This window comes from Achromobacter deleyi (assembly GCF_902859705.1).
Classification (GTDB): domain Bacteria; phylum Pseudomonadota; class Gammaproteobacteria; order Burkholderiales; family Burkholderiaceae_B; genus Achromobacter; species Achromobacter deleyi.
The window spans coordinates 1-49760 of the sequence record NZ_CADIJO010000037.1 but is presented as its reverse complement, the minus strand read 5'-3'; the positions used below and the strand labels follow the sequence as shown (position 1 = coordinate 49760).

Annotated in this window: 43 protein-coding genes and 1 tRNA gene; 25 read left to right on the top strand and 19 right to left on the bottom strand. The window is 68.2% G+C overall.

The window, feature by feature from the left end:
* Nucleotides 1–70: 70 nt before the first annotated feature.
* Entirely contained in the window at nt 71–553 is a 483-nt protein-coding gene (locus HV798_RS29495) for a 2-amino-4-hydroxy-6-hydroxymethyldihydropteridine diphosphokinase (RefSeq protein ID WP_175190751.1), read from the top strand.
* 104 nt (nt 554–657) lie between these two features.
* On the opposite strand, the gene HV798_RS29490 is transcribed toward HV798_RS29495, so the two are convergent.
* The 4 genes from HV798_RS29490 to HV798_RS29475 are packed head-to-tail and all read right to left on the bottom strand — an operon-like array spanning nt 658 to nt 4412.
* Entirely contained in the window at nt 658–1554 is an 897-nt protein-coding gene (locus HV798_RS29490) for a sugar kinase (protein ID WP_175190750.1), read from the bottom strand.
* Nucleotides 1555–1561: 7 nt separating this feature from the next.
* Nucleotides 1562–2395 carry an HpcH/HpaI aldolase/citrate lyase family protein gene (locus tag HV798_RS29485; RefSeq protein ID WP_175190749.1) on the bottom strand — a complete coding sequence of 278 codons (834 nt, stop codon included), beginning with the start codon at nt 2393–2395 and terminating at the stop codon, nt 1562–1564.
* Nucleotides 2392–3585, bottom strand: coding sequence for a CaiB/BaiF CoA transferase family protein (locus HV798_RS29480; protein WP_175190748.1), 1194 nt, complete (start codon nt 3583–3585; stop codon nt 2392–2394). The genes HV798_RS29485 and HV798_RS29480 overlap by 4 nt, the downstream gene beginning before the upstream one ends.
* On the bottom strand, nt 3582–4412 hold the full coding sequence (locus tag HV798_RS29475) for an HTD2 family dehydratase (RefSeq protein WP_175190747.1): 831 nt from the start codon (nt 4410–4412) through the stop codon (nt 3582–3584). The genes HV798_RS29480 and HV798_RS29475 overlap by 4 nt, the downstream gene beginning before the upstream one ends.
* 134 nt (nt 4413–4546) lie before the next feature.
* Between HV798_RS29475 and HV798_RS29470 the strand changes: the two genes are divergently transcribed.
* On the top strand, nt 4547–5452 hold the full coding sequence (locus HV798_RS29470; RefSeq protein WP_175190746.1) for a LysR family transcriptional regulator: 906 nt from the start codon (nt 4547–4549) through the stop codon (nt 5450–5452).
* Nucleotides 5453–5503: 51 nt separating this feature from the next.
* On the opposite strand, the gene paaG is transcribed toward HV798_RS29470, so the two are convergent.
* From paaG to HV798_RS29455, 3 genes are read right to left on the bottom strand one after another with little or no spacing between them, the layout of a single operon-like run.
* Nucleotides 5504–6331, bottom strand: a complete 828-nt coding sequence (gene paaG / locus HV798_RS29465) for a 2-(1,2-epoxy-1,2-dihydrophenyl)acetyl-CoA isomerase PaaG (RefSeq protein WP_175191103.1) — start codon at nt 6329–6331, stop codon at nt 5504–5506.
* Between the two features lie 26 nt (nt 6332–6357).
* On the bottom strand, nt 6358–7470 hold the full coding sequence (locus HV798_RS29460; RefSeq protein ID WP_175190745.1) for an acyl-CoA dehydrogenase family protein: 1113 nt from the start codon (nt 7468–7470) through the stop codon (nt 6358–6360).
* A gap of 31 nt (nt 7471–7501) precedes the next feature.
* Nucleotides 7502–8692 carry an acyl-CoA dehydrogenase family protein gene (locus HV798_RS29455; RefSeq protein WP_175190744.1) on the bottom strand — a complete coding sequence of 397 codons (1191 nt, stop codon included), beginning with the start codon at nt 8690–8692 and terminating at the stop codon, nt 7502–7504.
* Between the two features lie 218 nt (nt 8693–8910).
* Between HV798_RS29455 and HV798_RS29450 the strand changes: the two genes are divergently transcribed.
* From HV798_RS29450 to HV798_RS29435, 4 genes are all read left to right on the top strand, one after another.
* Nucleotides 8911–9312: a Zn-ribbon domain-containing OB-fold protein gene (locus HV798_RS29450; RefSeq protein ID WP_025136716.1), complete on the top strand. Its 402-nt coding sequence runs from the start codon at nt 8911–8913 to the stop codon at nt 9310–9312.
* Nucleotides 9309–10481: a thiolase gene (locus HV798_RS29445; protein WP_025136715.1), complete on the top strand. Its 1173-nt coding sequence runs from the start codon at nt 9309–9311 to the stop codon at nt 10479–10481. Before HV798_RS29450 ends, HV798_RS29445 begins: the two co-directional genes overlap by 4 nt.
* A gap of 167 nt (nt 10482–10648) precedes the next feature.
* Nucleotides 10649–11632, top strand: a complete 984-nt coding sequence (locus HV798_RS29440; protein WP_029953656.1) for a Bug family tripartite tricarboxylate transporter substrate binding protein — start codon at nt 10649–10651, stop codon at nt 11630–11632.
* A 34-nt stretch (nt 11633–11666) separates the two neighbouring features.
* Nucleotides 11667–12632, top strand: coding sequence for an NAD(P)H-dependent flavin oxidoreductase (locus HV798_RS29435; RefSeq protein ID WP_175190743.1), 966 nt, complete (start codon nt 11667–11669; stop codon nt 12630–12632).
* A 995-nt stretch (nt 12633–13627) separates the two neighbouring features.
* Here the strand turns inward: HV798_RS29435 and HV798_RS29430 are convergent.
* Both HV798_RS29430 and HV798_RS29425 read right to left on the bottom strand, forming a co-directional pair.
* Nucleotides 13628–14611, bottom strand: coding sequence for a Bug family tripartite tricarboxylate transporter substrate binding protein (locus tag HV798_RS29430; protein ID WP_175190742.1), 984 nt, complete (start codon nt 14609–14611; stop codon nt 13628–13630).
* 226 nt (nt 14612–14837) lie between these two features.
* Nucleotides 14838–15737, bottom strand: a complete 900-nt coding sequence (locus tag HV798_RS29425; protein WP_025136711.1) for a LysR family transcriptional regulator — start codon at nt 15735–15737, stop codon at nt 14838–14840.
* Nucleotides 15738–15885: 148 nt separating this feature from the next.
* On the opposite strand from HV798_RS29425, the gene HV798_RS29420 reads away from it, so the two are divergent.
* From HV798_RS29420 to HV798_RS29410, 3 genes are read left to right on the top strand one after another with little or no spacing between them, the layout of a single operon-like run.
* The gene (locus HV798_RS29420) at nt 15886–16800 is read left to right on the top strand and encodes an SDR family NAD(P)-dependent oxidoreductase (protein ID WP_175190741.1); all 915 of its coding nucleotides are present in this window, start codon (nt 15886–15888) and stop codon (nt 16798–16800) included.
* Between the two features lie 7 nt (nt 16801–16807).
* A complete protein-coding gene (locus tag HV798_RS29415) occupies nt 16808–17668 on the top strand; it encodes a MaoC/PaaZ C-terminal domain-containing protein (protein WP_175190740.1) in 861 nt (286 codons plus the stop codon).
* Entirely contained in the window at nt 17665–18894 is a 1230-nt protein-coding gene (locus tag HV798_RS29410; RefSeq protein ID WP_175190739.1) for a CaiB/BaiF CoA transferase family protein, read from the top strand. Before HV798_RS29415 ends, HV798_RS29410 begins: the two co-directional genes overlap by 4 nt.
* A 63-nt stretch (nt 18895–18957) precedes the next feature.
* Here the strand turns inward: HV798_RS29410 and HV798_RS29405 are convergent, their stop codons facing one another.
* Nucleotides 18958–19722: an IclR family transcriptional regulator gene (locus HV798_RS29405; RefSeq protein WP_025136707.1), complete on the bottom strand. Its 765-nt coding sequence runs from the start codon at nt 19720–19722 to the stop codon at nt 18958–18960.
* A 163-nt stretch (nt 19723–19885) separates the two neighbouring features.
* Here HV798_RS29405 and HV798_RS29400 point away from each other — a divergent pair, with 163 nt between their 5' ends.
* The 3 genes from HV798_RS29400 to HV798_RS29390 are packed head-to-tail and all read left to right on the top strand — an operon-like array spanning nt 19886 to nt 22557.
* Nucleotides 19886–20854 (top strand): Bug family tripartite tricarboxylate transporter substrate binding protein, encoded by a 969-nt coding sequence (locus HV798_RS29400; RefSeq protein WP_175190738.1) that lies wholly within the window; start codon nt 19886–19888, stop codon nt 20852–20854.
* A 54-nt stretch (nt 20855–20908) separates the two neighbouring features.
* Complete coding sequence (locus HV798_RS29395) at nt 20909–21601, top strand: RraA family protein (RefSeq protein WP_025136705.1); 693 nt, start codon at nt 20909–20911, stop codon at nt 21599–21601.
* Nucleotides 21598–22557, top strand: a complete 960-nt coding sequence (locus HV798_RS29390; protein WP_246289291.1) for an NAD(P)-dependent oxidoreductase — start codon at nt 21598–21600, stop codon at nt 22555–22557. The genes HV798_RS29395 and HV798_RS29390 overlap by 4 nt, the downstream gene beginning before the upstream one ends.
* Nucleotides 22558–22620: 63 nt before the next feature.
* On the opposite strand, the gene HV798_RS29385 is transcribed toward HV798_RS29390, so the two are convergent.
* The 4 genes from HV798_RS29385 to HV798_RS29370 form a co-directional block, all read right to left on the bottom strand.
* Complete coding sequence (locus tag HV798_RS29385) at nt 22621–24906, bottom strand: hypothetical protein (RefSeq protein WP_175190737.1); 2286 nt, start codon at nt 24904–24906, stop codon at nt 22621–22623.
* 22 nt (nt 24907–24928) lie between these two features.
* Nucleotides 24929–25000: transfer RNA gene (locus HV798_RS29380), tRNA-Trp, on the bottom strand.
* Between the two features lie 80 nt (nt 25001–25080).
* Nucleotides 25081–26604: a fumarate hydratase gene (locus HV798_RS29375; RefSeq protein WP_175190736.1), complete on the bottom strand. Its 1524-nt coding sequence runs from the start codon at nt 26602–26604 to the stop codon at nt 25081–25083.
* A 76-nt stretch (nt 26605–26680) separates the two neighbouring features.
* Nucleotides 26681–27448 carry a crotonase/enoyl-CoA hydratase family protein gene (locus tag HV798_RS29370; protein WP_175190735.1) on the bottom strand — a complete coding sequence of 256 codons (768 nt, stop codon included), beginning with the start codon at nt 27446–27448 and terminating at the stop codon, nt 26681–26683.
* Nucleotides 27449–27768: 320 nt separating this feature from the next.
* Between HV798_RS29370 and glyQ the strand changes: the two genes are divergently transcribed.
* From glyQ to def, 8 genes are all read left to right on the top strand, one after another.
* On the top strand, nt 27769–28680 hold the full coding sequence (glyQ, locus tag HV798_RS29365; RefSeq protein ID WP_025136700.1) for a glycine--tRNA ligase subunit alpha: 912 nt from the start codon (nt 27769–27771) through the stop codon (nt 28678–28680).
* Nucleotides 28681–30819: a glycine--tRNA ligase subunit beta gene (gene glyS, locus HV798_RS29360; protein WP_175190734.1), complete on the top strand. Its 2139-nt coding sequence runs from the start codon at nt 28681–28683 to the stop codon at nt 30817–30819.
* On the top strand, nt 30816–31355 hold the full coding sequence (gene gmhB, locus HV798_RS29355) for a D-glycero-beta-D-manno-heptose 1,7-bisphosphate 7-phosphatase (protein ID WP_025136698.1): 540 nt from the start codon (nt 30816–30818) through the stop codon (nt 31353–31355). The genes glyS and gmhB overlap by 4 nt, the downstream gene beginning before the upstream one ends.
* Nucleotides 31355–32083, top strand: a complete 729-nt coding sequence (locus HV798_RS29350) for a lysophospholipid acyltransferase family protein (protein WP_025136697.1) — start codon at nt 31355–31357, stop codon at nt 32081–32083. The genes gmhB and HV798_RS29350 overlap by 1 nt, the downstream gene beginning before the upstream one ends.
* On the top strand, nt 32070–33128 hold the full coding sequence (locus tag HV798_RS29345) for a M48 family metallopeptidase (RefSeq protein WP_175190733.1): 1059 nt from the start codon (nt 32070–32072) through the stop codon (nt 33126–33128). Before HV798_RS29350 ends, HV798_RS29345 begins: the two co-directional genes overlap by 14 nt.
* Nucleotides 33129–33172: 44 nt before the next feature.
* On the top strand, nt 33173–34315 hold the full coding sequence (locus HV798_RS29340) for a 2-aminoethylphosphonate--pyruvate transaminase (RefSeq protein WP_175190732.1): 1143 nt from the start codon (nt 33173–33175) through the stop codon (nt 34313–34315).
* 11 nt (nt 34316–34326) lie between these two features.
* The gene (gene gloA, locus HV798_RS29335) at nt 34327–34722 is read left to right on the top strand and encodes a lactoylglutathione lyase (RefSeq protein WP_175190731.1); all 396 of its coding nucleotides are present in this window, start codon (nt 34327–34329) and stop codon (nt 34720–34722) included.
* Nucleotides 34723–34926: 204 nt separating this feature from the next.
* Complete coding sequence (gene def, locus HV798_RS29330) at nt 34927–35460, top strand: peptide deformylase (protein WP_175190730.1); 534 nt, start codon at nt 34927–34929, stop codon at nt 35458–35460.
* Here the strand turns inward: def and HV798_RS29325 are convergent.
* Entirely contained in the window at nt 35448–37847 is a 2400-nt protein-coding gene (locus HV798_RS29325) for an acyl-CoA dehydrogenase (RefSeq protein ID WP_246289289.1), read from the bottom strand. The two genes, def and HV798_RS29325, sit on opposite strands and share 13 nt — an antisense overlap.
* Nucleotides 37848–37996: 149 nt before the next feature.
* Here HV798_RS29325 and HV798_RS29320 point away from each other — a divergent pair, with 149 nt between their 5' ends.
* Nucleotides 37997–39226 carry a nucleoside recognition domain-containing protein gene (locus HV798_RS29320; RefSeq protein WP_175190729.1) on the top strand — a complete coding sequence of 410 codons (1230 nt, stop codon included), beginning with the start codon at nt 37997–37999 and terminating at the stop codon, nt 39224–39226.
* A 45-nt stretch (nt 39227–39271) separates the two neighbouring features.
* On the opposite strand, the gene pyk is transcribed toward HV798_RS29320, so the two are convergent.
* On the bottom strand, nt 39272–40714 hold the full coding sequence (pyk, locus tag HV798_RS29315; protein ID WP_025136690.1) for a pyruvate kinase: 1443 nt from the start codon (nt 40712–40714) through the stop codon (nt 39272–39274).
* A 105-nt stretch (nt 40715–40819) separates the two neighbouring features.
* Here pyk and HV798_RS29310 point away from each other — a divergent pair, with 105 nt between their 5' ends.
* Complete coding sequence (locus tag HV798_RS29310; RefSeq protein WP_175190728.1) at nt 40820–41962, top strand: glycerate kinase; 1143 nt, start codon at nt 40820–40822, stop codon at nt 41960–41962.
* Nucleotides 41963–42083: 121 nt separating this feature from the next.
* On the opposite strand, the gene rsmA is transcribed toward HV798_RS29310, so the two are convergent.
* From rsmA to HV798_RS29295, 3 genes are read right to left on the bottom strand one after another with little or no spacing between them, the layout of a single operon-like run.
* A complete protein-coding gene (rsmA, locus tag HV798_RS29305) occupies nt 42084–42875 on the bottom strand; it encodes a 16S rRNA (adenine(1518)-N(6)/adenine(1519)-N(6))-dimethyltransferase RsmA (RefSeq protein ID WP_175190727.1) in 792 nt (263 codons plus the stop codon).
* Between the two features lie 19 nt (nt 42876–42894).
* The gene (locus tag HV798_RS29300; protein ID WP_175190726.1) at nt 42895–44469 is read right to left on the bottom strand and encodes a peptidylprolyl isomerase; all 1575 of its coding nucleotides are present in this window, start codon (nt 44467–44469) and stop codon (nt 42895–42897) included.
* A complete protein-coding gene (locus HV798_RS29295) occupies nt 44466–46865 on the bottom strand; it encodes an LPS-assembly protein LptD (RefSeq protein WP_175190725.1) in 2400 nt (799 codons plus the stop codon). Before HV798_RS29295 ends, HV798_RS29300 begins: the two co-directional genes overlap by 4 nt.
* A 168-nt stretch (nt 46866–47033) precedes the next feature.
* Between HV798_RS29295 and HV798_RS29290 the strand changes: the two genes are divergently transcribed.
* From HV798_RS29290 to HV798_RS29280, 3 genes are all read left to right on the top strand, one after another.
* The gene (locus HV798_RS29290; RefSeq protein ID WP_175190724.1) at nt 47034–48074 is read left to right on the top strand and encodes an aminoglycoside phosphotransferase family protein; all 1041 of its coding nucleotides are present in this window, start codon (nt 47034–47036) and stop codon (nt 48072–48074) included.
* Entirely contained in the window at nt 48074–48760 is a 687-nt protein-coding gene (murU, locus tag HV798_RS29285; protein ID WP_175190723.1) for an N-acetylmuramate alpha-1-phosphate uridylyltransferase MurU, read from the top strand. The genes HV798_RS29290 and murU overlap by 1 nt, the downstream gene beginning before the upstream one ends.
* 157 nt (nt 48761–48917) lie before the next feature.
* Nucleotides 48918–49616 carry a DUF6776 family protein gene (locus HV798_RS29280; RefSeq protein WP_025136683.1) on the top strand — a complete coding sequence of 233 codons (699 nt, stop codon included), beginning with the start codon at nt 48918–48920 and terminating at the stop codon, nt 49614–49616.
* Nucleotides 49617–49760 lie beyond the last annotated feature (144 nt).

Below are 49760 nucleotides of genomic sequence, written 5' to 3'. Positions count from 1 at the left end.
AAGCGCCGCCCGCGCCGCCGTCCCAGCTCGCGTGCCGCCAGCGGCGGCGCCGGGTCCGCCGAATAAGGCCATGGCCGCCCCCGTGCGCGCCTACATCGGGCTGGGCGCCAACCTGGGCGACAGCGCGGCCACCTTGCGCACCGTGCTGGCCGAGCTGGCCGGCGCGGACGGCATCGACGCGGTCACCGCGTCACCGTTCTACCGCAGCGCCCCGGTAGACGCCACCGGGCCGGATTTCGTCAACGCCGTCGCAGCGCTGGACACCAGCCTGGCGCCGCTGGCCCTGCTGGACCTGCTGCAAGCGCTGGAACAGCGCCACGGCCGCGAGCGCCCCTACAAGAACGCCCCCCGCACGCTGGACCTGGATCTGCTGCTGCATGGCGACACGACGATGGCGCACGAACGCCTGGTGCTGCCCCACCCCCGCATGCCATTACGCGCCTTCGTGCTGCGCCCGCTGCGCGACCTGGCGCCCACGCTGACGCTGGCCGGCCGCAGCCTCGATGCCTGGCTGGACGAGATCACCGACCAGCCGATCGAACGCATTGCCTGAGAACGTATTGCCTGAATGTGGCGCGGCCGGTTCCGGCCGCGCATTCCCCTGATTTTTTGCTGCCCCGCCCCCTGCCCGCCTTTCCGTGAACCGGACGCGGGCCGCTAGGCCTTGGGTGTGAACGCCAGCATGGCGCGTTCGACATCGCTCACCGTGGGCAGGCCCGCCTCGTTGCCCAGGTGCTGGATCTTGTGCGCCGACGCGGCGCGCGCGAAAGTGAAGTGTTCTTTCCAGGGCAGTTCGGGCCGGTTCAGGTACGACCACACATAGGCGCCGTGGAACACGTCGCCCGCGCCCGAGGTATCGACGATGCGCGCGGCGGGCACGTCCAGCGACGGCAGCGTGTCGACGGTGCCGCTTTCGTCGTACCAGAGCATGCCGCGCTCGCCCATCGTCACCGCGCCGATGCGGCAGCCGCGCTGGCGCAGCAGGTCCAACAGGCCTTGCGGCGACAGGCCCACTTGTTCGCACATACGCTCGGCGCATACGGCCACGTCGATATGGCGCAGCAACTCATCCGTGTTCTCGCGCACCCCGCCGCCGTCCAGCGACGTCAGGATGCCGGCCTGGCGGCAGGCGCGCGCATAGTGCAGCGCGGCGTCGGGCTGATGGCCGTCCAGGTGCAGCGCGCGGTAGCCAGACACGTCCAGGCGCGGAAAGTCGTTCAGGTAGTCGGTATCGCGCGCCCGCACGATGGCGCGCTTGCCGTGGTTGGGCATGATGAACGACAGCGACGAGCGGCGCACCTGGCGGCCGTGCAGCGTCACGCCATGCGCGGCGGCCATGTCGGTGTACATGTGGCCCAGCCAGTCGGGCGCCAGCGAGCACACCAGGTCGGGCGGGGTACCGAGCTTGCCGCAGGCGAACGCCGCGGTGACGGCATTGCCGCCGAACGATACGGCGTAATCGCGCGCCACGCTCTTGTCATCGCCGGTGGGCCATTCGTCGGCCAGCACGGTGACGTCGATGTAGGTATGTCCGATGAACAGCGCTTCGCTCATGGGTTCATCAACCGCCGATGGCTTCCCCGGCCTGCGCCAGCACGCGGCGCGCGCGGGTGATGACAGGCGCGTCCACCATCTTGCCGTCCAGCATGAAGGTGCCGGTGGACTTGTCGCGGTGGGCGTCGACGACGCGGCGGGCCCAGGCCAGTTCGGCCGGGTCGGGCGCGAACGCCGCGTGGATGACGGGGACCTGCGCGGGATGAATGCACAGCATGCCGCCAAAGCCCATCTGCTGCGCGCGCGCAGCGGCGCGCGACAGCCCGGCGTGATCTTCGACCCCCGCGAACACGCCGTCCAGCGCGGGCGCCAGCCCGGCCGCGCGCGTCTGCAGCAGCACCTGCACCCGGGCCTGGTCCAGCACGATCTGCGCGCCGTCGGTATCGGGTGCCAGGCCCAGGTCCAGGCCGTAATCGAGGCTGCCAAAGGCCAGCCGGGCCACGCCGGGGGTGCCGGCGACCTCGGCGGCGTTGAGCACGCCGCGCGCGGTTTCAATGATGGGGATGACGGGCAACCCGGTCTGCGCCACATGGCGCACCTGGGCCAGGCTTTCGGCCTTGGGCAGCAGAATGCCCGCCACCGCCGGCCGGCCGCGGCAGGCTTTGAGGTCGTCATCGTGCCACGAGGTGGACGCATCGTTGATGCGCACCCACACCCGCGCCTGCGGGTGCGTGCCCAGGAAGTCGCACAGGGCTTCGCGAGCCGAGGCCTTGGCCAGGTGTTCGACCGCGTCTTCCAGGTCGACGATCACGGCGTCGGCGCCCGCGGCCAGGGCCTTGGGAATACGCTCGGGGCGCGAGGCCGGCACGAACAGCGCGGTACGAACGACGGGATGCATCACACGACCTCCGAGGCATGGAATTGCGCCACCTGATCCGGCGCGTATCCCAGAGATGCTAGCACTGCATCCGTGTTTTGGCCCACGGCGGGCACGGCCGCCATGCGCGGCGCGAAGGCGTTGCTGCTGGCCGGCGGCAGCAGCGCCGGCAGCGCGCCGGCCGGGCTGTCGACCAGGCTCCAGCGCGACCGCGCCTGCAACTGCGGGTGCGCCCACACGCCGGCCATGTCGTTGACGCGCGCATTGGCGATCTGGGCGTCTTCGAGGCGGTCGGTGACCTGCTGCACCGACAGGTCGGCAAAGGCCGCCACGATCAGCCCCCGCAAGGCGTCGCGGTTGGCGGTGCGCAGCGAATTCGAGGCAAAGCGCGCATCTTCGGCCAGTTCGGCCTGGCGCAGCACCTGGGCGCAGAACACGCGCCATTCGCGTTCGTTCTGCAGGCCCAGCATGATGGTGTTGCCGTCACCGGTGGGAAACGGGCCGTACGGGTAGATGGACGCATGGGCCGCGCCGGCGCGCACGGGCGGCGCTGCGCCTTCGAACGCGTAGTACATCGGAAAGCCCATCCATTCGACCATGCTTTCCAGCATGGAGACATCGAGCCGGCTGCCCAGGCCCGTTTTCTGGCGCAGCAGCAGCGCATTGAGAATGGCCGAATAGGCGTACATGCCGGCGGAGATGTCGGCGATGGAACAGCCGGCCTTGACCGGATCGTCGGCCGTGCCGGTGACCGACAGAAAGCCGCTTTCGCTCTGGATCAGGAGGTCGTAGGCCTTTTTATCCTGGTAGGGGCCGCCTTCGCCATAGCCGGAGATATCGCAGACGATCAGGCGCGGATACCTGGCGTGCAGCGCCTCGAACGACAGGCCCAGCCGGGCCGCGGCACCGGGCGCCAGGTTCTGGACCAGCACGTCGGCCTGTTGCAGCAGGCGGTCCATGATGTCGCCGGCTTCGTCGCGCTTGAGGTCGAGCGTCAGGCTTTCCTTGGACCGGTTGGTCCAGACGAAGTGCGACGACAGGCCGCGCACGCGCTCGTCGTAGCCGCGGGCGAAGTCGCCGGCGCCGGGGCGTTCGATCTTGATGACGCGCGCGCCCATGTCGGCCAGTTGGCGGGTGCAGAACGGCGCGGCGATGGCGTGTTCGAGGCTGACGACGGTAATGCCGTCCAGCGGGCGGGGGGCCGGGTTGCTCATTCGGTGAACCTCAGTTCGGCTTGGTGGGCCAGCGTGCCGTCCTGCTCGGCCCACAGCTGGGCCACGCCGGCTTGCTCGATGCGGCCGGCCACGTGGAACGGCGCGGGCGAGATCAGCGGGCGCAGGCCGCGGTAGGTCAGGTGCGTGGGCCGGGCCTTGGGATGGGCGCGCTGGAACGCGGCGACCATCTCGGTGGCGATCAGCGGCCCATGCACCACCAGGCCGGGGTAGCCCTCGGTGCCGGTGACGTAGGGATGGTCGTAGTGGATGCGGTGGCCGTTGAACGTCACGGCCGAATAGCGGAACAGCAGCACCGCCGACGGCTCGACCGGGTCGCGCCATTGCGCCTGGGGCGCGGGCTCGGTGCCGGTCAGCTTGGGCGGCGTGGGCTGGCGGTAGACGATGTCCTGTTCTTCCAGGATGGCCAGCTCGCCTTGCTGGCGGTATTCGTGGCGCACGGTGACGAACAGCAGCGCGCCGCTGCGGCCAGCCTTTTCCTTCACATCCGCCACGGCCGAGATGCGCTCGGCCGGCACGCCGACGCGCAGGGGTTGCAGGAATTGCACCCGGCCGCCGGCCCACATGCGGTTGCGGTCGTGCGCCGGGGGCAGGAAGCCGCCGCGCGCGGGGTGGCCATCCGTCCCCAAGCCGTCCAGGCCCACGGTGCTGATGAAGAACGCCCACTGCCACAGGGGCGGCAAGGGGTCGCCTTGCGCAGGCGCCGGGCCGCCCAGCGTGGCGGCGATGCGGGCGGCGTGGCCGGGGTCCAGCGCATCCGCCTGGCGCTCGCCGCTGCCGATCCAGGCGGCCGGGTCTGTCGATGTCATGCCGATATCCTTGTCATAGGGGTTGACGGGTAGCATCCCGCAAGCCGCGCAGGCTGTGAATTCGTTTTTCCTCAAGGCGGGGTTTGCGGCGCATGAATCGTGCGCCCCGCGCCCGCCGCCGTAATATAGGCGCCATGCACTTCGACCTTGCCGACCTACGCCTGTTCATCCACATCGCCGAGTCTCCCAGCCTGACGCAGGCCGCCAAGCGGGCGCACCTGTCGCTGGCCGCGGTCAGCGTGCGCATCAAGGCGCTGGAAAACCAGCTCAATACCCGCCTGTTGTACCGCGACAGCCGCGGCGTGGAAATCACCCCTGCCGGGCAGCGGCTGCTGCAGCACGCCCGGGTCATCATGCGCCAGGTCGACCACCTGAAGCACGATTTCCAGGAACAGGCCGACGGCGACGCGGGCCATATCCGCATTTTCGCCAACACCACCGCTGTCACGGAGTTCATGCCCGACATCCTGGCGCACTTCCTGTCGGGCCACCCGGGCGTGACGGTGGACCTGCAGGAACGCCTGACGCGTGACATCGTGCGCGGCGTGCTGGACGGCACCACCGACCTGGGCATCGTGGCCGGCCCGGTCGACGCGCCCGAACTGCAGACGATTCATTTCAGCACCGACCGCCTGGTGCTGGTGGTGCCCAACGGCCACGCGCTGCAAGCGCAAGACAAGGTCAAGCTGGCCGATGCCGTGCGCTACCCGTTCATCACCATGCACGAAGGCTCGACCCTGGTGGCGTTTCTGCGCGATCAGTTGGAGCGCATCGGCCAGCGGCTGCCCCAGCGCATCCAGCTCTACAGCTTCGATTCCATCTGCCGCATGGTGCAGGCGGGCGTCGGCGTGGGCGTCATTCCCGACTCGGCCGCGCGCCGCTACGGCACGGAAATGAAGCTGCGCGTGGTGGAGCTGGACGAACCCTGGGTGGTGCGTGAACGCAAGCTGCTGGTGCGCGACATCGACGCCCTGCCCGGCTGTGCACGCGAACTGATCGAGCAGATCCGGCAGCCCGGCGAGGCCACACCCGCGGCCTGATCCAGGGCTGGCTCTGATCCCGCTCCGCTCACGTCGTCCCCTGCTGCGATATCAACGCCCCTTGAAAGCCGGCACGCGTTTCTGCGCGAACGCCTGCATGCCTTCCAGGTAGTCGTCGGTGTAGCCCAGCTCGCGCTGCAGCCTGCACTCCAGGTCGAACTGCTCGGCCAGCGTATGGCCGCTGGACGCATGCAGCGCCGCCTTGGTGGCGCCGTAGGCCCGCGTCGGCCCCGCCGCCAGCGTGGCGGTCACCTCGGCCAGCGTGTCGGCCAGGGCCTCGTCCGGCACCACCCGCCAGATCAGGCCCCACGCTTCGGCCTGCCGCGCGCTGACGGCTTCGCCGAACAAGGCCGCGCCCATGGCCCGCGCCGAGCCCACCAGGCGCGGCAGGAACCACGTGCCGCCGGCATCGGGCAACAGGCCGATCTTGCTGAACGCCTGGATGAAGCGGGCAGACTCCACCGCAAACACCACGTCGCAGGCCAGCACCAGGCTGGCGCCCGCGCCGGCGGCCACGCCGTTCATCACGCACACCACCGGCACCGGCAGCGCGCGCAAGCGCATGATCAGCGGACGATACGACTTGGCCAGGATTTCGCTCAGGTCGCGCCGGCTGCCGTCTTCGGGCGGTTTGCGCTCGCCCAGGTCCTGGCCGGCGCAAAAGCCGCGGCCGGCGCCGGTGATGACCACGCCGCGCAGGCCGGCGTGCGCCTCCAGCTCATCCAGCGCCCGCGCCAGTTCGGCGTGCATCACGGCGGTGAAGCTGTTCAGCCGTTCGGGACGGTCCAGCGTGATGACGCCCACGCCCTGGTCCAGCACGAAGCGGATCTGCGTGTAGCCGGCGCGGGACGCGCTGGCATCGGAATGGGTGGTGCGCATGTCTGCGGCTTCCGATGATGTGGGCGTCATGCCAATTCCTCCAGCACGGCCAATTGCTCGGCGCTGTCGCCCAGCAGCAGGTCCACCACCGTCAGGCGCTTGAAGTAGTCGCCTACCTCCAGCTCGTCCGTCATGCCCATGCCGCCATGCAGCTGCACCGCCATCTGCGCGACCTGACGGCCGGCGCGCGCGGCTTCCAGCTTGGCCGAGGCCAGCATGCGGCGGCGCTGGGCGGCGTCCGGCTCGGTCAGCGCCGCCACCGCCACATAGGCCATGGACAGCGCCAGTTCCTTGGCCACCAGCATCTCGGCCAGGCGATGCTGCAACGCCTGGAACGAGGCCAGCGGCTGGCCGAACTGCTGGCGCGTCTTCAGGTAGTCCACGGTGATTTCCAACAGACGCTCCATGGCACCGGCGGCGTGCGCGCACAGCGCGGCCGTGCCCCATTGCAGCGCCTCGGCCAAGGCCGCGTCGGCCTGTGCGCCTTGCGCCAGCAGGGCGTCCGCCGGCAAGGCGACGCCCGCGAAATCCAGCCGCGCGCAGCGCGCCCCGTCCAGCGTCGGCGTATCGGTGACGCGCACGCCCGCGGCGTCCGCCGGCACCGCCAGCAACACGGTCGCGCCGCTTTCGTCGCGTGCGCTGACCCACCAGGCCTGCGCGGCCGCACCGTGCCACACCAGGTGCTTGGCGCCATCCAGCCGCCAGCCCGCCCCGTTGCTCACGGCTTGGCAGACGTCGGGCGTTGCCTCATAACGCCGCCCCGGTTCCTGCCAGGCCACGCTGACCACGCATTCGCCCGAGGCAATGCCGGGCAGCCAACGCTGGCGCGCCTGCCCGCCGCAGGCCTGGATCAAGGCGGCGCCCATCACCGCGCTGGAAATGACCGGCTCGGCCACCAGGCCGCGGCCCAGTTCCACATGCACGGGCAGCAGGCTGGCGGGCACTTCGCCAAAGCCGCCCGCGTCCTGCGCAATGGTCAGGCCCAGCACGCCCACGTCGGCCAGTGCGGCCCAGGCACGGGCATCGAGCCGCCCCGCCGTTTCGCGGGCACGGCGTTGCGGCCGGGTCCATGCCTGGTCCACCAGGCGGCGCAGGCTGTCGGCCAGCATGCGCTGTTCTTCGGTATAGAGGAAATCCATGCGTCGTGTTCCTTGGGCGAATGGCGGCGGCCTACAGGCCCAGCACCAGCCGGGCGATGATGCCCTTCTGCACTTCGGTGGTGCCGCCGTAGATCGAGGTCTTGCGCATATCGGCGTAGCCGGCGCCTGCGGCGGCGGCCATCTCGGGGCCGGGCCCGTGCCAGTCGGCGTCAGCCAGCATCCAGGCCGGGTCATAGGGCCAGGCGTCGGGGCCGGCCACTTCCATCTGCAGCATCGCCAGGTCCTGCTGGATCTCGGAGCCGCGTATCTTCAGCACCGACGCCTCCGGCCCCGGCGTACCGTCGTTGCTGGCCGCCACGCGCAGCAGCAGCATCTCCAGCGCCATGATGTCGACCTCGATGCGCGAAATGCGGTCGCGCATGCGGCTGTCGGCCAGCAGCGGCCGGCCCCGCGAGGTGGCTCGGGCGGCCATGCCCTTCAGGATGTCGAGTTCGCGATGGCAATGGCCCAGACCGGCGATGCCGGTGCGTTCGTGGCCCAGCAGGTATTTGGCGTAGGTCCAGCCGTGGTTTTCTTCGCCCACCCGGTTTTCCACAGGCACCCGCACGTTTTCCAGCCACACCTCGTTGACGTCGTGGCCGCCGTCGAGCGTGCGAATTGGGCGTACCGTGACGCCGGGTGCGCGCATGTCCAGCAGCAGCATCGAAATGCCGCGCTGGGCCCGCGCGTCGGGATCGGTGCGCACCAGGCAGAACATCCAGTCGGCGTACTGCGCCAGCGTGGTCCAGGTCTTCTGGCCGTTGACGACGTACTCGTTGCCGTCGCGCACCGCGCGGGTCTTGAGCGACGCCAGGTCCGACCCGGAGCCCGGTTCGGAATAACCCTGGCACCACCAGTCCTGCACCCGCGCCATGCGCGGCAGAAAGCGCGCCTGCTGCGCGGCGCTGCCGTACTTCATCAATACCGGGCCGATCATCGACAGGCCGAACGGCAGCAGCCGCGGCGCGCCGGCCTTGAAGCATTCCACTTCGAAGATCAGCCGCTGCAACGCGTTCCAGCCGGTGCCGCCGTGTTCCACGGGCCAATTGGGCGCGCCCCAGCCCTGGTCGGCCAGGAGGTTGTGCCACCGCACGTAATCGTCCCGCTCCAGCCGCTGATGGCGGCGCACCTTGTCGCGGATGTCCGCGGGCAATCGGTCGGCGGCAAACGCGCGCACCGTCTCACGAAACTGGCGCTCTTCGGGCGTCCAAGTCAGATTCATGGCCTGTCTCCTTTGACCGGTATCTAGCCATGGCCCGCCCCGCCCGGACAATCTGCGGTTGCCGAAGGGCGGCTTTTGCGGCGATGTAGGGACCCGGCCCCGCGTCGCCCCACCGCAGGCACTACGGGCCGGCAAAAGGCCTGCTTCAGCAATGAAGAATGGCATGCGCCGGCACCAGCCCCGACACTGGCGGCTCGTCAACCCGGAAACCCCATGCAATGACCGCTACCGCCCCGAACGACGCCGCCACCGGCGTCGACGCGCAGTACCGCCAGGCGCTGGACCAGGGCCGCTTCCTGATCCAGCACTGCGCCGCCTGCGACCGCGCCGTGTTCTATCCCCGCATGCTCTGCCCGCATTGCGGCGCCGACCAGCTGTCCTGGAAAACGCCCGACGGGCGCGGCACCGTCTACTCCACCACCGTGGTGCGGCGCAAGCCCGAGGCGGGCGGCGACTACAACGTGGCGCTGATCGACCTGGCCGAAGGCGTGCGCCTGATGAGCCGGGTCGACGGCATCGCGCCCGACGCCGTGCGCATCGGCATGGCGGTGCGGGCACAGGTGGCGGTCACCGAGGGCCGCGGCCTGGTGGTTTTCGTTCCCAACAAGGAGGCGCCATGACGCTGAACGATCTGCGCGGCGCCGTCGCGGTGGCCGGCGTGGGCCATGCCGGCCTGGGCCAGGCCAACGGCTATACCGAAATGGAAATCCTGGTGCAGGCCGCGCAGCGCGCCGTCGCCGACGCGGGCCTGACGATGCAGGACATCGACGGCCTGTGCACGGCCAGCGTGGCCGCACCGATGTGGGCGATGCCGGTGATCGAACACCTGGGCATCCGCCCGACCTTCATCGACAGCACCATGCTGGGCGGCTCCAGCTTCGTGGCGCACCTGCTGCCCGCGCTGCATGCGCTGGCCTCGGGCCAATGCAACGCGGTACTGGTCTGCTACGGCAGCACCCAGCGCACGTCCACCCTGAGCCGCGCCGAGATCGGCCGCGTGCGCAAGCAGTTCGATCCGCAGCCCTACGAAACGCCGTACGACCCGCTCAGCCCGCTGTCGTCGTATGCGCTGGCCGCCGCGCGCCACATGCACCAGTACGGCACCCGCCGCGAAGACCTGGCCCGGGTGGCGCTGGCCGCCAACCAGTGGGCCCAGCTCAACCCCGAGGCGCAACTGCGCGAGCCGGCCACGCTGGAACAGATCCTGTCGGCGCGCATGGTGTCGGACCCCTTGAGCGTGCGCGACTGCTGCCTGGTGACCGACGGCGCCGGCGCCTATGTGCTGGTGCGCGCCGAACGCGCCCGCGACCTGCCGCGCCCGCCGGTGTACGTGCTGGGCAACGCCACCGCGGTCTGGAACCGGCAGATCTCGTCCATGGAAGACCTGACGGTGACGGCGGCAGCGGAGTCCGGCCGCCGCGCCTACGCCATGGCCGGCGTCGCCCCACGCGACATCGACGTGGTGGAGCTGTACGACGCCTTCACCATCAACACGTTGCTGTTCCTGGAAGACCTGGGCTTTTGCGCCAAGGGCGAGGCGCGCGACTTCATTGCCGACGGCGCGATCGCCCCGGGCGGACGGCTGCCGGTGAACACCAACGGCGGCGGTCTGTGCTGCGTGCATCCCGGCATGTACGGCGTCTTCATCATGATCGAGGCGGTCAGGCAGTTGCGCGGCGAAGCCGGTGCGCGCCAGGTGTCCGGCGCCGACCTGGCGCTGGTGCATGGCAACGGCGGCACGCTGTCCAGCCAGTCCACCGCCATCCTCGGCACCGCCGCCACGCTGTAGCTTCCACCACGATGTTCCCGGCAGAACCCGATATCCGCAGCGACACGATTTTTCCCCACCGTCTTTCCCAAACTCGCGGCGCCACTTATCCCCAGCCGCTGAAACAAAGGCCGGCGTAGGCGCGCACGCTTCGTTCCGCTCTGCGACCGGCCTATCCCCAAGGAGACATGAGCGTGAACATCAAGCCCCTGCTGGCCGCGGCGACTTTCGCCGCAGCCCTGGCGACCGGCGCCCCCGCCGCCGCCGACAATGCCTATCCCGACCGGCCGATCCGCCTGCTGGTGGGCTACGCCCCGGGCGGCCCGGTGGACACCACCGCGCGCGTCTTCGCCAAGTACCTGGGCGACAAGCTGGGCCAGGCCGTAGTGGTGGAAAACCGCGCGGGCGCAAGCGGCATGATCGCGTCCGACGCCACGGCCAAGGCGCCGCCCGACGGCTACCTGCTGGGCTTTGCCGCCAGCCCTACGCTGACGATGTCGCCGCTGGTGCAGCGCAGTACGCTATTCGATCCGCGCAAGGACTTCTCGCTGATCGGCCTGATCGTGGACTACGCCAACGTGCTGCTGATCGGCCCGCAGGCGCCCGCCAAGAGCGTGGCCGAACTGGTGGACTACGCCCGCGCCCACCCCGACGCGGTGTCGTTCGGATCGGCAGGCATCGGGGCATCGAACCACCTGTCGGCCGAGCTGCTGAAAAAGCAGGCAGGTGTGCCGATGCTGCACGTGCCCTACCGCGGCAATTCACCGGCGATGATGGACGTGGTGAGCGGCAAGATCACGTTCATGTTCGACATCACCAGCACGGCGATCCCGTTCATCAAGAGCGGCAAGGCGCGCGCGCTGGCGGTCACGTCACGCACGCGCAATCCCGAGCTGCCGGACGTGCCGACGATGATCGAGGCGGGCATGAAAGACTACGAGGTGGTGGGCTGGTACGCGCTGGTGGCGCCGAAGAAGCTGCCGGACAACATCCGCGCCCGCCTGACCCGCGCACTGTCGGACGTATCGCAAGACCCGGCGTTTCGCCGCGCGATGACGGAAGGCGGCTACACGATCAACACGGGCGACGCCGCGGCGCTGCAAGACCGCATCGACCGCGAGTACGCGCTATGGGCGGATGTGATCCAGAGCGCGAACATCCAGGCGAACTGACCCCTTTCTGTTGAACCGCACCCGGAACCTGCCTATGAGCCGAACGCCCGCCTTGCGCACGCAAACCCGATTGCCGATCATCGGCGCCCCCATGTTCCTGGTCTCGGGCCCGGATCTGGTGGCCGCGCAATGCGGCGCCGGCATCATCGGCACGTTCCCATCACTGAACGCCCGTCCGCAGGAACAGCTGCACGAGTGGATCACCCGCATCGAAACCCGCCTGGCCGCGACCCGCCGCGCATCGCCAGGCACGCAGGTCGCGCCGTACGGAGTGAACCTGATCGTGCACCCCAGCAACGCCCGCTGGCAAGGCGACCTGGCAATCTGCGCGGAACGCCAGGTGCCGCTGCTGATCACATCGCTGTACCCTCCGGAAGCCGTGGTGCGCGCCGCCCACGCCTACGGCGGCCAGGTCTACCACGACGTAACAACGGTCCGCCACGCCAAGCGCGCGCTGGACGCGGGCGTGGACGGCCTGATCCTGGTAGCCGCCGGCGCAGGCGGTCACGCAGGCCAACTGAACCCGATCGCCCTGGTCAACGAAATCCGCGCGTTCTACGACGGCCCGCTGGCCCTGTCGGGCTGCATCAGCCACGGCAAGGACATCCTGGCCGCCGAGGCCCTGGGCTGCGACTTCGCCTACATGGGCACCCGCTTCATCGCGACGCACGAATCCCTGGCAAACGAAGCCTATAGGGAAATGGTGTTAGGCGCGCAAGCCGCAGACGTACTCAACACCCCCTATTTTTCCGGCGTCCCCGCCAACTACCTGATCCCCAGCATCCAGGCCGCAGGCCTGGATCCCCACCACATAAAAAGGCAAACAACACCCCCACCCCCCAACCTGGACAAATCCACCCGCCCCACCCCATGGAAAGACATCTGGAGCGCGGGCCAGGGCGTGGGTTCAAGCCAAGAGATCTTGGCGGTGGCAGATCTGGTGGCATTGCTGGAGGCAGAGTATCGAGAGGCAAGGAAAACATTGCTTCGTATTTCTTGAGATTGCTTGATTACTTCTTTTGTGGTTTTTGTTTTTACTTATGTGATTTTGTTTGGGTTGTGCGGTCGGTTGATCTTCGTAGGTCGCCCCTGGCGGGGGTGGCATGCGGAGTGGGCGCCCACGATTGCGGTCCGGAGCCTTCGCTCCGGACTTCCCCTTCGTCATCTTCGTCCGGGCCTACGGCCCCTCCTTCAGATTCCCTCGGGCGCATCGAGGTTGCCCACTCCGCATGCCACCCCCGCCAGGGGCTACGTGCGTCTGGGTTTGATGCGCTGCTAGACCCGTGTTCAGGGAATGGAATCTGCAGGGTCGCCAAGCCGCGGCCGCGCGGGCGGCCACGTTTGGCATTGCGTTGCTGGAATGTGTTGCGGCGGCGCTTCGCGCTATTGGAGAGTGGGGTTCTTTTGGTTCCCTACGTTCGGGGGGAGGGGCGGTGATGGGCGGCGCGAGCAGGCACTGGCTTGCGCATGCGGACCGTCTCGCGCGCCGCCCATCGGGCGCTGCGCACTGACGTCGAACGCCACGGCATCCGCGCCGATAGATACTGCCGCATTTGCACCAGCACCAGGCACGCACAAAACAGGCCGCTCTAACACCACCAGCATCAACCACCAGCGTCGACCACCAGCATCGCCACCCACACGCGATAGCGCCATCGGTGCCCGCAAGACGCCGCGTAAGTCTCGTAAGGCCGCCCGCGCGGCCGGCACGAGACGGGCACCGTCCCACCCCGCCCACCCCACTCTGACCGTGGCTACCATGCCAAGCACACCGCCCGCCCCAACGTCCGACGCGAATCTACAGTGTGAGCGCTTGGCGGTGTCGGCGGGCAGAGGGCGGGGCGTGTAGATGCGCCCGAGGGAATCTGAAGGGAGCCGAAGGCGGACGAAGATGACGACGGGGAAGTCCGGAGCGAAGGCTCCGGACCGCAATCGTAGCCCCGCCCTCTGCCCGCTGACACCGCCAAGCGCGACTCAAGAACCCCACCCCCTGACCTACTCCAATTTAATATCCGCCTTCCTGATCAACTCCCGCCACTTAACAACCTCGCCCCTCACAAACTCCCCAAATTCCCCAGCACTCCCAGGCTTAGGCTCAGCCCCAGCCGCCAACATAGCCTTCGCTGTCCCCGCGTCAGACAAGACCTTCACCAAATCGGCGTTCAGTTTAGAAACGATCTCCCCCGGCGTCCCCTTAGGTGCCATCAGCCCGCTCCAGGAATACGCCTCGTAGCCCGGCAACCCCGACTCTGCAATCGTCGGCACGTCCGGCAGCATGCTTGAGCGCGTCGGATTGCCGACCCCCAGCGCGCGCACCTTGCCTGTCTTCAGGTGCGGCACGGCGGACGGCCCGTCGGCGAACATCACTTGTACCTGGCCGCCCAGCAGGTCTTGCATCGCCGGGGCGCTGCCTCGGTACGGGATGTGTTGGATCTTGACGCCGGCCATCGCGTTGAACAGCTCGCCCGCCAGGTGCGTGCCGCCGCCCGTGCCCGACGAACTGAACGACAGCTTTCCGGGGTTCGCCTTCGCATACGCGATCAGTTCGCTCACCGAATTCACCGGTAGCGACGGGTTCACCACCAGCACGATCGGGAAGACCGCCGCCATGCCGACCGGCACGAAATCGCGCGTGATGTCGTACGTCAGGTTGTCGCGCAGGCTTGGCAGCACCGCATGGTGGATCGAGGCGAAAAAGAAGTTGTAGCCGTCGGGTTCGGCCTTGGCCGCGAATTGGGCGCCTACGATGCCGCCTGCGCCCGAGCGGTTGTCCACGACCGTGGGCACCGACCACAGGTGGCCCAGGGGTTGGGTCGTGAAGCGGGCGGTCGTGTCCACCGGGCCGCCGGCGGGAAACGGCACGATGAAGGTCACGGCGTGGCCGGGCCAGGTGGCGGCACGGGCGAACTTGGGAAGCATGGCGGTGGCGCACGCGGCGCCCAGCCCCGCGATGACGCGGCGGCGTTGAGGATCTTGCAAGGCGGTCTCCTGAGGGTCGTTCTTGTCGGTGGCCTGGCCGCAAACCGCACCAGAACCACGCGGTGCCCTGCCGCCTGCCCGCCCCGTCTTCTGCGTTGCCGCGCGTCATGCACGGCCGGGGCTTTTTTTATTATTTGCCTCCGCGCCGCTTTTGCCGCTACACATTTTCAAAAGCCCCTCTTTCGCCGGCATGCCGCGTTCGGTCAGCGGACACTATCTGTGGCGGCTACTGGCCGCGCGCCGCGCGTTGCACGTGTTCGATGAAGCACTCGGCGAAGCTGGGCAGGTCGCGGCCGCGTTGGCGGCACAGCAGGCGGTCGCGCAGGGCCCAGGGGTCTTCCAGTTTCAGCACGTGCAGCGCGTCGGGGCGGCTGTAGCGCGCGGCGCAGGCGCGGGGCACCACGGCGATGCCGGCGCCGGCTTCCACCATGCGGCACACGGCCTCGAAACTGCCCACGTGCACGCGTTGGCAGATGCGCTTGCCCAGGCCGCTGGCGATGTCTTCCAGGAAGGTCTGGATGGCGCTGTCTGGGTGGATGCCGACGAACTGGTAGGCATCCACCAGGTCGACGAAATGGGCCGACTTCGAGGCGGCCAGCGGGTGGTCCAGCGACGTCACCACCGTCAGTTCGTCGCGGAACAGCGGGGTCACGTCCAGGCCTTCGACATCGATATTGCCGGCCACCAGGCCAAGATCGCCGGCCCCGGCGCGGATCGCGATGACGATGTCGCCCGAGATCTTTTCCTCGAGTTCCACGTCGACGTCGGGGTTTTCCGCCAGGAAGGTCGACAGTGCGTCGGCCAGGAAGGAATTGGTGGCGGTGGTGTTGGCCAGCAGGCGCAGCCGGCCCTTCAGGCCGCTGGCATAGGGCTGCAGATCGGCGTTCAGGCATTCGAGCTGGCGGAACACGGCGTTGGCGTGCTTTAGCAGCACTTCGCCCGCCGGTGTCAGTGCCACGCCGGTCGCCATGCGCACCAGCAGGCGCGCCTTGAAGGCTTCTTCCATGTGCTTGACCCGCGCGCTGGCGGCGGGTAGCGACAGGAACGTGCGTTCGGCCGCGCGCGTCAGATTCAGCGTTTCTCCCACGTTCAGGAAGAGCCGCAGGTCAGTCAGATCATGTCTCATGTTCCACCACACAGAAGGGGGGCATTTCTAATTTTGAATTCTTCGAATGCCGTCACGAACATACCATGGGGCAACCCCGTAAACCATCGGGTTTGACGCGGAACTGTTTTCCATGCGGCGTGCGCGCCGCGGCACAGGAGTAGGCCCAATGAGCGGTATTGTTTCCGGCAAGGTAGTGGTCGTGACGGGTGCGGGCGGCGGTATCGGCCGCGGCGTTGCGTTGGCCATGGCGCAGGCGGGCGCCAAGGTGGTGGTCAACGATATCGGCGTGTCGCTCACCGGCGAAGGCGGCGGCGACGGCCCCGCGCACGCCGTGGTGCGCGAGATCATCGCGGCGGGCGGGCAAGCGGTGGCCAACACCGACAGCGTGGCGGCGTACGACAGCGCCAGCCGGATCGTGCAGACCGCCATCGACGCCTTCGGCCGCATCGACGCGGTGGTCAACAACGCCGGCAATCTGCGCGATCGCGTGTTCCACAAGATGAGCGAAGAAGAGTGGCGCCAGGTCATCGACGTGCACCTGAACGGTTCGTTCTTCATGAGCCGTGCGGCGGCGCCGTATTTTCGCGAGCAGGAATCGGGCGCCTTCGTGCACATGACGTCCACCTCGGGACTGATCGGCAACTTCGGCCAGGCCAACTACGCAGCCGCCAAGCTGGGCATCGTGGCGTTGTCCAAGTCCATCGCGCTGGACATGGCGCGCTATCGCGTGCGTTCGAACTGCATCGCGCCCTTTGCCTGGAGCCGCATGACCAGTTCCATTCCCGCCGAGACCGACGAGGAAAAGGCGCGCGTCGAGAAACTCAAGAAGATGGAAGCCGGCAAGGTCGCGCCCCTGGCCGTGTACCTGGCCAGCGATGCGGCCAGCGAAGTCACCGCGCAGATCTTCGCGGTGCGCGCCAACGAGATCATGCTGATGAGCCAGCCGCGTCCTGTGCGCAGCGTGCACCACAGCGATGGCTGGACGCCCGAAAGCATCGGCGAGATCGCCGTGCCCGCCATGCGCAAGCACTTCTACGCGTTGGAGCGTTCGCCCGACGTGATCGACTGGGACCCCATCTGAGACCGCCATGCCGCTGGACTACGCAACCGTGAAGCACTGGCGTTTCGATGACGTGCGCCAGCACTACGAAGACAAGGACACCATGCTGTATGCGCTGGGCATCGGTCTGGGGCAAGACCCCGAAGACAGCCGCCAGCTACGCTACGTCTACGAGAAAGGCCTGCAATCCTTTCCGACCATGAGCGTGGTGCTGGGCTATCCCGGCTTCTGGATGAGCGATCCGCGCGCCGGCATCGACTGGGTGCGGCTGGTGCATGGCGAACAGCGCATGACGCTGCATGCGCCCCTGCCCACGGCCGGCACGGTCGTCGGCAAAAGCCGCATCACGCATGTGATCGACAAGGGTGCGGACAAAGGCGCCATCGTCGTCACCGAACGCACGCTGCATGACGAGGCCGGCACTCACCTGGCAACGCTGCAGCAAAGCACGTTCTGCCGCGGCGACGGCGGCTTTGGCCAGGGCGATGCCAGCCCCGAACCCTTGCCGGCCGCACCGGCCGGCGAACCGGACCGGCGTTGCGAATTGCGCATTCCGCCGCAGGCCGCCTTGCTGTACCGGCTGAACGCGGACCGCAATCCGCTGCATGCCGATCCCGAGGTCGCGCACCAGGCCGGCTATGCGCGTCCGATCCTGCATGGCTTGTGCACCTACGGCGTGGCGGCGCACGCCATCGTCAAGACCTGGTGCGACTACGACGCCACGCGCCTGACCCGGCTGGACGCGCGCTTCTCGGCGCCGGTCTACCCGGGCGAAACGCTGCAATGCGACATGTGGCGCCAGGCCGATGGCCAGATCCGCTTCATTGCCCGCGCGCTGGAACGCGGCACCGTCGTCCTGACCCATGGCGCCGCCGAGGTGCGGGCATGAGCCGCGCGCCCGCCCTGGACGGCATCCGCGTGCTGGACTTGTCGCGCATCCTGGCCGGCCCCTGGTGCACGCAGAACCTGGCCGACCTGGGGGCCGATGTCATCAAGATCGAACGGCCCCGCGTCGGCGACGACACCCGCGCCTGGGGGCCGCCGTTTCTCAAGGATGGCGACGGCGTCGACACCAACGAGTCCGCCTACTACCTGAGCGCCAACCGCAACAAGCGCTCGGTCGAGGCCGACATGGCCACGCCGGAAGGCGCTGCGCTGATTCGCGAGCTGGCGGCTGTCAGCGACATCCTGGTCGAGAACTTCAAGGTCGGCGGCCTGGCCAGGTATGGGCTGGACTATGCCAGCCTGCAGGCCATCAATCCGCGCCTGATCTACTGCTCGGTCACCGGCTTCGGCCAGGACGGCCCGTTCGCCCGCCGCCCCGGCTACGACTTCATGATCCAGGGCATGGGCGGACTGATGAGCATCACCGGCGAACGCGACGACCTGCCGGGCGGCGGTCCGCAAAAGGCCGGCGTGGCCGTGACCGACATCGTGACCGGCATGTACGCCACGGTGGCGATCCTGGCGGCGCTGCAAGAGCGCCACCGCAGCGGCCTGGGCCAGCATCTGGACATCGCGCTGCTGGACAGCCACGTGGCGCTGCTGGCCAACCAGAATTCGAACTACTTCAATTCCGGCGTGGCGCCCACACGGGCCGGCAACGCGCACCAGAACGTGGTGCCCTACCAGGTGTTCGCCGCCAGCGACGGCCACCTGATCGTGGCCACGGGCAACGAATCGCAGTATCGCGCGTACTGCGCGGCCATCGGCGCCGCCGAGCTGGGCGACGACCCGCGCTTTGCCACCAACCGGTTGCGCGTAACCCATCGGGACACGCTGGTGGCGCTGCTGGCCGAGATCATGGGGCGGGGCAAGCGCGATGACTGGATCGCCAAGCTGGAGGCCGTGGGCGTGCCCTGCGGACCGATCAACGACATTGCCCAGGCCTTTGCGCATCCGCAGGTCGCGGCGCGGCAGTTGCGGCGTGACCTGCCGCATCCGTCGGGCGGGGTGGCGCCCGTCACCGCCAGCCCGCTGCGGCTTTCGGCGTCGCCCGTGGTCTACCGGCGCGCGCCGCCGTTGCTGGGCCAGCACACCGAAGAAGTGCTGCGCGAGGTGCTGGGCAAGTCGCCCGAGGCGATTGCCGCGTTCACGAAGGGAACGGCCGGCTAGGCGCGGGCCGACCCGCGTGCACGGCCAGGGATGGCGGCAATGCCCATCCCGGGCGGCGCGACGTCACGGATGCCACTGCGTGCGCACCGGGGCGGCGCGTTGCGCGCCGCCGCTCAAGGCATACGACAACTGGCTGGCCTTCTGGCTGACCAGCTTGGCAAAGCCTTGCAGCTTGGCGCGCGGCAGCCTTCCTGCCGGCCCCGACACGCTCAGGGCGCCCAGCAGGCGCCAGTTCGACCCGAACACCGGCGCCGAGACGCTGGCGATCTCGGCTTCACGCTCGCCGATCGAGATATAAAAGCCTTCGCGGCGGATGCGTTCGTACAGCGCGCCCGGCTCGCCTGAAAACGCCAGCAGCACGCGCCCCGGCGAGCCTTTTTCCAGCGGCAGCACCTCGCCCATGCGGATGTGGTGGCGGATCGCCTTGGGCCCTTCCACCCGCACCAGGCAGGTGCGGATATCGCCTTCGCGCACAAAGAACGACGAGCTTTCACCCGTCTCGCGCGTCAACGCACGCAGGGTCGGCTCGATCTCGTTGTCCAGGTCGAACGAGGCCTGATAACGCGCGCCCAGCCAGCCGGTCGCCGGCCCCAGGCGCCAGGCGCCGTCTTCTTCACGCTGCACCAGGTAGCGCGCCTGCGCCAGCGTGCGCGCGATGCGCAGCGTGGTGGTCTTGTGCATGCCGGCGCGGCGGCTCAGCTCGGCCAGCGACACGAACGCGTCGTCGACCTGGAAGGCTTCCAGCAGGCGCATCGCGCGCGCCACGGCAATCACGCCGTCGGCTTCGCGAACCTCGGGGACCACGGCGGGAACAGGTGTCTTCTTCATGGCGGGTGCGTTTCACGGCATGCGCCGCGTTTCATTCAGTGAAACAGCATTGTATGCAGCGAAACGTCTTTCTATAGTTCGACGGCCATCAAGCCCGCACACGACGGGCGGTGGAAACCGGCCCGCGGGGCCTGTGAACACCAGAACATTTCGGAGACAAACCATGAACGTGCTTATGCGCGCGGCCGTCCTGGCCGCCGGCCTGCTGTGGGGCGCCGCCAGCGCCGCCCAGACCTATCCCGACCGCCCGATCCGCCTGATCGTGCCCTTCCCGCCCGGCGGCGGCACCGACATCATCGCCCGCGAGTTGGGCGTGGCCCTGAACAAGACGTCGGGCTGGAGCCTGGTGGCGGAAAACCGGCCCGGCGCCGGCGGCAACCTGGGCGTGGAAACCGCCGCGCGCTCGGCGCCCGACGGCTACACCCTGGTACTGGGCCAGACCAGCAACCTGGCCATCAACCCCACGCTGTACACCAAACTGTCGTACGACCCGTCCAAGGACCTGGCGCCGGTCGCGCTGGTGGCCACCGCGCCGCTGGTGCTGGTGGTGGCCGCGAATTCCTCGTACCAGACGCTGGCAGACGTGGTGCGCGAGGCCAAGGCCCACCCTGGCGCGCTCAATTTCGCGTCGCCGGGCAACGGCACCGTCGCCCACCTGACCGCCGAGCTGCTGCAGCAGTCGGCCGGCATCCAGCTGCAGCACATTCCGTACAAGGGCGCCAACCAGGCGCTCAATGACCTGTTCGGCGGCCAGGTGCAGCTGTTCATGTCGTCCATTCCCACCGCGCTGGGCCAGATCCGTACGGGCAAGCTGCGCGCGCTGGCGGTCACGTCGGGCAAGCGCGTGGCCGAGCTGCCGGACGTGCCTACCGTCAGCGAGGCCGGGTACAGCGGCTTTGACGCCACCACCTGGTTCGGCCTGCTGGCCCCGGCCGGCACGCCCGAACCGGTGATCCAGGCGCTGAACGCCGCCGCCAACAAGGCCATGGCCAGCGCCGAATACCAGGAAAAGATCCGCGCCGAAGGCGGCGAAGTGCTGGGCGGCACGCCCCAGGCGCTGGCCCAGCGCCTGAGCCACGACCGCGAGCTGTGGGCCGCCATCGTCAAGAAATCCGGCGCAAAGATCGACTGAAACCCATCGATTGAACCCCGGTTCACTTTTCATCCCGACATAGGAAGCAGCATCATGAACCCGACCTCCCTGCCCGCCATTCGCCGCGACATCCAGCGCGTGCGCCCCGAGCTGGTCGAACGCGCCCGCGGATTCCAGGCCGCCATCCTGGCCGACGTGGGCGGACGCCGCGGCGCGCTGGGCGGCCGCATCGCGCCGCTGTCGCCGCGCATGCACGTGGCCGGCCCGGCCTTCACCGTCGAGCTGCGGCCCGGCGACAACCTGATGTTCCATGCCGCGCTGGCGCTGGCGCAGCCGGGCGACGTCATCGTCGTCGAAGGCAAGGGCGACCGCTCGGCCGCGCTGTGCGGCGCCATCATGGTGACGCAGGCGCGCGCCAGCGGCCTGGCCGGCTTCGTGGTCGATGCCGCCGTGCGCGATGCGGCCGAACTGGTCGAGGGCGACTTTCCGGTATTCGCCGTGGGCACCAACCCCAACGGCCCCACCAAGGGCCTGCCGGGCCGTGTGAACTGGCCGGTGACGCTGGCCGGCGTCACCGTGAATCCGGGCGACCTGGTCGTGGGCGACGCCGACGGCGTGGTGGTCGTGCCGCGCGAAAACGCCGAAGAAATCCTGGCGCTGGCCCAGCAGAAGGTGGACGCCGAAGCGCGCCGCATCGCCGAGATCAAGGCCGGCCAACTGGGTGCGCCCTGGCTGCAGGACGCCTTGCGCGCGGCCGGCGCCCTGCGCGCGGGAGAAACGCTATGACATCCGCCGCGTCCTCGACGGACGCAATGGCCGCATCCGCCCGTCCCATCATCCTGGTCACCGGCGCCGACCTGGCGGACGAGGCCGTCAAGACGCTGGACGGCTATGCGCTGGTCTACGCCGGTGCGCGGCCCACGGAGCAGGACCTCCTGGCGTTGGTGCGCCAGCACGATCCGGTGGCGCTCATCGTGCGCTACGGCCGGATCAGCGCCGCCGTCATCGACGCCGCGCGTTCGCTGCGCGTGATTTCCAAGCACGGCAGCGGCATCGACACCATCGATAGCGCGGCGGCCGCTGCGCGCGGCATTGCCGTCAAGGCGGCGGCCGGCGCCAATGCCGCCGCGGTGGCCGAACACGCCATCGCGCTGCTGCTGGCCTGCGCCAAGTCCATCGTGCCGCTGGACGCCCGCATGCACGCCGGCCACTGGGACAAGGCCACGCACAAGAGCATCGAACTGGCTGGCCGCACGCTGGGGCTGGTGGGCCTGGGCGCGATCGGCCGGCGCGTGGCGACGGTCGCGCACGCGCTGGACATGCGGGTGATCGGCCACGACCCTTACGCCGGGAACCTGCCGCCGTGGATCGAACCGGTGGACTTGCCGCAACTGTGGGCCGAGGCCGACGCGATCTCGCTGCATTGCCCGCTGACCGACGCCAATCGCGGCCTCATCAGCGCGGCCACGCTGGCGCAGTGCCGCGACGGCCTGCTGCTGGTCAACACCGCGCGCGGCGGGCTGGTGAACGAAGAGGATCTGCTGGCCGCGGTGCGCAGCGGCAAGGTGGCCTGCGCCGGGCTGGACAGCTTCCAGCAGGAACCGCCGCCCGTGCCGCATCCGTTCCACGGCCAGCCCGGGCTGCTGTTGAGTCCGCATGTGGGCGGCGTCACGCGCGATGCCTACGTGAAGATGGGCGTGGGCGCGGCGCGCAATGTGCTGCAGGTGCTACAGGCCGCCTGACCCGCCGAGCGGGGTCACCGGCGGTCGGCCCGGGCGCGGCCAGGGCCGCCGCCCCGGCCCGGTTCAGGCCGGCGCGTCCAGCATCCAGTGGCGCGTGGCGAACCAGCCGCGGAACACGCGTGCGCCCTGCTCGCCCGCCTCGTGCTGCGGCAGCGTGGCGCCGCGCGCCGCCTGCTGCAAACCGCGCATGACCGGGCGGAACAGCGCCTGGAACGCCGCCCCCTGCGCCGCCAGGTGCGCCTGCATGGCGGCAATCGTCTCATCCCGCTCGGCCGGCGTGGCCAGCGACAGGAAGAACAGCGCCTGCCGCCAGGCCACGGCGGTATTGCGCAGCATGCGGATGCGCGCATGCCAGACATCGATCTTCATCTGCTGGCGCGCGCAGAGCCATTCGAACGCGGCAAAGGCCAGTTGGCCGTGGCGTTCGCGCAAGGCCGGCCCCAAGCCGGCGCCGGTCACCAGCAACGCCAGGTTGTGGGTGGTCAGGATCTGCTGCTGTTCGATCACCATGCCATTCGCGCCCACCTGCCCGAACCCCGGCGGCACACCGGCGCGCGCGGCGCACAGGCGGACAAAGGCCGCTTCGCCGCGCGCGGGCGCCAACGCCAGGATGGCGGGCACCTCCAGCGCGTAGTAACGGGCGTACAGGCTGCCGTCCAGCAAGGCCGCCGCGCATCGTGCGGCCTGGACAAACTGGGGGCCGAACTCGCCCATGAAGATATCGGCGGCCAACTCCTCGCCCCACGGCAGGTCGCGGCCGGCCCGTTCGCTCAAGGCGCGCAGCTCTTGCAGCAGCTTGTTGGGCAGCGCGGCGTGCGGGAACGCGGTCAAGGCCAGGCCGGCGATCTCGGTCAATGCGGCGCCGGCCGCGTCGGCATCCTGTTGCGCCGGCTGGCGCAACCTTTCGACGGCAGCAATCCACGGCAGATCGCCGAGCGCCGCCTGGCGCGCCAGATTCAGCAGCAACAGGGACCGCCGACGCCGGAACGCGCGATAGGTCGCTTCATACAGCGTACGCAGCGTTGGATCGGCAAAACCCGCGCCTTGCTGCGCGGCGGTGACCTGCGGCGTCAAGGTGGCCAGGAATTCGCTCGAGCGGATCAAACCTCGTTCGACCAGTTGCGCCAGCGTACCGGTCCGGCAGCGCAGCACCCGCCGCGCTACGGGCGCCGGCACGGCCAGGCCTGCCGGCAGACCCGCGCCGCGCGCCTCGGTCTCGGCCAGCGGCGCCAGCACGGGCGCCAGGTCCTGTACGCCGGCCTGTTCGGGGTAGTCCCGCAAGCGGGTGGCAACAACGCGTGCCGCCGCTTCAAAGCCCGGCGCGGCGACGTCGCCATGTTGCCGGGCCCGCAGGGCCTGCACCGCCTGGCCGTCCGGCGCGCCGTGCGCCGCCACATAGTCCTGCAACAGGCGGCGCACCCGCCCCACCTGCCTGCCCGTCAAGGTTTCGGCGGCCCGGACGCATTGCGCCAGCAGGTCGAACAATTCACGCTTGTGCCGGTGCCGCCGCGACAGGCCGCCCAACGCCTGGCCAGAGGCCGCCTGCGCCGCCTCGACCTCGCCCACCAGGGCCGCCGCGCGTTCGCCCCAGCCCTCGGGGTAGCGTCGGCATGGCCAATCGTCCTGCACCGTTTCCAGAAACAGGGCCACCGCGCGGTCATGGCGCGGCAGCAGCTCGGTCACGGTCGTGCGCTGTGCTTGCAAGCGCGGTTGCGGCGCCAGCGCGGCCAGCACCCCGGCAACCTCGCCCGCGGTCCTGACATGCAGGTCCGCAGCAGCCGGCTCGTCGCCGGCCCAGGGCGCGGGATAGAAGCGCAGGCGGTCAAAAAACGGCGCCAGCTCCGCGACCAGGTCGCGCGCGGCTTGCGCCTGCCCTTGCCGCAGCAGCCAGGCCACGGTCAACAGCGCCGCTTCCTCGGGCAGGTCGACGCGGTAGTCGCCATCGGCCAGGCGCGCCTGCAACTGGGCAATGCCGGCCTCGCCAAGAAAATAGGTAATCAGATCGCGCCGCTCGTGGCCGGCGCGGACGCCCGGCGTGCGGACGGCCAGCTCGCGCTCGAAGTCCGCCAGCGGTCCGCCCGCCAGCAATTGGCCGGTGGCGAATCCGCCCGTGACAACTTCCAGCGTGACCCAGTCGGGAATGCCGGCCAGCGGCGTGCGCGACCCGTAGTCGACCGTGCCGGCCAGCGCCTGTTCCAGCACCTGCCGCCAACGCAGCACGCGCTCGGCGGCGCGCTCGCGCACGTCGGGATCGGCGTGGGTCTCGTGGGTGAGGAAGGCCTTGGCGAGCATGGCAGCCGCGTAACCGCTGCCGATCACGCCCGCCTCTGGCGCGTCGTCGTGAGGCATCGAGCACCTGAGTGAAAGAGGGATCCGGGAGCTGGAGTCGAACCAGCGCCTATCCAGAGTGGAGCCGGATGTTCTACCGCTGAACTATCCCGGAATTGGGGCCAGTATAAACACAGCCCTGCCGCGAAAAAAATCGGCCGCTACAAGAGCGGCCGACTTCGATGCAGACGAGGCTTACGCCACCGCGACCGGGATCTTGCCGATCTTGGCCTGCCATTCCTTCGGGCCGGTCGTGTGGACCGAGGTGCCCTGGGAGTCAACCGCCACGGTCACCGGCATGTCCTTCACGTCGAATTCGTAGATGGCTTCCATGCCCAGGTCGGCAAAGCCCAGCACCTTGGCGCCGCGAATGGCCTTGGACACCAGGTACGCCGCGCCGCCCACGGCCATCAGGTAGGCCGAACCGTGCTTCTTGATCGCCTCGATGGCGACGGGGCCGCGTTCGGACTTGCCGATCATGGAGATCAGGCCGGTCTTCTCCAGCATCATGTCGGTGAACTTGTCCATGCGCGTCGCGGTGGTCGGGCCAGCGGGACCCACCACTTCGTCGCCCACCGGATCCACCGGACCCACGTAATAGATGACGCGGTTGGTGAAATCCACCGGCAGCGGCTCGCCCTTGGCCAGCATGTCCTGGATGCGCTTGTGCGCGGCATCGCGGCCGGTCAGCATCTTGCCCGACAGCAGCAGGGTCTGGCCCGGCTTCCAGCTGGCGACTTCTTCGCGCGTCAGCGTGTTCAGGTCGACCTGCTTGGACTTGTTGTAGTCGGGCGCCCAGTGCACTTCGGGCCATTCCGACAGCGACGGCGGGTCCAGGCGGGCCGGGCCCGAGCCGTCCAGCTCGAAGTGGGCGTGGCGGGTGGCCGCGCAGTTCGGGATCATGGCGACGGGCTTGGAGGCCGCGTGCGTCGGGAAGGTGCTGATCTTGACGTCGAGCACGGTGGTCAGGCCGCCCAGGCCCTGGGCGCCGATGCCCAGCGCGTTGACCTTCTCGTACAGCTCGATGCGCAGCTCTTCCAGCTTGTTCTGCGGGCCGCGGGCCAGCAGCTCGTACATGTCGATGTCTTCCATCAGCGACTGCTTGGCCATCAGCATGGCCTTTTCGGCGGTGCCGCCGACGCCGATGCCCAGCATGCCCGGCGGGCACCAGCCGGCGCCCATGGTCGGGACCGTCTTGAGCACCCAGTCCACCAGCGAGTCGCTGGGGTTGAGCATGGCGAACTTGGACTTGTTTTCCGAACCGCCGCCCTTCGAAGCCAGCTGCACGTCGACCTTGTCACCCGGGACAAGTTCGACGTGCAGGATACAGGGCGTGTTGTCGCGGGTGTTCTTGCGGGCGAACAGCGGATCGTCCAGCACGGAGGCGCGCAGCGGATTGTCCGGGTTCAGGTAGCCGCGGCGCACGCCTTCGTCGCACAGCTCTTGCAGCGTGCGCTTGGTGTCGAAGCGCACTTCCATGCCGACCTTCAGGAACACATTGACGATGCCGGTGTCCTGGCACAGCGGACGCTTGCCCTCGGCGCACATGCGCGAGTTGGTCAGGATCTGCGCCATCGCATCGCGCGCGGCCGGGCTTTCCTCGCGCTCGTAGGCGCGGGCCAGGTGGCGGATGTAGTCGACGGGATGGTAGTAGCTGATGAACTGGATGCCATCAGCGATAGACTGGATGAAGTCTTCTTCTTTGATGAGGACGGACATGGCGATATGCGGGTTACGAAGAGAACGTGAAAACGCGGCCGGCTAGCCGGCCGCGCGCGATGGGGTGCAGCTTATTTTATTTGCCTTGCCAGACCGGTTTGCGCTTCTCGGCAAAGGCGGTGGCGCCTTCCTTGGCGTCGGCCGACGCGAAAATATGCGCGATCAGCGGCCGCTGGCGGTTGAACATGTCGTCCTGATTCCAGTCGCCCGACTGCGCCACGATGCTCTTGGCGGTCTGCACCGACAGCGGGCCGTTCTCGACGATGGCGCGCGCCAGTTCCAGCGCGCCGGCCAGGGCGCCGCCGGGTTCGGTCAGGCGGTTGACCAGGCCAAAGCTGTAGGCGCGCTCGGCGCTCAGCATGTCGCCCGTCAGGATCACTTCCATGGCGATGTGGTACGGCAGGCGGCGCGGCAGGCGCAGCATGCCGCCGGCGCCGGCCACCAGGCCGCGCTTGACCTCGGGCAGGCCGAACTTGGCGTTGCTGGCGGCCACGATCAGGTCGGATGCCAGGGCCATTTCGCAGCCACCGGCCAGGGCATAGCCTTCGACCGCGGCGATCAGGGGCTTCTTGGGCGGCGCTTCGTTCAGGCCGGCGAAACCGCGGCCTTCCACATAGGGGCGCTGGCCCGACTTGGCAAAGGCCTTCAGGTCCATGCCCGACGAGAACGTGCCGCCCGCGCCCGTCAGGATGCCGATGCGCACGTCGTCGCGGCTGTCCAGCTGGTCCAGCGCGGCGGCCATGGCCTGCGCGGTTTCCAGGTTGATGGCGTTCTTGGCTTCGGGGCGATTGATCGTGATGATCTGGATGCCGTCGGCGACTTCCACCGAGATCAGGTCAGACATGCGGATGCTCCTTCCGGGGTGTTGGTGTGATGCGTTGGTTTTATATAAGACTGCGCGTCAACCTGGAATGATACGACCAATGGTTGGCCGCCGCAGGCGCGGGGCCGGCCGGTGTCCGCCAGGAGCACGCCGGCCGGACGGCCCCTGCCATCCGTCCCCGGCGGGACGATCGGCGGCCATGGCACGCCAGGAAATATGTAACGGCAGGGATATCGCCCCATTTCCGGGGGCCGGCCCCCGCCCTGCCCCGGGCCAGTTAAAATGCCCGGTTTCCCACGCCCACGGCAGACGTCGCCCGGCGACCGAATTCCAAGAATCCTATGCTCACCTTTCAGCAAATCATCCTTACGCTCCAGGAATACTGGGACAAGCAGGGTTGCGCCCTGCTGCAGCCCTACGACATGGAAGTCGGCGCCGGCACCTCGCACACGGCCACGTTCCTGCGGGCCATCGGGCCGGAACCCTGGCGCGCCGCCTACGTGCAGCCCTCGCGCCGCCCCAAGGATGGCCGCTACGGCGAAAACCCCAACCGCCTGCAACACTATTACCAGTACCAGGTGGTGCTGAAACCCGCGCCCCCGGAAATCCTGGACCTGTACATCGGTTCGCTCAAGGCGCTGGGCATCGACCCCACGCAGCACGACATCCGCTTCGTCGAAGACGACTGGGAAAACCCCACCCTGGGCGCCTGGGGCCTGGGCTGGGAAGTCTGGCTCAACGGCATGGAAGTCACCCAGTTCACCTACTTCCAGCAAGTGGGCGGCCTGGACTGCACCCCGACCACCGGTGAAATCACCTACGGCCTGGAACGCCTGGCCATGTACCTGCAGGACGTGCAAAGCGTGTACGACCTGGTCTGGACCGAAGGCGCCAACGGCAATCGCGTGCTGTACCGCGACGTCTTCCACCAGAACGAGGTCGAGCAATCCACCTATAACTTCGAGCACTCGTCGGCCGAAATGCTGTTCTCGCATTTCAACGACTACGAAGCCGAAGCCAAGCGCCTGATGGACGTGCCCCTGGCGCTGCCCGCCTACGAGGCCGCGCTCAAGGCCGCGCACACCTTCAACATGCTGGACGCGCGCGGCGCGATCAGCGTGACCGAACGCGCCGCCTACATCGGCCGCATCCGCAACCTGTCGCGCGCCGTCGCGCAGGCCTACTACGATTCCCGCGAACGACTGGGCTTTCCCATGCTGGGCCGCGACAAGGCCGCCGGGGAGGCTGCATAAATGACGACGAACATCCGCCCGCTGCTGGTCGAACTGCTGACCGAAGAACTCCCGCCCAAGGCCCTGCAGAAGCTGGGCCAGGCCTTTGCCGAAGGCGTGCGCGCCACGCTGCAGCGCCACGGCCTGTTGGCCGAGGGCTGCGCCGTGCAGGCGTTTTCCACGCCGCGCCGCCTGGCCGTGTACCTGTCGGCCGTGCTGGCCCAGGCGCCTGACCAGGCCTACGCCGAAAAGCTGATGCCCGTGAAGATCGGCCTGACCGAAGACGGCAAGGCGACCCCGGCGCTGCAGAAGAAGCTGGCTGCCAAGGGCCTGGACAACATCGACCTGGCCACCCTGGAACGCGAATCCGACGGCAAGCAGGACTACCTGGTTGCCCGCGGCACCGCCCCCGGCGCCCAACTGGCCGCCGGCCTGCAGGAAGGCATCGACGCGGCCATCGACGGCCTGCCGATCCCCAAGGTCATGCGCTACCAATTGGCCGACGGCGTCACCACCGTGAAGTTCGTGCGCCCCGCGCACGGTCTGGTCGCCCTGTTCGGCGCCGACGTCGTGCCCGTCACCGCGCTGGGCCTGACCGCCGGCCGCGACACCCTGGGCCACCGCTTCATGAGCAGCGGCGCCGTGTCCTTCGCCGATGCCGACGCCTACGCCGCTACCCTGGCCGAAAAGGGCCATGTGGTGGCCTCGTTCGAAGGCCGCCGCGATGAAATCCAGCGCCAGCTGCTCGACCACGCCGGCCGCCTGTCGGCCACGCTGGGCGACGACCCCGAAGTGGCCGCGCTGCTCGACGAAGTCACCGCCCTGGTCGAACACCCCACCGTCTACGTGGGCCAGTTCGAAGAGCAGTTCCTGCAAGTGCCGCAGGAATGCCTGATCCTGACCATGCGGTTGAACCAGAAATACTTCCCGCTGTTCGACCCGGCCACCGGCCGCCTGACGCACCGCTTCCTGATCGTGAGCAACATGCACACGGACAACCCGGTGAACATCGTCGAAGGCAACCAGCGCGTGGTGCGCCCGCGCCTGGCCGACGCCCAGTTCTTCTTCGAAACCGACCGCAAGACGCCGCTGGCCGCGCGCGTCGAGCAGCTGGGCTCGATCGTCTACCACAACAAGCTGGGCACCCAGCTTGAACGCGTCGAACGCGTGCGCGCCATCGCCCGCGACGTGGCCGGCAAGCTGGGCAGCGACGTCACCGCCGCCGACCGCGCCGCGCTGCTGGCCAAGGCCGACCTGGGTTCGAACATGGTGGGCGAATTCCCCGAGCTGCAAGGCATCATGGGCGCCTACTACGCCGCCGGCGACGGCGAGCCGGACAGCGTCGTGCAGGCCCTGCGCAACCAGTACCGCAACCGCTACGACGCCCCCGTCACGCAAGACGGCCTGACCGCCGCCGCGCTGTTCATCGCCGAGCGCGCCGAAACCCTGGTCGGCATCTGGGCCATCGGCCTGGCGCCCACCGGCGAACGCGATCCCTTCGGCCTGCGCCGCGCCGCGCTGGGCCTGATCAGCGCGTTCGAGCAACTGGCCGCGGGCGGCTGGCTCAAGCTCAACCAGGACGGCCCGCTGTCGCTGGACGGCCTGCTGGCCGCCACGGCCGCCACCTTCCCGGCCGGCAAGATCCCCGCCGAAACGCTGGCTGAAGTGCGCACCTTCATTTACGAGCGCTACCGCAACCAGCTCATCAACGACCACGACCGCAACGCGGTCGAGGCCGTCATCGCCCTGACGCCGCCGCTGCACCAGGTGGCCGAGCGCGTGCGCGCCGCCGCCGCCTTCGCGCAGCTGCCCGAAGCCGCCAGCCTGGCCGCCGCCAACAAGCGCATCGGCAACCTGCTCAAGAAGGCCGAAGGCGAGATCGGCGCGGTCAACGATGCCGCCCTGGTCGAACCCGCCGAAAAAGCCCTGGCCGCCGCGATTGCCGCGCTGCGCCCGCAGGCCGAGGCGCAACGCGCTGCCGGCGACTTCGCCGCCAACCTGCGCACCCTGGCCCAGGCCCGCGAACCCGTCGACGCCTTCTTCGCCGACATCATGGTCATGGCCGACGACCCCGCCGTGCGCGCCAACCGGCTGGCGCTGCTGGGCCAGTTGCACACCCTGATGAACCAGGTCGCTGACATTTCCAGGCTGGCACAGTGAAACTCATCATCCTCGACCGCGACGGCGTCATCAACCAGGACAGCGACGCATTCGTCAAGAACCCCGACGAATGGATCGCCCTGCCCGGCAGCCTGCAGGCCATCGCGCGCCTGACCCAGGCGGACTGGACCGTGGTCGTCGCCACCAACCAGTCGGGCCTGGCCCGCGGCCTGTTCGACATGGACACGCTCACCGCCATCCACACCAAGATGCGGCGCGAGCTGGCCGCGGCCGGCGGCAGCGTCGATGCCGTCTTCATGTGCCCGCATGGCCCGGACGACAACTGCACCTGCCGCAAGCCGCGCCCCGGCATGTTCGAGCAGATCGGCCACCGCTACGACGTCGACCTGGCCGGCGTGCCGGCCGTGGGCGATTCGCTGCGCGACCTGCAGGCCTCCAGCGCGGCGGGCTGCTCGCCGTGGCTGGTGCTGACCGGCAACGGCAAGAAGACGCTGGCCAAAGGCGGCCTGCCCGACAATACGCGGGTCTGCGACGACCTGTCGGCCGTGGCCGACGCCCTGCTCCAGGACAACTGATGGCCCGGCTGCGCTCGTTCCTGTATTTCCTCTTCCTGGCCATCACGGTCATCCCCTACGCCTTCGCCTGCATCCTGTGGGCGCCGCTGCCGCTGCACCTGCGCTACAAGCTCACGGTTGGCTGGCCGCGCCTGGCCATCTGGGGCGCCAAGGTGTTCTGCGGCATCCGCTGGCAGGTCAAGGGCTGGGAAAACCTGCCCGACGGCCCCGCCGTGCTGCTGTCCAAGCACCAGTCGGCCTGGGAAACCCTGTTCTTCCCGGCCTACATGCCGCGCGAAGTCTGCTTCGTCTACAAGAAAGAACTGCACATGGTGCCGTTCTTCGGCTGGGGCCTGGCGCTGCTGCGCATGATCGCCATCGACCGCTCCAAGGGCCGCGACGCCTTCGACCAGGTGGTCAAGCAGGGACAGACCCGGCTGGACGAAGGCCGCTGGCCGCTGCTGTTTCCCGAAGGCACCCGCGTGCCGCCGGGCAAGACCGCGCGTTTCAAGATGGGCGGCGCCCTGCTGGCCTCGCGCACCGGCGCGGTCGTCATCCCGGTCGCGCACAATGCCGGCGAATGCTGGCGGCGCAACGCCTTCGTCAAATATCCGGGCCTGGTTACGCTATCCATCGGTCCCGCGATAGAATCCAAGGGAATCTCCCCCGAAGAACTGAACCAGAAAGTGCAGGACTGGATCGAAGGGGAAATGCGGCGTCTCAACCCTGAAAGGTATGGCCAGCACTGATCAGCTCGAACTTCTGTTCGACGTGCACGACCACGACGCGCCCTCGGGCGCGTCGCCGCTGAACGCGCGCCCCCCAGCGCGGCCCTCTGTCCCACGCGCTGCCCCGCCTGACGTCCACCCGCAGTCTGCGCTGCTGTTTCCCGCGGCGGCGCCTGTCGCGCCCCCTGCAGTTACGCCCCCTGCTGTTACGCCCACTGCGGCCGCGCCATCCGCCCCCAAGCCTGCCGGCGAGCCGCTGCTGACGCTATCGCCCAACGCCGCCTCGCGCGTGCCCACGCCCTGCCCCGATCCCATGCCGCCCGGCGCCCGCTGGCGCGAGGTCGACACCGACCCGCAGCCCATCGGCTTCGTGCTGCTGCGCTCGCGTCGCCGCAGCATCGGCTTTGTCATCACCGACGACGGCCTGCGCGTCACGGCGCCCAACTGGGTCACGCTGGCGCAGATCGACGACGCCGTCCGCGAAAAAGCCCGCTGGATCGTCGCCAAGCTGCGCGAATGGCACACTCGCAAGCAGCAGCTGGCCATGGCGCACACGCGCTGGCAGGCCGGCGGCGAACTGCCTTACCTGGGCAAGCGCATCGTGCTGGGCGTGGGGGGCGACAGCCGCCAGACCTTCCTGTCCGGCAATGCCGATGCCCCCGCCGATGGCGACACGCTGTGGCTGGCCCTGCCCGCCACGGCCGACCAGGGCCGCATCCGCGACGCCGCGCAGGCCTGGCTGCAGCAGCGGGCCGGCGCCTGGTTCGGCGCGCGGCTGGCGCACTTCCTGCAGATCAGCGGCCTGAAGATCAGCCGCTGGCGCCTGTCGTCGGCGGCCACGCGCTGGGGCTCGTGCACCAGCGACGGCAACATCATGCTGAACTGGCGCCTGGTCCACTTTGCACCGGCCATCATCGACTACGTGATCGCGCACGAGCTTGCCCACTTGCGCGAAATGAACCACAGCCAGGACTTCTGGCGCGAAGTGGGCCAGATCCTGCCCGACTTCGAAGAAGCCAAGAACGTGCTGCGGCGCCACGATCCCGCCTCGCTCCCCCAATTCTAGGACTGGCGCGAGGCGACTTTGCGACCCCCTCGGAGACACCAAAAATGCTGCTGCTGATTCCCGGCCCGGTCACGACCGATGCCCGGGTGAAGGCCGCCATGGCGCAGGATTACGCGCCCTGGGACAACGAATTCCGTGCGCTGTACCGCCAGGTCTGCGCCGGCGTGCTGCGCGTGGCCCAGGCCGACGCCGCCCACCACGAAGCGCTGGCGCTGCCCGGCTGCGGCCATTTCGCGGTGGAAGCCGCGATCCGCACCTTCGTGCCCGCGGGCGGGCGCCTGCTGGCGCCGTCCACCGGCGCCTACGCCAGCCGCCTGCAGAAGCTGGCGGCCGATGCCGGCCGCATCGCCGTGCCGCTGGCCGTGGGCACCCGCGAACGCGTCGATCCGCAAGCCGTGGCGCGGGCGCTCGAGCAAGACCCCACGCTGACCCATGTGGCGCTGGTCTACAGCGAAACCGGCAGCGGCATCTGCCACGACGTGCCCGAACTGGCGCGGGTGGCCCACGCCCTGGGCCGCCGCGTCATCGTCGACGCCGTGTCGGCCTTCGGCGCGCTGCCGCTGGACCTGGCTGCCCTGCCGGCCATCGATGCCGTCGTGCTGACCGCAAACAAATGCCTGGAAGGCCTGCCCGGCGCCGCCTTCGTCGTGGCCCGCCGCGACCGTCTGCAAGCCGCCCAAGGCAATGCCGGCAGCTGGTCGCTGGACCTGGCCGACATCTACCAGCACACGCTGGCACCCAACGCCGGCCCGCGCTTCACGCCGCCCGCCCCGACGCTGGCGGCGCTGGCCGTGGCGCTGGACCTGTATCATCAGGAAGGCCGCGAGGCCCGCCTGGCGCGCTACACCGCCAACATGCGCACGCTGTACGACGGCGTGGCCGGCCTGGGCCTCACGCCCTACCTGACGCCCGACCTGCAAGGCCCCATCGTCATCAACGTGCATGCGCCCGACGCACCGACCTGGAACCTGCAGCTGTTCGTCGACGCGCTCAAGCAACGCGGTTTCGTGCTCAGCAATTTCACCAACACCGAACAACCCACCTTCCGGGTCGGCTGCATCGGCGCCTTCGGGCCCGACCAGATGCGGCTTGCGGTCGACGCCATGGGCGGCGCGCTGCAAGACCTGGGAATTTCCAGGGACCATGCCGGGCACGCCCGGTTCATCCCCCAACCCCTCACCGCTTAAGGAATTTCTCCATGCGTATGCTCCACACCATGCTGCGAGTCGGCAACCTCGACAAGTCCATCGATTTCTACACCAACGTGCTCGGCATGCGCGTCCTGCGCCGCAACGACTACCCCGACGGCAAGTTCACCCTGGCCTTCGTGGGCTACCAGGACGAATCCGAAGGCGCCGTCATCGAGCTGACCCACAACTGGGACACCGACAAGTACGACCTGGGCACCGGCTACGGCCACATCGCCCTGGAAGTCGACAACGCCTACGAAGCCTGTGACAAGGTCAAGGCGCGCGGCGGCAAGGTCACCCGCGAAGCCGGCCCGATGAAGCACGGCACCACCGTGATCGCGTTCGCCGAAGATCCGGACGGCTACAAGATCGAGTTCATCCAGAAGAAGGGTCGGGTAGATTAAGGGCCCCCACGCCGCGCCCGCTTCGCAGGCTTGCTGCCCCCCGAGGGGGCACTTTCCCCTTGGGGCGGCCCGGCGGGGAAAGGGCCCCCACGCTGCGCCCGCTTCGCAGGCTTGCTGCCCCCCGAGGGGGCGCTTTCCCCTTGGGGCGGCCCGGCGGGGAAAGAATCCTTCTGGTAGATTGATTGTTCTTTCTTGACCGTCATCATGATCCACACCATCCTCAAAATGGGCGATCCCCGGCTGCTGCGCGTTGCGCCGCCGGTCGAGCGCTTCGATACCCCCGAGCTGCACGCCCTGATCACAGACATGTTCGAGACCATGGCGGCGGCGCAGGGCGTAGGCCTGGCCGCGCCGCAGATCGGCGTGGACCTGCAGCTGGTCATCTTCGGTTTTGACCGCAACGAGCGCTATCCCGACGCGCCCGCGGTGCCCCAGACCATCCTGTGCAATCCCGTCATCACGCCGCTGTCGGACGAGATGGAAGACGGTTGGGAAGGCTGCCTGTCGGTGCCGGGCCTGCGCGGCATGGTGCCGCGCTACCGCCACATCCGCTACACCGGCAAGGACCCCTACGGCCGCGACATCGAGCGCGAGGCCGAAGGCTTCCATGCCCGGGTGGTGCAGCACGAATGCGACCACCTGATCGGCCGGCTGTACCCGTCCCAGATCCAGGATTTCACGAAGTTCGGCTTCACTGAAATCCTGTTCCCGGGCATGGACCCGAATCAGGACGACTGATCGGCGGGCGGTACCGGCGCAGGCTTGACGTCCGTGCCGGCTTCGGCCTTGGCCGCGGGCTCGGGTGCCGGCGTGGCTGAGGCCTTGGCTGCGGGCGCGTGTGCCGGCGCGGCTTCGGCCTTGGCCGCAGGCTCGCGGCCCGGCGTGGCTTCGGCCTCCGCCGCCTGCGGCGACAGGTCGCGCGGCGCGAAATCATCCACTTGCAGCACCCGCGACACGATCGCCTCGGCCTCTTCCAGCTGCGCCGCCTGCGATGCCGAGATCGCGCCATGGCGATGCGCCTCGCGCCAGTCGCGCACACCCGACTGCTTGAGCCGGTCGCGGATCGGCTGCACCGCATCCACCACCGCAAAGGCCCGCGTCAGCAGCGCAAGCGGATCATCGTCTTGCGCACTGTCGGCCGCCGCCCGTTGCAGATCGGCCGCCAACCGCACGTGCGTGGGCGACGGCTTGAGCAGCAGTTCCGCGCATTCGCGGGTCAGTGCATCGTCCGGCCCCTTGGCCAGCCTCAGCGGCAGGATAGCCACCCGCAAGCCCCAGGCCATCACCCGGCCGGGCAGGTTCGACAGCACCTGGTCCATGCGCTTTTCGATTTCCGCGTAACCTTGCTGCAGGCACCAATGCACCAGCGGCAGGTCGTCGTGCTTGCGGCCTTCGTCTTCCCAGCGCTTGAGCACCGCCGACAGCAGGTACAGCTCGGACAGGATGTCGCCCAGCCGCGCCGAGATCATCTCGCGGCGCTTCAGCCCGCCGCCCAGTTGAGCCAGCGTGGCATCCGCCAGCAGCGCGAAGCCGGAGGCATAGCGCCCCAGCCGGCGATAGTGCCGGGCGGTGGGCCCGGACACCGGCGACGGCGCCAGGACGCCGCCCGTCCAGGCACGGCCGATGGCACGCAGCGCATTCATGCCGGTGTGCCGCAAGTGGCGCCAGAACACGTCATGGAAGACCTCCATGCCGCGCTCTTCGTCGGGGTTGCCCAGCGCCAGCATTTCCGGCATCAGGTACGGATGCGCGCGAATCGCGCCCTGGCCGAAGATGATCAGGTTGCGGGTCAGGATATTGGCGCCTTCCACCGTGATGGCGATGGGCACCGCACGGTACAGCGCGCCCAGGTAGTTGCTGGGCCCGTCGATGACCGCCCGGCCGGCATGCACGTCCATCGCGTCGTTGACCGACACCCGCATGCGCTCGGTGGCGTGGTACTTCATGATGCCCGAGACCACCGCCGGCTTCACCCCCTGGTTCAGCGCCGCGCAGGTCAACCGGCGAGCGGCTTCCACCAGGTAGGCATTGCCCGCCAGGCTGGCCAGCCTTTCCTGCACGCCTTCGAACTTGCCCACCGGGATGCCGAACTGTTCACGCACCCGCGCATACATGCCGGTGGCGTGCGCGCTCATGACGCAGGCGGCGGCCGACAGCGACGGCAGCGAAATGCCGCGCCCCGCAGCCAGCGCGCTCATCAGCATCTGCCAGCCATGGCCGGCGCGCTCGGCCCCGCCGATCAGGGCGTCCAGCGGCACGAACACATCGTGGCCGCGGTTGGGGCCGTTCTGGAACACCTGCATGGCCGGCAGGTGACGGCGGCCGATCTCGACGCCGGGCGCGTCGGTGGGCACCAGCGCCACCGAAATGCCGATGTCGCGCGCGCCGCCCAGAATGCCATCGGGGTCCGACATCTTGAATGCCAGCCCCAGCACCGTGGCCACCGGCCCCAGCGTGATGTAGCGCTTGTGCCAGTTCAGCCGCACGCCGATCAGCTCGCGGCCATCGACCACCTGGCGGCAAACGATGCCGGTATCGACCATGGACGCGGCGTCTGACCCCGCTTCGGGACTGGTCAGCCCGAAGCACGGCACCTCGCGGCCATCGGCCAGGCGGGGCAGCCAGTAGTCGCGCTGGGCAGGGGTGCCGAACTGCAGCAGCAGCTCGCCCGGTCCCAGCGAATTGGGCACCATGACGGTGACCCCGGCGGTGATGGAATAGGCGGAAATACGCCGCACCACTTCGGAATGCGCGTAAGGCGAAAAGCCCAGCCCGCCGTAGCGCTTGGGAATGATCATCCCGAAAAAGCGCTGCGCCTTCAGAAAGGCCCAGACCTCGGGCGGCAGGTCGCGCCGGTGCCAGGTGATATCCCATTCGTCCAGCATGGCGCACAGTTGCGCCACGGGGCCGTCGATGAAGCGCTGTTCGTCCGGCGTCAGGGTGGCCGCAGGCACGTCGAGCAGCTTGCGCCAGTCGGGATTGCCCGTGAACAGGTCCGCGTCCCACCAGGTGTCGCCGGCCTCGATGGCTTCGCGTTCGGTGGGCGACAGCGGCGGCATGGCCTTGCGGGCCCAACGGTAAGCGGGTTCGGAGATGCGGCGCCGGCGCCATGCGTTCAAATCCATGTGCTCCCCTTCTTGTTCGATGCCTCTGGGCGTATCAGGCCAAAGTACCAGAATTGGCCCGCCGGGGCCAAGCTGGACCGGGCTGACTCTGCGACAATGGGCCTCCCCTTTGCGGGAACGCAATCAACCGCTATCCAGGCGCACGCCGCATGCTGAACAAACTCTGGCTGGGCTTTTTCCTGACGGCCACCGCTGCCGCCCTGTACCGCTGGCTGGCCATCGGCGACCCCGATGTCTTTCGCGCCATGGTCGCCAGCCTGTTCGACATGGCGCGGGTCTCGGTCGAAGTCATGGTGCTGCTGTTCGGCACGCTCACGCTGTGGCTGGGCTTTCTGCGCATCGCTGAACGCGCGGGCCTGGTCGAAAAGCTGGCGTGGCTGCTGGGGCCGCTGTTTGCCAGGCTGATGCCGGAGGTGCCGCGCAACCATCCCGCCATCGGCCTCATCACCCTGAATTTCGCCGCCAACGGCCTGGGCCTGGACAACGCCGCCACGCCCATCGGCCTGCGCGCCATGCGCGAGCTGCAAGCGCTCAACCCCAAGCCCGACACCGCCAGCAACGCGCAGATCCTGTTCCTGGTGCTCAATGCGTCGTCATTGACGCTGCTGCCGGTGACCCTGTTCATGTTCCGCGCCCAGCAGGGCGCGCCCGACCCCACCCTGGTATTCCTGCCGATCCTGCTGGCCACCAGCGCGTCCACGCTGGCCGGCTTCCTGGCGGTGGCGGCCTGCCAGCGCCTGCGGCTGGCCGACCCCGTCATCCTGCTGTGGCTGGGCGGCGTGGCGCTGGTGCTGGGCGGCTTCATGGCGCTGTTGGCCAGCATGTCGGCCACCGCCATTGCCGCACTGTCGTCGCTGATGGGCAACCTGGCCCTGTTCGGCATCCTGCTCGCCTTCCTGGTCGTGGGCGCCTGGAAAAAGGTGCCGGTCTACGAGGCCTTCATCGAAGGCGCCAAGGAAGGCTTCGACATCGCCAAGAGCCTGTTGCCGTACCTGGTGGCCATGCTGTGCGCGGTGGGCGTGCTGCGGGCATCCGGCGCGCTGGACTTCCTGCTTGATGGCATACGCTGGCTTGCCGCGCATGCCGGCTGGGACACGCGTTTCGTCGACGCGCTGCCCACCGCTCTGGTCAAGCCGTTCTCGGGCAGCGCCGCGCGCGCCATGATGCTCGAAACCATGGCGCATTTCGGCGTGGACAGCTTCCCGGCGCTGCTGGCGGCGGTGGTGCAAGGCAGCACCGAAACCACCTTCTATGTGCTGGCCGTGTACTTCGGTTCGGTCGGCATCCTGCGCGCGCGCCATGCGGTCGGCTGCGCGCTGATCGCCGACTTGGCCGGCGTGCTCGCGGCCATCGGCGTGTGCTACTGGTTCTTCGGCTGATCGCCAGCGGCGCCGGTCCTGGTACGGGCCGACGCCACCGCCCGATCAATCGACCAGCAGGATCTTCATGCCGTTGGTGCCGCCGCTGTCACGGTAGAAATCGCCCTTGGTCAGGATGACCCAGTCGCCTTCCTTCACCAGGTTGCGCTTTTTCAGTTCATCGATGGCGGCGTTGCTCAGGTCGGCCGGCTCGTAGTCGGACGGCGCGAACGGAATGGTGTAGACGCCCCGGAACATGGTGACGCGGTTCTGCGTGACGCTGTGCGGGCTGTAGCAGTAGATCGGCACGCCGGAGCGGATGCGCGACATGATCAACGGCGTGTGGCCGCTTTCGGTCAGCGCGATGATCGCCTTCACGCCCGGAAAGTGGTTGGCCGCATACATGGCCGCCAGCGCAATGGTTTCGTCGCAGCGCGTGAAGGTTTCGCCCAGACGGTGGTGCGACTGCGTGCTGGTGGGATGCTTTTCGGCGCCCAGGCACACCCGCGCCATGGCCTGCACGGTTTCGACCGGGTACTGGCCCGACGCGCTTTCGGCCGACAGCATCACGGCGTCGGTGTAGTCCAGCACCGCATTGGCCACGTCCGACACTTCGGCACGCGTGGGGATGGGGCTGGAAATCATGGACTCCATCATCTGGGTCGCGGTGATCACCACCTTGTTCAGCGTGCGCGCGTGCTGGATGATGCGTTTCTGGATGCCGACCAGTTCGGCGTCACCCACTTCCACGCCCAGGTCGCCGCGCGCCACCATCACGCCGTCGCTGGCGCGGATCAGCGCGTCCAGCGCTTCGTCGTCGGCCACGGCTTCGGCGCGTTCGATCTTGGCGATGATCCACGCGTCGCTGCCCGCCGCGCGCAGCAGTTCACGCGCCTCGTCGATGTCGCTGCCATAGCGCGGGAACGACACCGCCACGAAGTCCAGCTGCATCTCGGCGGCCAGCTTGATGTCGACGCGATCCTTGTCGGTCAGGCTGGGGGCAGACAGCCCGCCGCCGCGCCGGTTGATGCCCTTGTTGTTGGACAGCGGGCCGCCCACGGTGACAGTCGTGTGAACCTCGTCGCCTTCGACCCGGTCCACCACCAGCACCACGCGGCCATCGTCGAGCAGCAGCTCGTCGCCCACGCGGCAGTCCTGCACCAGCTCGGGGTAGTCGATGCCCACGATGCTGGCCGTGCCGGCATCTTTCGGATGCACGCGCGACAGCGTGAACGGCTGGCCCACCTGCAGGTGCACCAGCTTGTCGGTGAAGCGCGCGATGCGGATCTTGGGGCCTTGCAGGTCGCCCATGACGGCGACGAAGCGGCCTTGCCGCGCGGCGGTCTCGCGCACCAGGCGGGCGCGTTCGCGGTGATCATCGGCGCTGCCGTGCGAGAAGTTCAGCCGCGCCACATCCAGGCCCGCCTTGATCATGGCGTCGATGCGTTCGGGCGTCGACGTCGACGGGCCCAGGGTGGCGACAATTTTGGTGCGGCGCAATACAGGCATGGCGATCCACTCTCACATGAACAACGAAAGCGTTATGGTACGCCGGCAGCGGATGCACGGGTATCATGGTCAACACCCTGACACCCTCTCTGTGCCGCCGACTCCGTGAAAATCGTCATCGCTCCTGACTCGTTCAAAGAAAGCGTTTCCGCACCCGACGCCGCAGCGGCCATCGCGCGCGGCGTCAAGGCCGCCTTCCCCGGCGCGCACACGGTATGCATCCCCATGGCCGACGGCGGCGAAGGCACGGTACAGGCCGTGCTGGCCGCGGCAGGCGGCCAGGCGCGCCAACGCACCGTCAACGATGCGCTGGGCCATAAGGTCGATGCCGTCTGGGGCTTGCTCGATGACGGCACCGCCATCATCGAAATGGCCGCGGCGGCCGGCCTGGAACTGATCCCACCGTCCAAGCGCGACCCCCTGCGCGCCAGCAGCCATGGGGTGGGCGAATTGATCCTGGCCGCGCTGGATGCGGGCGCCAGGCACATCATCCTGGGCCTGGGCGGCTCGGCCACCAACGATGCCGGCGCCGGCATGCTCACGGCGCTGGGCCTGCGCCTGCTCGACAAAGAAGGCCGCAGCCTGCCGCCCGGCGGCGGCGCGCTGGGCCAACTGGCCAGCATCGACGCGCGCGGGCTCGATGCGCGTCTGGCCGATGTCCGCATCGACATTGCGTCCGACGTCGACAATCCCCTGTGCGGCCCGCAAGGCGCGTCGCACATCTTCGGTCCGCAAAAAGGCGCGACGCCCGAACAGGTCAACGCGCTGGACGACATGCTGTCGCACTTCGCCGACATCTGCGCACGCCAACTGGGCGCCGACCGCCGCGACGAAGCCGGTGCGGGCGCTGCGGGCGGCCTGGGCTTTGCGGCCAAGACCTTCCTCAACGCGCAGTTCCGTCCCGGCGTGGACATCGTGGCCGAACTCGGCGGCCTGGCCGCCGCCATGCAAGGCGCCGCGCTGGCCTTCACCGGCGAAGGCCGCATGGACGCACAGACCCTGCGCGGCAAGACGCCCGCTGGCGTGGCCCGCATCGCCCGCCAGGCCGGCGTGCCGGTGGTGGCCCTGGCCGGTTCGCTGGGCGAGGGCTACGAAGCCCTGCACGCCTGCGGCATCAGCGCCGCCTTCAGCCTGGCGCCCGGCCCCATCACGCTGCAGCAGGCCCTGACCGACGCCGAGCGCCTGCTGCACGATCGTGCGCGCGACGTCATGCAGCTATGGATGGCCGCGCAAAAGCGGATGCTGTAGCCCGCGCGTTTTCGCTGTGCTGTTTTGGCTGTGCCGTTTCCCGGCACCACCAACGCGACGCCGTTTTTCCGGCACGAAAAAAAGCCCGCTCGACGCGGGCTTTCTTGATGGCGATGCGGCATCAGCCGCGTTGCAGAATACCGGCCTCGACCAGCGCATCCGACAAGCGGATGTAGCGATCCACCGAGATATCCTCGGCGCGTGCCGTGGGCGCGATGTCCAGCGCCTCCCAGGGCACTTGCGGCGCCCAGTCGGCCAACACCCGGCGCAGCATCTTGCGGCGCTGCGAAAACGCGCGGGCCACCACGGTTTCGAAGGCCCGCTCGCTGACCGGCCGCAGGCGATCGGCCGGCAGCGGCACCATGCGCACGATGGCCGACACCACCTTGGGCGGCGGATCGAAGGCCTCGGGCGGCACGTCGAACAGCTTGTGCATGCGGTAGCGCGATTGCAGCATCACGGACAGGCGGCTGAAATCGCCGCTGCCGGCCTGCGCCACCATGCGGTCGATCACTTCGCGCTGCAGCATGAAATGCTGGTCGCGGATATGGTCAGCCCAGGTCATCAGGTGAAACAGCAGCGGGCTGGAGATGTTGTAGGGCAGGTTGCCCACCACCCGCAGGCCGTTGCCGAACTGCGAGAAATCCACTGTCAGGGCATCGGCCTCGACCACCGTCAGGCGGTCGGGCTCGAACTGCTTGCGCAGGCGGGCCGCCAGGTCGCGGTCGATCTCAACCGCGGTCAGGTGGTTCAGCCGTTCGAGCAGCGGCCGGGTCAGGGCCGACAGCCCGGGGCCGATCTCGACCACGTTATCGTCGCGGGCGGGTCCGACCGCCCGGACGATGGACTCGACCACGCTCTCGTCGGTCAGGAAGTTCTGGCCAAAGCGCTTGCGCGCCTGGTGTGAAGACATGAAAAGCCCGGGCTGGTGATCAGCGGTTGTTCTGGTTGATACGGTCCTGCTTTTCAAGACGGTTGTCCACGTACGCCTGGGCGCGCAGTTGATCAAGCCAATCTTCAAAAGCGGGTTGGGCGCGGCGCTCGAACAGGATCTGGCGGGCCTTCATGCGCGCCAAATCATCGGTAGCGTCATGCTGGCGGCGCTCTTCGACCTGGATCAGGTGCCAGCCGAACGGCGTCTGGATCGGTTGGCTGATTTCACCCGGCTTGAGCGCGTTCATGGCGGCCTCGAAGGGCGGCACGGTCTCGCCCGGGTTCAGCCAGCCCAGATCGCCGCCCTGCGGCGCGGTCGCGTCCTGCGAGTACTGGCGCGCCATGTCTTCGAACTTGGCATCGCCGGCCACCAGGCGCTGACGCACCTGTTCCAGGCGCTGACGAGCCAGCTCGTCGCTCATGACGGTCGAGGTCTTGATGAGGATGTGGCGCGCGTGCGTCTGCATCACTTCCACGGGGCCTTGCGGCGCTTGCGCCTGGGGCTGCGGACGCGGCTGCGGCGCCGGCGTGGGCGCCGGTGCCCGGGCCGTGCGGCTAGGCGCGGGCTGCGCCGTGCCGCGGTCCATGACCTTCAGGATATGGAAGCCGTTGCCGCTTTGCAGCAGCGTGCTGACCTGGCCTTTTTGCAGATTGGCGATGGCCTTGGCGAACAGGTCGGGCCAGCCGTCCAGCGGACGCACGCCCATGACTCCGCCCTGCAAGGCTTCGGGACCGTCGGAACCGGCGGCGGCCAGGCTGGCGAAGTCGTCGCCGCGCTTGGCGCGCGCCAGCAGATCTTCGGCCTTCTTGCGCAAGGCCGCCACCTGGTCCGGCGACGAGCCTTCCGGCACACGCACCAGGATCTGCGCCACGGCGTAGAGCATCGGGCCGGCGGCTGCGGCGGCCTGTTCAGGCGCCGCTTCCGGCTGCGCCTGCTGCGCGGCCTGCTGGGCCGACTGCGAAGCGGCAGCGAACGCCGGGTTGCGGCGCTGGTCTTTCAGGAAGGCGTCCACTTCGGCATCGGAGATGACGATGTTGGAATCCACCGCGCGCTGGCGCAGGCGATCCGAACGGATCTCGTCGCGCAGCGACTTGCGGTAGCTGTCCCAGGTGGTGCCGGACTTCTCGATTTCCTGGCGCAGTTGCGCGGCGGTGATCTTGTTGCGGTCGGCGATGGTCTTGATGGCCTGGTCGACCTGGGCTTCATCGACGCGGATGCCCATGCGGTCGGCTTCGTGGCGCTGCACCCGTTCCATGATCAGGCGTTGCAACACCTGGTGCTGCAGCGTCTTGTCGTCAGGCACCTGGATGCCACGCGCCTTGAGTTCGCCGGCAATGCGCAGCGAAGCGTCGCGCAGTTCGCGCAGGGTGATCACATCCTTGTCGACCACGGCGGCAATGCCGTCAACGAACTGTTCGCCCGCAGGCTGCGGCGCGGCTTTCTGCGCGGTGGGCGCGTTCTTGCCGCCCTTGCCGGTCGGCTCCGCCGCATGCGCGGCGGAGAAGGCGGCGCAAACGGCCAGCAACAGCGCGTTGCCGGAGAAGCGACGCAAAGAGTGCAACCTACGCATCATTCATACCTTTCAAATGTGGTCCCGGTAGGAACAGGCGGGGTGATGTTCGAATAACCGGGGATACTTCTATTCAGCAGGTTCATCGGATCGGTTCCCAGGGAACCCAGTCCGGTCAACTCAAGCTGGAAAAACAGCGCCGTATTGGCATCGGTGGCGGACACGGCGTAACGCTGGAACACCATCCGGCCAACCCAGCAGCAATTGCCCTTGTATTCGAGGCCGGCAATGGCCTGCGTGATACGCGGGGAATCGGTCGTGCCGCTCACGGTGCTGGAAGGACCATTGCGCAGCGAGTAGTCAACCCGGCCCACGCCATACCAGCGCTTGGTGAACGGCCACTGGACCGCCAGGCTGATCTGGTTCTGGCCTTGGGGCTGGTACGCCACGCCCGTCTGCGGGTCACGCTGATAACGATACGCCAAGGCGATCGTGGTCAGGCGCTGCGGCGACCAGCGGCCGCTCAGCAACGTGCGCGACCAACGGTTGTCGTAGGGGTTGTACTGCGCCGCCACATCGGTGGAGAACGTATCGGTGAGCGCAGCGCTGGCGCCCACCAGGAAGTCGGAACGCACGTTTTCACGCGGCGTTTCGCCAGGCAGGGTCACTTGCTGGTCGGCGAAGTACAGGCGCTGCGCCACGGCCAGGGACGCGCGCTCGAAACCGGTCGAGGCGTCGAGCCAGCGGGTCGTCAGCGCGGCGGTCAGCTGGTTGGCATTGGAAATGCGGTCCCAGCCACCGGTATAGATGTTCTCGTCGAAAGCCTGCGAAAAGCTGAAGTCGGACAGCGACGTGTCGTAGACCGGAATCTTGGATTGGTCGCGATACGGCACGCGCAAGTAGTACAGGCGGGGTTCGAGCGTTTGCGTCGACGCCTTGCCGAACAGCGTGGTGTCGCGCTCGAAGATCAAGCCCGCATCCAGCGACATGATGGGCACCGTGCGCGATTGCGAACGCGGATAGCCGAAAGCCGTGTTGAAGTTGGGGCTATTGGGATCGGTGTTCAACCGGTTCCAGTCGCCGTTGTACCAACTGGTCTGGTACTGCGTGTAGTTGACGCCCACCTTCGGCACCACGAACCAGCCCGGACGGACGATCGGATAGGACACCGTCGGATAGGTCTGCAGACGGTCGCCATTGGGGCCGTTACGATTACCCAGCAAGAGCGGCTTGCTGAAACGCACCGCTGTCGAAGTCCAATCGACATCGAAACCGCCCCAGTCATAACGGGCGCCACGCAGGTAGAGCTCCGGCTCTTTGTCGTAGGGCGGAGCCAGCAGCGCATCCGGATCTTGCAGGGTCTGGTACTTGTAGACTTGTGCGTAAGCGCTCCAGTAGGTCGACGCCCAGCCTACCCGCGCCCGCTGCGGCAGATAGGTGGTCGACGCCTGGTTCAAGCCCAACTGGGAAATGTCTCGAAAGTAGTCGTCGTCGGACACCTTGGCGATGTCCCAATCGGCGTAGAAACCACCGGACAGTAACTGTTGATGCCGCCACCAGTACATCCAGCGATCGTTGCCACTGACGTTGTCGTTGGGCAGGTATGCGCCGTCAACCGTGCCGTTGTATCCCCAACCCAGATAGCGGAACTCGCCGCCCATCTGCAGCCCGCGCTTGGAGAAATAGCGAGGCTGGATGGTCGCGTCGTAGTTCGGCGCAATGTTCAGGTAGTAAGGCAGCGAAAAGTCGAAGCCACCCTTGCTGGTGGTGCCATACGTGGGCATCAAGAAGCCCGACTTGCGCTCTTTCTTGACCGGGAAGGTCATGTAGGGCGATGCCAGGATCGGCACATCCTTGAAATACAGCACGCCGCTACGGGCCACGCCTTCGTTTTCGTCGAAGTCGATGTCGACTGTATTGGCCTTGATGTACCAGGACGGCGTCTCGCAAGCGCAGCCGCTGTAGGTCACCGTGTGCAGCCGCATCTGCGACTTGCTGAAGATGTCGGCCTTGTCGGCCACGGCAAAGCCGCCCGTGGCGCCCAGCCAGAAGTTGGGCTTTTCGACTTCGCCGGAATACTTGTCGACGTTGAACTTGGCGGTCGGACCGGTCACCAGGGTGCCATCGCGCATCATGCGCGCATTGCCCTGGACGTCGACGTCGCCCGTGTCCTTGCGATAGTTGATCCGGTCGCCCTTGATCACGCCGTCGATGCGGCGCACCTGCGCCGCGCCGGTCAGCGTCAGGTCGGAGTCCGGATCACCTTCGATCGTGTCGGCCTCCATGTAGGCAGGGATATTCCCGTCCGGCAGGCGGTGCATCCGCAGCCCGGGGGAGGTGCGCAGCTCGGGAGCCGCGGTGATCGACGTCGATGAGGGAGCCGAACCTTGGCTGCCCTGGGCCTGAGCGGCCCCGGCGACGCTGATAGCAGATAGGATCAACCACCGAACCTTGCGCACGAGTGAAAACAGCCCTTTTTTACGATGGGGGAACCAGGCACCGGCGCCCAAGAAGGGCCAATGCTAACGGAAACGAGCCGGTATTATAGAGAAGCCGCGCCAGACGCCCAGCCTTATGTGCGCGGAACCCAAATTTCAGCAATATTGCCCTTCTGACACGGATCTTCCTTGAAAAACGATCATGACCCCCGCCTGGCGCAGATCCGCGCCTGGCTGGCAGGCCTGCCCGCCCAGCTGGGCCTGGCGCTGGACACGCTGCGTCCCGCCTCCGCCGATGCCAGCTTCCGCCGCTATTTCCGCCTGGACGCCGCCGGCCGCACCCTGATTGTCATGGACGCCCCGCCCCAGCACGAAGACTGCCGCCCGTTCCTGCACGTGGGGCAACTGCTGCGCGATGCCGGCCTGAACGTGCCCGCCGTGCTGGCACAAGACCTGGACCAGGGCCTGCTGCTGCTGTCCGACCTGGGCGAACAGACCTATTACCAGCGCATTCAGGAAGGCCTGGACGACGCCCGCCTGCAATCGCTGTACCGCGACGCCCTGGCCGCGCTGGTGCGGCTGCAACAGTCGGCCACCACCGGCCTGGCCCACTACGACACCGCCCGGCTGGCCGACGAACTCAAGCTGTTCCCCGAGTGGTACGTGCAAAAGCACCATGGCGCCGTCATCGACGACAAGACCGCGCTGGCCCTGGAAAAGATCTTCGCCCTGCTGTCCGCCAGCAACGGCAACCAGCCCACCGTGCTGGTGCACCGCGACTTCCACTCGCCCAACCTGATGGTCTGCGACCAGCCGCAATATGGCCCCAACCCGGGTATCATCGACTTCCAGGACGCCCTGGCCGGGCCCATCACCTATGACCTGGCGTCACTGGTCACCGACGCCCGCACCACCTGGGAAGAGCCCCAGCAACTGGACTGGGCCATCCGCTACTGGGAAATGGCGCGCGCCGCCGGCCTGCCCGTGGATGCCGACTTCGCCGAATTCCACCGCGCCTACGAATGGATGGGGCTGCAGCGCAACCTGCGCATCCTGGGCGTGTTCGCGCGCCTGAACCACCGCGACGGCAAGGCCCATTACCTGGCCCACATGCCCCGCGTGAACGGCTACGTGCGCCAGGTGGCGCAGCGCTACGGCGTGTTCGCCCCCCTCCTGCGCCTCTTGGACAAGCTGGACGACCGCCAGGTCAGCGTCGGGTACACATTCTGATGCGAGCCATGATCCTGGCCGCGGGACGCGGCGAACGCATGCGCCCGCTGACCGACCGCCTGCCCAAGCCCATGCTGCCGGTCGGCGGCAAGCCGCTGATCGTCTGGCACCTGGAACGCCTGGCTGCCGCCGGCATCCGCGATGTGGTCATCAACCACGCCTGGCTGGGGCACGAAATCGAGCGTGCCCTGGGCGACGGCGCCGGTTTCGGCGTGCGTATCCGCTATTCGCCGGAAGGCACCGCGCTGGAAACCGCTGGCGGCATCGCCCAGGCCCTGCCGCTGCTCGGTCCGGCCCCGTTTCTGGTGATCAGCGGCGATATCTGGTGCGACTGGGACGTCGCCGCCGCCCCTGCCCTGGCCGCCAACCTGACGGCGGACAGCGCCTGGCTGCTCATGGTCGACAACCCGGCGCACCACCCCACGGGCGATTTCGTGCTGGAACCGGGCGGCCGGGTGCATGACCACGGCGAACCCCGTTTGACCTATTCCGGCTTCGGCGTCTACCATCCCAGCCTGTTCGCGGGCATTGCCCCCGGCACGACCGCCAAACTGGCCCCCCTGCTCCGGCAAGCCATGGAACAGGACAAGGTCCGCGGCGCTCGCCATACAGGCCGATGGACAGACGTCGGCACCCCCCAACGGTTGGCCGACCTCGACGCGCAGCTCGCTGCCCGCCCGGCTTGAGTCCCGACCAATGTCCACATATTTCACAATATCAAGGTGCGCAACGAGGCTTGTCCGCGCGCCCAACGCCCCGGGTTAACCGGGTATTCTCTGACGCTTTGGCTCGCGCGCGCAGCGCACAGCCAGGCAACACACAGGAAGTTTTCTAGGAATGGGGATGTTCGGAAGATCGCAACGGGCCGTATTCAAGCCCTCCGTATACCAACCCGGCCAACGCACGCGCCGCATGCCGCGCTGGCTGGTCCTGCTGCTGGTGGGCATCGCCCTGGGCGCGGGCGGCGTGCTCTTCCTGCAAACCAACTACGGTCCGCAGCGCCTGACCGTCGAGCAATCCGAGCAATTGCACAGCGAACTCAGCGCCTCCAAGCTTGAGAACCAGCGCCTGCAAAGCCAGCTCGAAGAAGCCACGCAGCAGCGCGATGCCAACAAGTCCGGCCACGAAAAGCTCACCGCCGACCTGGCCGATGCCCGCGCCAAGCTCGAAACCCAGAACAAGGAATTGGTCCTGTTCCAGGACGCCATGCCGCCCGATCCCCGCGGCGGCAACCTGGGCATCCGCTCGGCCACCTTCAAGCGCCAGCCCGGCCAGCTCGACTACCAGGTGCTGGTGATGCGCGAAGAGCGCACTGGCGCCCCCTTCAAAGGCACGCTCACCTTCTCCATCGACGGCAGCTACCCCAACGGCCGCGCCGCCACCGTCACCCCGGAAGGCCCGTCGCTCAATGTCGACCGCTACGACTATGCCCTGGGCCAACTGAAGCTGCCCGACGGCTTCACCCCCAAGGTCGTGGTGCTGCGCGTGATGGACGGCGCCCAGAAGCAGCAGGCCATGCGCATCTACTACGTGCGCAACTGAGGCCGCCAGGTTTCACGAAAAACCCGCCATGCCTGAACTGACCCCCGAAAGTTGGACTTTGATCCAACCTTCGGGGGTTTTTTGCATGGCAAAGTACGACGAGCAGTTCAAGCTGGACGCTGTCCGGCGGTATCTGTCTGAACA

Excerpts from the sequence above, each read along its gene's own strand:
- HV798_RS29435 (WP_175190743.1), top strand. The coding sequence starts at position 11,667 with ATGAGCCGAACGCCCGCCTTGCGCACGCAAACCCGATTGCCGATCATC.
- HV798_RS29390 (WP_246289291.1), top strand. The coding sequence starts at position 21,598 with ATGACATCCGCCGCGTCCTCGACGGACGCAATGGCCGCATCCGCCCGT.
- glyQ (WP_025136700.1), top strand. The coding sequence starts at position 27,769 with ATGCTCACCTTTCAGCAAATCATCCTTACGCTCCAGGAATACTGGGAC.
- HV798_RS29345 (WP_175190733.1), top strand. The coding sequence starts at position 32,070 with ATGGCCAGCACTGATCAGCTCGAACTTCTGTTCGACGTGCACGACCAC.
- gloA (WP_175190731.1), top strand. The coding sequence starts at position 34,327 with ATGCGTATGCTCCACACCATGCTGCGAGTCGGCAACCTCGACAAGTCC.
- HV798_RS29325 (WP_246289289.1), bottom strand. The coding sequence starts at position 37,847 with ATGGATTTGAACGCATGGCGCCGGCGCCGCATCTCCGAACCCGCTTAC.
- murU (WP_175190723.1), top strand. The coding sequence starts at position 48,074 with ATGCGAGCCATGATCCTGGCCGCGGGACGCGGCGAACGCATGCGCCCG.
- HV798_RS29420 (WP_175190741.1), top strand. The coding sequence starts at position 15,886 with ATGAGCGGTATTGTTTCCGGCAAGGTAGTGGTCGTGACGGGTGCGGGC.
- HV798_RS29395 (WP_025136705.1), top strand. The coding sequence starts at position 20,909 with ATGAACCCGACCTCCCTGCCCGCCATTCGCCGCGACATCCAGCGCGTG.
- HV798_RS29480 (WP_175190748.1), bottom strand. The coding sequence starts at position 3,585 with ATGAGCAACCCGGCCCCCCGCCCGCTGGACGGCATTACCGTCGTCAGC.
- HV798_RS29455 (WP_175190744.1), bottom strand. The coding sequence starts at position 8,692 with ATGAATCTGACTTGGACGCCCGAAGAGCGCCAGTTTCGTGAGACGGTG.
- HV798_RS29445 (WP_025136715.1), top strand. The coding sequence starts at position 9,309 with ATGACGCTGAACGATCTGCGCGGCGCCGTCGCGGTGGCCGGCGTGGGC.
- HV798_RS29400 (WP_175190738.1), top strand. The coding sequence starts at position 19,886 with ATGAACGTGCTTATGCGCGCGGCCGTCCTGGCCGCCGGCCTGCTGTGG.
- HV798_RS29495 (WP_175190751.1), top strand. The coding sequence starts at position 71 with ATGGCCGCCCCCGTGCGCGCCTACATCGGGCTGGGCGCCAACCTGGGC.
- HV798_RS29320 (WP_175190729.1), top strand. The coding sequence starts at position 37,997 with ATGCTGAACAAACTCTGGCTGGGCTTTTTCCTGACGGCCACCGCTGCC.
- HV798_RS29405 (WP_025136707.1), bottom strand. The coding sequence starts at position 19,722 with ATGAAGAAGACACCTGTTCCCGCCGTGGTCCCCGAGGTTCGCGAAGCC.
- HV798_RS29470 (WP_175190746.1), top strand. The coding sequence starts at position 4,547 with ATGCACTTCGACCTTGCCGACCTACGCCTGTTCATCCACATCGCCGAG.
- HV798_RS29375 (WP_175190736.1), bottom strand. The coding sequence starts at position 26,604 with ATGTCCGTCCTCATCAAAGAAGAAGACTTCATCCAGTCTATCGCTGAT.
- HV798_RS29370 (WP_175190735.1), bottom strand. The coding sequence starts at position 27,448 with ATGTCTGACCTGATCTCGGTGGAAGTCGCCGACGGCATCCAGATCATC.
- HV798_RS29440 (WP_029953656.1), top strand. The coding sequence starts at position 10,649 with ATGAGCGTGAACATCAAGCCCCTGCTGGCCGCGGCGACTTTCGCCGCA.
- HV798_RS29450 (WP_025136716.1), top strand. The coding sequence starts at position 8,911 with ATGACCGCTACCGCCCCGAACGACGCCGCCACCGGCGTCGACGCGCAG.
- HV798_RS29490 (WP_175190750.1), bottom strand. The coding sequence starts at position 1,554 with ATGAGCGAAGCGCTGTTCATCGGACATACCTACATCGACGTCACCGTG.
- HV798_RS29415 (WP_175190740.1), top strand. The coding sequence starts at position 16,808 with ATGCCGCTGGACTACGCAACCGTGAAGCACTGGCGTTTCGATGACGTG.
- pyk (WP_025136690.1), bottom strand. The coding sequence starts at position 40,714 with ATGCCTGTATTGCGCCGCACCAAAATTGTCGCCACCCTGGGCCCGTCG.
- HV798_RS29350 (WP_025136697.1), top strand. The coding sequence starts at position 31,355 with ATGGCCCGGCTGCGCTCGTTCCTGTATTTCCTCTTCCTGGCCATCACG.
- HV798_RS29280 (WP_025136683.1), top strand. The coding sequence starts at position 48,918 with ATGTTCGGAAGATCGCAACGGGCCGTATTCAAGCCCTCCGTATACCAA.
- HV798_RS29300 (WP_175190726.1), bottom strand. The coding sequence starts at position 44,469 with ATGATGCGTAGGTTGCACTCTTTGCGTCGCTTCTCCGGCAACGCGCTG.
- paaG (WP_175191103.1), bottom strand. The coding sequence starts at position 6,331 with ATGCGCACCACCCATTCCGATGCCAGCGCGTCCCGCGCCGGCTACACG.
- HV798_RS29340 (WP_175190732.1), top strand. The coding sequence starts at position 33,173 with ATGCTGCTGCTGATTCCCGGCCCGGTCACGACCGATGCCCGGGTGAAG.
- HV798_RS29460 (WP_175190745.1), bottom strand. The coding sequence starts at position 7,470 with ATGGATTTCCTCTATACCGAAGAACAGCGCATGCTGGCCGACAGCCTG.
- def (WP_175190730.1), top strand. The coding sequence starts at position 34,927 with ATGATCCACACCATCCTCAAAATGGGCGATCCCCGGCTGCTGCGCGTT.
- HV798_RS29475 (WP_175190747.1), bottom strand. The coding sequence starts at position 4,412 with ATGACATCGACAGACCCGGCCGCCTGGATCGGCAGCGGCGAGCGCCAG.
- HV798_RS29385 (WP_175190737.1), bottom strand. The coding sequence starts at position 24,906 with ATGCCTCACGACGACGCGCCAGAGGCGGGCGTGATCGGCAGCGGTTAC.
- glyS (WP_175190734.1), top strand. The coding sequence starts at position 28,681 with ATGACGACGAACATCCGCCCGCTGCTGGTCGAACTGCTGACCGAAGAA.
- HV798_RS29410 (WP_175190739.1), top strand. The coding sequence starts at position 17,665 with ATGAGCCGCGCGCCCGCCCTGGACGGCATCCGCGTGCTGGACTTGTCG.
- rsmA (WP_175190727.1), bottom strand. The coding sequence starts at position 42,875 with ATGTCTTCACACCAGGCGCGCAAGCGCTTTGGCCAGAACTTCCTGACC.
- HV798_RS29425 (WP_025136711.1), bottom strand. The coding sequence starts at position 15,737 with ATGAGACATGATCTGACTGACCTGCGGCTCTTCCTGAACGTGGGAGAA.